This window comes from uncultured Ruegeria sp. (assembly GCF_947497005.1).
GTDB lineage: Bacteria > Pseudomonadota > Alphaproteobacteria > Rhodobacterales > Rhodobacteraceae > Ruegeria.
In genome coordinates, this window is the sequence record NZ_CANMFF010000028.1 from 1 (window position 1) to 44468 (window position 44468).

General features: G+C 55.7%; 41 protein-coding genes, 1 tRNA gene and 5 pseudogenes. 23 read left to right on the plus strand and 24 right to left on the minus strand.

Features of this window, described 5'->3' with window-relative positions:
* Window positions 1-73: 73 nt before the first annotated feature.
* The 3 genes and pseudogenes from Q0816_RS23635 to Q0816_RS23645 form a co-directional block, all read right to left on the minus strand.
* Window positions 74-622, minus strand: a pseudogene (locus tag Q0816_RS23635) (integrase core domain-containing protein); the annotation flags it as partial.
* Window positions 598-1014 (minus strand): annotated as a pseudogene (locus Q0816_RS23640) (transposase); the annotation flags it as partial. The pseudogenes Q0816_RS23635 and Q0816_RS23640, both read right to left, overlap by 25 nt.
* 146 nt (window positions 1015-1160) lie before the next feature.
* Window positions 1161-1502, minus strand: a complete 342-nt coding sequence (locus Q0816_RS23645) for a hypothetical protein (RefSeq protein WP_298855332.1) — start codon at window positions 1500-1502, stop codon at window positions 1161-1163.
* Between Q0816_RS23645 and Q0816_RS23650 the strand changes: the two are divergent.
* The 4 genes and pseudogenes from Q0816_RS23650 to Q0816_RS23665 form a co-directional block, all read left to right on the plus strand.
* Window positions 1469-2101 (plus strand): annotated as a pseudogene (locus Q0816_RS23650) (IS6 family transposase); the annotation flags it as partial. The gene Q0816_RS23645 and the pseudogene Q0816_RS23650 overlap by 34 nt on opposite strands.
* 55 nt (window positions 2102-2156) lie before the next feature.
* Window positions 2157-3313, plus strand: a pseudogene (locus Q0816_RS23655) (IS3 family transposase); the annotation flags it as partial.
* Window positions 3314-3684: 371 nt separating this feature from the next.
* Window positions 3685-5235, plus strand: coding sequence for an AMP-binding protein (locus tag Q0816_RS23660; RefSeq protein WP_298855334.1), 1551 nt, complete (start codon window positions 3685-3687; stop codon window positions 5233-5235).
* 63 nt (window positions 5236-5298) lie between these two features.
* Window positions 5299-6144 carry an MBL fold metallo-hydrolase gene (locus Q0816_RS23665; RefSeq protein ID WP_298855335.1) on the plus strand — a complete coding sequence of 282 codons (846 nt, stop codon included), beginning with the start codon at window positions 5299-5301 and terminating at the stop codon, window positions 6142-6144.
* A gap of 541 nt (window positions 6145-6685) precedes the next feature.
* Here the strand turns inward: Q0816_RS23665 and Q0816_RS23670 are convergent.
* The 3 genes from Q0816_RS23670 to Q0816_RS23680 all read right to left on the minus strand — a co-directional run bounded on the left by Q0816_RS23670 (window position 6686) and on the right by Q0816_RS23680 (window position 9417).
* A complete protein-coding gene (locus Q0816_RS23670) occupies window positions 6686-6955 on the minus strand; it encodes a hypothetical protein (RefSeq protein WP_298855338.1) in 270 nt (89 codons plus the stop codon).
* A 641-nt stretch (window positions 6956-7596) separates the two neighbouring features.
* The gene (locus tag Q0816_RS23675; protein ID WP_298855339.1) at window positions 7597-8694 is read right to left on the minus strand and encodes a Gfo/Idh/MocA family oxidoreductase; all 1098 of its coding nucleotides are present in this window, start codon (window positions 8692-8694) and stop codon (window positions 7597-7599) included.
* A gap of 12 nt (window positions 8695-8706) precedes the next feature.
* Window positions 8707-9417: a GntR family transcriptional regulator gene (locus Q0816_RS23680; RefSeq protein WP_298855341.1), complete on the minus strand. Its 711-nt coding sequence runs from the start codon at window positions 9415-9417 to the stop codon at window positions 8707-8709.
* A 105-nt stretch (window positions 9418-9522) separates the two neighbouring features.
* Here Q0816_RS23680 and Q0816_RS23685 point away from each other — a divergent pair, with 105 nt between their 5' ends.
* The 6 genes from Q0816_RS23685 to dctP are packed head-to-tail and all read left to right on the plus strand — an operon-like array spanning window position 9523 to window position 15102.
* The gene (locus Q0816_RS23685) at window positions 9523-10677 is read left to right on the plus strand and encodes an LLM class flavin-dependent oxidoreductase (protein ID WP_298855343.1); all 1155 of its coding nucleotides are present in this window, start codon (window positions 9523-9525) and stop codon (window positions 10675-10677) included.
* Window positions 10677-11567 (plus strand): aldo/keto reductase, encoded by an 891-nt coding sequence (locus tag Q0816_RS23690; protein WP_298855345.1) that lies wholly within the window; start codon window positions 10677-10679, stop codon window positions 11565-11567. Before Q0816_RS23685 ends, Q0816_RS23690 begins: the two co-directional genes overlap by 1 nt.
* Window positions 11567-12085, plus strand: coding sequence for a flavin reductase family protein (locus Q0816_RS23695; protein ID WP_298855347.1), 519 nt, complete (start codon window positions 11567-11569; stop codon window positions 12083-12085). The genes Q0816_RS23690 and Q0816_RS23695 overlap by 1 nt, the downstream gene beginning before the upstream one ends.
* A 53-nt stretch (window positions 12086-12138) precedes the next feature.
* Window positions 12139-12726: a TRAP transporter small permease gene (locus tag Q0816_RS23700; RefSeq protein ID WP_298855349.1), complete on the plus strand. Its 588-nt coding sequence runs from the start codon at window positions 12139-12141 to the stop codon at window positions 12724-12726.
* Entirely contained in the window at window positions 12727-14016 is a 1290-nt protein-coding gene (locus tag Q0816_RS23705; protein WP_298855352.1) for a TRAP transporter large permease, read from the plus strand. It abuts the gene before it with no gap.
* Between the two features lie 24 nt (window positions 14017-14040).
* Entirely contained in the window at window positions 14041-15102 is a 1062-nt protein-coding gene (gene dctP / locus Q0816_RS23710; RefSeq protein WP_298855354.1) for a TRAP transporter substrate-binding protein DctP, read from the plus strand.
* 30 nt (window positions 15103-15132) lie between these two features.
* On the opposite strand, the gene Q0816_RS23715 is transcribed toward dctP, so the two are convergent.
* Window positions 15133-15603 (minus strand): tetratricopeptide repeat protein, encoded by a 471-nt coding sequence (locus tag Q0816_RS23715; RefSeq protein ID WP_298855357.1) that lies wholly within the window; start codon window positions 15601-15603, stop codon window positions 15133-15135.
* 45 nt (window positions 15604-15648) lie between these two features.
* Between Q0816_RS23715 and Q0816_RS23720 the strand changes: the two genes are divergently transcribed.
* On the plus strand, window positions 15649-16890 hold the full coding sequence (locus Q0816_RS23720; protein WP_298855360.1) for a cytochrome c peroxidase: 1242 nt from the start codon (window positions 15649-15651) through the stop codon (window positions 16888-16890).
* Window positions 16891-17596: 706 nt separating this feature from the next.
* Here Q0816_RS23720 and Q0816_RS23725 read toward each other — a convergent pair.
* Window positions 17597-18472 carry a hypothetical protein gene (locus Q0816_RS23725; protein ID WP_298855363.1) on the minus strand — a complete coding sequence of 292 codons (876 nt, stop codon included), beginning with the start codon at window positions 18470-18472 and terminating at the stop codon, window positions 17597-17599.
* 97 nt (window positions 18473-18569) lie between these two features.
* A complete protein-coding gene (locus tag Q0816_RS23730; RefSeq protein WP_298855366.1) occupies window positions 18570-19604 on the minus strand; it encodes an alpha/beta hydrolase in 1035 nt (344 codons plus the stop codon).
* A 138-nt stretch (window positions 19605-19742) separates the two neighbouring features.
* On the opposite strand from Q0816_RS23730, the gene Q0816_RS23735 reads away from it, so the two are divergent.
* Window positions 19743-20678 carry a LysR family transcriptional regulator gene (locus Q0816_RS23735; RefSeq protein WP_298855369.1) on the plus strand — a complete coding sequence of 312 codons (936 nt, stop codon included), beginning with the start codon at window positions 19743-19745 and terminating at the stop codon, window positions 20676-20678.
* A gap of 321 nt (window positions 20679-20999) precedes the next feature.
* Window positions 21000-21730, plus strand: a pseudogene (locus Q0816_RS23740) (IS3 family transposase); the annotation flags it as partial.
* A 483-nt stretch (window positions 21731-22213) separates the two neighbouring features.
* Here Q0816_RS23740 and Q0816_RS23745 read toward each other — a convergent pair.
* The gene (locus Q0816_RS23745) at window positions 22214-23218 is read right to left on the minus strand and encodes an AraC family transcriptional regulator (protein ID WP_298855372.1); all 1005 of its coding nucleotides are present in this window, start codon (window positions 23216-23218) and stop codon (window positions 22214-22216) included.
* 142 nt (window positions 23219-23360) lie between these two features.
* On the opposite strand from Q0816_RS23745, the gene Q0816_RS23750 reads away from it, so the two are divergent.
* From Q0816_RS23750 to Q0816_RS23765, 4 genes are all read left to right on the plus strand, one after another.
* Window positions 23361-24758, plus strand: a complete 1398-nt coding sequence (locus Q0816_RS23750) for an amidohydrolase family protein (protein ID WP_298855374.1) — start codon at window positions 23361-23363, stop codon at window positions 24756-24758.
* Between the two features lie 86 nt (window positions 24759-24844).
* Window positions 24845-25549 carry a DUF3299 domain-containing protein gene (locus Q0816_RS23755; protein WP_298855377.1) on the plus strand — a complete coding sequence of 235 codons (705 nt, stop codon included), beginning with the start codon at window positions 24845-24847 and terminating at the stop codon, window positions 25547-25549.
* Window positions 25546-26724: a carbohydrate porin gene (locus tag Q0816_RS23760; RefSeq protein ID WP_298855380.1), complete on the plus strand. Its 1179-nt coding sequence runs from the start codon at window positions 25546-25548 to the stop codon at window positions 26722-26724. Before Q0816_RS23755 ends, Q0816_RS23760 begins: the two co-directional genes overlap by 4 nt.
* Before the next feature lie 50 nt (window positions 26725-26774).
* A complete protein-coding gene (locus Q0816_RS23765; RefSeq protein WP_298855383.1) occupies window positions 26775-28016 on the plus strand; it encodes a membrane dipeptidase in 1242 nt (413 codons plus the stop codon).
* A gap of 516 nt (window positions 28017-28532) precedes the next feature.
* Here the strand turns inward: Q0816_RS23765 and Q0816_RS23770 are convergent.
* From Q0816_RS23770 to Q0816_RS23780, 3 genes are all read right to left on the minus strand, one after another.
* Window positions 28533-28841 carry a hypothetical protein gene (locus Q0816_RS23770; RefSeq protein ID WP_298855386.1) on the minus strand — a complete coding sequence of 103 codons (309 nt, stop codon included), beginning with the start codon at window positions 28839-28841 and terminating at the stop codon, window positions 28533-28535.
* Between the two features lie 11 nt (window positions 28842-28852).
* Complete coding sequence (locus tag Q0816_RS23775) at window positions 28853-29218, minus strand: hypothetical protein (RefSeq protein ID WP_298855389.1); 366 nt, start codon at window positions 29216-29218, stop codon at window positions 28853-28855.
* A gap of 307 nt (window positions 29219-29525) precedes the next feature.
* Window positions 29526-29601 (minus strand) — tRNA-Val (locus Q0816_RS23780).
* Window positions 29602-29908: 307 nt separating this feature from the next.
* On the opposite strand from Q0816_RS23780, the gene modA reads away from it, so the two are divergent.
* Genes modA through modC form a run of 3 tightly spaced genes read left to right on the plus strand, consistent with a single transcriptional unit; the run spans window position 29909 to window position 32483 of the window.
* On the plus strand, window positions 29909-30688 hold the full coding sequence (gene modA / locus Q0816_RS23785; RefSeq protein WP_298855391.1) for a molybdate ABC transporter substrate-binding protein: 780 nt from the start codon (window positions 29909-29911) through the stop codon (window positions 30686-30688).
* A gap of 5 nt (window positions 30689-30693) precedes the next feature.
* Entirely contained in the window at window positions 30694-31386 is a 693-nt protein-coding gene (gene modB, locus Q0816_RS23790) for a molybdate ABC transporter permease subunit (protein WP_298855416.1), read from the plus strand.
* The gene (modC, locus tag Q0816_RS23795) at window positions 31383-32483 is read left to right on the plus strand and encodes a molybdenum ABC transporter ATP-binding protein (protein WP_298855393.1); all 1101 of its coding nucleotides are present in this window, start codon (window positions 31383-31385) and stop codon (window positions 32481-32483) included. The genes modB and modC overlap by 4 nt, the downstream gene beginning before the upstream one ends.
* A 2-nt stretch (window positions 32484-32485) precedes the next feature.
* Here modC and Q0816_RS23800 read toward each other — a convergent pair whose 3' ends face one another.
* Both Q0816_RS23800 and Q0816_RS23805 read right to left on the minus strand, forming a co-directional pair.
* Entirely contained in the window at window positions 32486-33412 is a 927-nt protein-coding gene (locus Q0816_RS23800; RefSeq protein WP_298855394.1) for a Hint domain-containing protein, read from the minus strand.
* On the minus strand, window positions 33413-33925 hold the full coding sequence (locus Q0816_RS23805; RefSeq protein WP_298855396.1) for a toxin-activating lysine-acyltransferase: 513 nt from the start codon (window positions 33923-33925) through the stop codon (window positions 33413-33415).
* A 187-nt stretch (window positions 33926-34112) separates the two neighbouring features.
* Here Q0816_RS23805 and Q0816_RS23810 point away from each other — a divergent pair, with 187 nt between their 5' ends.
* Window positions 34113-34520, plus strand: a complete 408-nt coding sequence (locus tag Q0816_RS23810; protein WP_298855398.1) for a hypothetical protein — start codon at window positions 34113-34115, stop codon at window positions 34518-34520.
* A gap of 3 nt (window positions 34521-34523) precedes the next feature.
* On the opposite strand, the gene hemF is transcribed toward Q0816_RS23810, so the two are convergent.
* The 4 genes from hemF to clpS are packed head-to-tail and all read right to left on the minus strand — an operon-like array spanning window position 34524 to window position 37602.
* On the minus strand, window positions 34524-35408 hold the full coding sequence (hemF, locus tag Q0816_RS23815) for an oxygen-dependent coproporphyrinogen oxidase (protein WP_298855400.1): 885 nt from the start codon (window positions 35406-35408) through the stop codon (window positions 34524-34526).
* 5 nt (window positions 35409-35413) lie between these two features.
* A complete protein-coding gene (locus tag Q0816_RS23820) occupies window positions 35414-36214 on the minus strand; it encodes an SDR family oxidoreductase (protein WP_298855401.1) in 801 nt (266 codons plus the stop codon).
* Between the two features lie 37 nt (window positions 36215-36251).
* Window positions 36252-37217, minus strand: coding sequence for a class I SAM-dependent methyltransferase (locus tag Q0816_RS23825; protein ID WP_298855403.1), 966 nt, complete (start codon window positions 37215-37217; stop codon window positions 36252-36254).
* A gap of 43 nt (window positions 37218-37260) precedes the next feature.
* Window positions 37261-37602 (minus strand): ATP-dependent Clp protease adapter ClpS, encoded by a 342-nt coding sequence (gene clpS, locus Q0816_RS23830; protein ID WP_298855404.1) that lies wholly within the window; start codon window positions 37600-37602, stop codon window positions 37261-37263.
* A 92-nt stretch (window positions 37603-37694) separates the two neighbouring features.
* Here clpS and Q0816_RS23835 point away from each other — a divergent pair, with 92 nt between their 5' ends.
* Window positions 37695-38396 carry an HAD family hydrolase gene (locus Q0816_RS23835; protein WP_298855405.1) on the plus strand — a complete coding sequence of 234 codons (702 nt, stop codon included), beginning with the start codon at window positions 37695-37697 and terminating at the stop codon, window positions 38394-38396.
* Between the two features lie 279 nt (window positions 38397-38675).
* Window positions 38676-40070, plus strand: a complete 1395-nt coding sequence (locus tag Q0816_RS23840) for a D-alanyl-D-alanine carboxypeptidase family protein (RefSeq protein ID WP_298855407.1) — start codon at window positions 38676-38678, stop codon at window positions 40068-40070.
* A gap of 57 nt (window positions 40071-40127) precedes the next feature.
* Here the strand turns inward: Q0816_RS23840 and Q0816_RS23845 are convergent, their stop codons facing one another.
* The 5 genes from Q0816_RS23845 to Q0816_RS23865 form a co-directional block, all read right to left on the minus strand.
* Window positions 40128-41375, minus strand: coding sequence for a hypothetical protein (locus Q0816_RS23845; RefSeq protein WP_298855410.1), 1248 nt, complete (start codon window positions 41373-41375; stop codon window positions 40128-40130).
* Between the two features lie 149 nt (window positions 41376-41524).
* Window positions 41525-42286 (minus strand): 5-oxoprolinase subunit PxpA, encoded by a 762-nt coding sequence (locus tag Q0816_RS23850; RefSeq protein WP_298855412.1) that lies wholly within the window; start codon window positions 42284-42286, stop codon window positions 41525-41527.
* A 12-nt stretch (window positions 42287-42298) separates the two neighbouring features.
* Window positions 42299-43297 (minus strand): biotin-dependent carboxyltransferase family protein, encoded by a 999-nt coding sequence (locus Q0816_RS23855; protein ID WP_298855413.1) that lies wholly within the window; start codon window positions 43295-43297, stop codon window positions 42299-42301.
* Window positions 43294-44043 (minus strand): carboxyltransferase domain-containing protein, encoded by a 750-nt coding sequence (locus tag Q0816_RS23860; protein ID WP_298855414.1) that lies wholly within the window; start codon window positions 44041-44043, stop codon window positions 43294-43296. The genes Q0816_RS23855 and Q0816_RS23860 overlap by 4 nt, the downstream gene beginning before the upstream one ends.
* Window positions 44044-44286: 243 nt before the next feature.
* Window positions 44287-44468 (minus strand): hypothetical protein (locus Q0816_RS23865; RefSeq protein WP_298855415.1); only part of this gene is annotated, 182 nt, incomplete at its 5' end.

A 44468-nucleotide genomic window follows, 5' to 3' on the forward strand; every position in this document is an offset into this window, starting at 1 on the left:
TCATAAGATCTTTCTTCGAGCGGTTTGGTATGACGAGGAGACAAAGTATGTATCAACTTTGGACCAAGACAGTTCAATCAAAGACAGATGACCTGCTCCCCTGAGAGTCCGCTTTGTATAAGTTAGCTCTGTTCAGGGTTTGGTATTCCTTTGACCGGATAGCATATTCGTATGGCGTCAGGCCAGCGAGGCTGGAGTGAGGCCGGGTGTGATTATAGTCGGCACGCCATGCCGCAATTGTGCGGCAGGCATGGCGCAGAGACGGAAACAGGTGTTCGTTGAGGCACTCCTCGCGCATCCGTCCGTTGAAGCTCTCGACCAGGCCGTTTTGCAAGGGCTTTCCCGGCGCAATGTAATGCCAATCGACGTTGCGATCTTCCTGCCATTTCAGCATCACATTGCTGGTCAGCTCCGTGCCGTTATCCGAGACCACCATGCAGGGATAGCCGCGCAGTTCAGCGATGAGATCCAGTTCACGGGCGACACGTGCGCCGCCGATAGAGGTATCAACCACAGCAGCTAAGCATTCCCGGCTGAAGTCATCGATGACGTTCAGCACCCGGAACCGCCGCCCGTCTTCCAGCGCGTCTGACATGAAGTCGAGTGACCATCGCTGGTTCGGCCAATCAGGCGGCCACGCCCCCCTTTTTCGCGGCCATGCTGGTCGCGGTACGATGTGCTTTCAGATATGTGGCGTCCACTGCCTGGCAGTTGATTGCAAAGCAATCAATGAGAGGGGATCATCACGGTCTTTTCCTCGCCGTGTTCGGCTGCCAAACCGACCATCATCCGAGAGAAGATACCTTTCTCACTCCGACGCTTCCACCGGCTATAAAGCGTCTTGTGCGGTCCGTATTCTTTGGGAGCGTCACGACACCGCAACCCATTGCGATTGATGAAGATAATCCCGCTCAGCACCCTCTTGTCATCGACCCGTGGCTTGCCATGCTACCGCGGGAAGAAAGGGGAAAGTTTGGCAATCTGCTCGTCGGTCAGCCGGAAAAGGTCGCTCATATCAACGCTCCGTTTTTCGAACCGTGAATTATGCAGTGCTTTGAAAATCAATGCATCCTGACCCTAATTGGAAGCTGCCCCGTGAGCCTAGAATCGGGTGGCAGCGATCAGTTGATCAGGACCGGAAAAATCCAGGCCAATACTGCTTATCCGTAAGCCGCGAGTTTTGGGATGTCGGCCTCTTCGAGAAGGGCGAGCAGGCGTGATATGGTGTCGTGGTCGGAAGGCGGGAAGTGTTCGGCTTCGGCCTCGTCCCCCCAGCTGCCATCGAGCAAGGTCGGGTTCTCGACCAGACGTTGCGCAGCGTAAGGGAAGCGCAGATCGAGGACACACCAATAGGGCAAGTCGTTGATCACATCGACATTACCGGTGCTAAGGGCGTAGCCGCGCCGGAAGGAAAATGCGTTGACCAACCGCTTGATGGCTCGCGGGTTGAGGTCGATCAGGCCGCTTCGCGGTCTTCTTCTACGTTCGATACGGTGTTTCATACCGTGACCTGGAGGAAATCATGGGTGAGCGCGGTGTTTCGGTTGACCACACTACACTGAACCGCTGGGTGAAAAGATACTCCAGCGCGATTGCTGATGCCGCGCGTCGCCGCAAAAGATCTTTCGACCGTTCTTGGAGAATGGACGAGACCTACATCAAGGTGAAAGGGGTATGGGTTTATCTCTACCGAGCCGACGACAAGCACGGTAAGACGCTTAATTTCATGCTTTCGGAGCGTCGAAACAAACCCGCCGCCACCAAATTCTTTGCTCGGACTCTGGAGGTCAACGGCCTTCCAAGAAAGATTGTCATCGACAAAAGCGGAGCTAACACGGCTGGCATCAACGCCATAAACAAGATGTTGAAAGGCTTTGGTTGCCCAGTCCCAATTGAAATGGTCAGGCGGAAATACTTGAATAACATAGTGGAGCAGGACCAACGTTTCATCAAAAGACGAACCCGCCCAATGCTGGGGTTCAAAGTCTTCGCATCAGCAGCTGCAACGTTGGACGGAATAGAAGTGGCGCACATGATCCGCAAAGGTCAAATCACGCCCGGACTCTGTCCGTTTCGCCAGTTCGCGGAACTTGCCTCTTAAACCTGCTGCTACAGCGCGTTCTCTTCATCCAGCCGAAACTTCGCAACAGAACCCGAAGGAATTCCTTGAGGCGGGTAAGAACCGTCTGGCGGGTGACACGGCCTGTCAGGCGACATCCCCCGAAGTCAAGGAACTGCGATCGGAATCGGCTGCCCTGAAGGAAGTGGTTGCCGAGCTGACGCTTGAGAACCGCCTGCTCAAAAAAGGCATGATCGGGGATAGGGGGTTCGAAGAGTGAGATACCCTGCCTCCGAGAAGCTTGAGATCATCCGCACGGTGGAAGTCTCGCACCTGCCGGTGAAGCAGACGCTGGCGATGATCGGCATCCCCAGTAGCACCTACTACGATTGGTATGCACGTTGGGTCGAGGGCGGGATCGATGCGCTTGCCGATCGTTCTCCACGGCCCGGGTCTGTCTGGAACCGCATCCCAGATGATGTCCGTGAAACCTTTGTCGAGTTCGCGCTGGACCACGAAGATCTGACGCCGCGCGAACTGGCGGTCAAATACACCGACGAGAAGCGGTATTTTATCTCTGAATCTTCAGCGTATCGCCTTCTCAAGGCCGAAGACCTGATCACGGCACCAGCCCATGTGGTGATCTGCGCGGCCGATGAGTTCCGCGACAAGACAACCAGACCGAACGAGCTGTGGCAGACCGACTTCACCTATCTCAAGGTCAACGGCTGGGGTTGGTTCTATCTGTCCACGATCCTCGACGACTACAGCCGCTACATCATCGCCTGGAAGCTCTGTACAACGATGAAGGCCCCAGATGTCACCGACACGCTGGACTTGGCGCTGGAGGCATCCGGCTGCGACAGCGCGACGGTTGTTCAAAAGCCCAGGCTACTCAGCGACAATGGCGCGTCCTATGTGGCGGCCGATCTGGCCGACTATCTTGAGGACAAAGGCATGGATCACGTGCGCGGTGTACTGCATCACCCGCAGACCTAGGGCAAGATCGAACGCTGGCATCAGACCATGAAGAACCGGGTTCTCCTGGAAAACTACTTCCTGCCCGGCGATCTGGAACGCCTGATCGGTGTGTTTGTCGATTTCTATAACAACCGTCGTTACCACGAGAGCCTGGACAAACACACACCAGCCGATGTCTATCACGGCCGAGGGGCAAAGATCCTGAAGATGAGAGAGGAGATCAAGAAACAGACAATCAGAAAACGCCGGTTGCAGCACCAATCCGCTGCCGCCAAAACTGAAACAGAAATCGAACCAGAGCCTCCGTTACGAAAACGCCTCAGCTCTCCGAAATACTCTGACGACGGACATCCGAGGTCGGCCTTTTGAACCCAAACCGAGCTTTGGTTCAGGACTAATGGACCACTCGTGGCGCTCTGATGTTCGTGTAATCTCCAATGTGGAATTTCGAACTATTTGAGTGCAAGATCTTTTAAGGGCTGCACTTGGAGGAACATGTTTTGATGGAATCGAGTTCTGACTCTGGGACTTCCCCAGAATACTCCAAAACGGTGGAGAACTTTGACCTGGACCTCGCAAAGTCTGTCTTTTTCGGCAATTTCAGTGACGGGATCAATGCATGCGTAGAATGTTGTGATGCCCATTTGCAGGGCAATCCCCTGGCTTTGAACTGGATTGCGTTGGACGGGCACCATGAGAAGCGCGACTTCATAGAGTTGTGTAACGAAGCCGCGCGTTTCGCCAATTTGCTGAAGGAACAAGGCATCCAACCCGGCGACATCGTGGCAGGTCTGTTGCCGCGCACTCCGGATCTTGTGACAGTTCTTCTTGGCACCCTCCGGGCTGGTGCGGTCTATCAGCCTTTGTTTACAGCATTTGGGCCCAAGGCCCTTCAGGACCGTTTGACCATGAGCGGTGCGAAGCTGGTTGTCACCGACGCCGCAAACCGCAAAAAGCTCGACGGAGTGGAAGATTGCCCTGCAGCCGCGACTATAGCAAACACCCCGCAAGAGCTTGTTGCCGGAGACATTGATTTCCGCCAGACAATGGCGACGCAATCACCTGAGTTTGTTCCGGTTTTGCGGAACGGCGATGATCTCATGTTCATGATGGCGACGTCTGGAACTACAGGTCCCGCAAAAGGTGTGCCCGTGCCCCTAAAGGCTCTGCCTGCCTTTCGATCATACATGGTTGAAGGGATCGGCCTGCGGCAGGACGATGTATTCTGGAACATTGCCGATCCGGGCTGGGCCTATGGTCTGTACTATGCATTGATCGGCCCGCTACTATTGGGACATGCAACCACTCTGGTCGAAGGGCCATTCACAGTGGACAGTACATATGACGTGATTTCGAGATTGGGCGTGACTAACTTTGCGGGCGCGCCCACTGCGTTTCGACTAATCATCGCCGCCGGAACCGAGCGCGCGTCACAGCTGCGCGATCAAATCCGGTGCATCAGCAGCGCAGGCGAGCCACTGAACCCCGAAGTCATCCGCTGGTTCGAGACCGAACTGAATGCGCCGATTAAGGATCATTATGGGCAGACCGAAACGGGTATGCTGGTGAATAATCATCACGGGCTCGAACATCCGGTACGCCCGGGATCGGCTGGCTATGTGATGCCAGGATACAAGGTTGAGGTTCTGGCTGAGGACGGCAGCATCGCCAACCTCAATGAGCCAGGTCAATTGGCCGTCAACATCGCGGATTCACCTCTCTTGTTCTTTAGCGGTTACCTGAACAAGGGCAGCAAATCGATCGAGAACGGATACTATCTTACCGGGGACACGGTGGAGCGGGACGAACACGGATGTATCACCTTCGTCGGGCGAAATGACGACGTCATCACCTCTTCGGGGTATCGCATCGGACCGTTTGACGTTGAAAGCGCTCTGATTGAACATCCCTTCGTGACGGAGGCGGCTGTTGTCGGCGTGCCGGACAAGGAGCGAACCGAAATAGTGAAAGCGGTAGTCGTATTGGCGGAAGGCACAGAAAGTAATGAGGCGTTGGCTGCGGAGCTGAAGGATTATGTCAAACAGCGCCTTTCTGCACACGCCTATCCTCGGCTTATCGAATTCGTCAAAGAACTGCCGAAGACACCCAGCGGCAAAATTCAAAGGTTTCTGCTTCGACAAGCAAGTGTCGGCGCCACGTTATCGAGCCTATCGGATGCAAGCTTCGTTGTTTAACGGCATGGCAAATCTGCTGGGCAGAGAACGGTGGTTTCAGCATAGTAAGAAAGGACACCGGCTATGCTGTGCAAAGTAGGTGATATTGAAGTCTGGCGTATTCTGGAAATCCATGCTCCATTTCTGGCTGTGGAAGAGTTGTTTCCCACTGCGGGACCAGATGTCCGGGCCATTGTCGAAGCGCATGTGCCGGGCGGTGTTTGTGCGCAATCCGGGCAGCTGATCTTGCCGATTCAGGGTTTTCTGCTGAAAACACCCACGCATAACGTCCTGGTCGACAGTTGCGTCGGTAACGACAAGACACTCCCGCGGCTGCCCGACTGGAACAAGCGTTCAAGCCAGCGGTTTATCGCATGCCTTATGGCGGCGGGGCTGGATGTGGGGGATATCGATTATGTTCTGTGCACCCATCTGCACGCCGATCACGTCGGATGGAACACGCGGCTAGAGGACGGGCGCTGGGTTCCGACCTTTCCGAATGCGCGCTATCTGATGCCAGCGGCGGACGAGGCCTTTCAACGCGAGGATAACAGCGATCTTTACATCGAAAGCGTTCTGCCCGTCATCGAAGCCGGGCAGGCGGAACTGGTGGAGACCGGACACAAGCTTGGCGATCATGTCACTCTGATCCCCACGCCAGGCCATACACCCGGCCATGTCTCGGTCGAAATCATCAGTGGCGGCCGGTGCGCTCTGATAACAGGTGATGCAATCCATACAACCGCCCAGTGCTGGCATCCCGAGTGGCATTTTACGTTTGATTCCGATGCTGAGATGGCCGTGGCATCCCGTCGGAAGCTGTTGGAAAGCGCCTCGGATACAGGATGTATTGTGCTAGGTAACCACTTCGCTTTGCCGTCTATTGGTCGGGTGAAGGCTGATAAGGACGCGTTTCGCTGGGAGGACTAGCCCGAATTGTATTGTAGTGTGCGCGGGTCTGTTGTCGGATGGAGGCTGACGTGAAAGTTCGACGTGCCCCGCAGCTTACAGGCAATGATCGGCGAATCTAAATCTCGAACCCATTGGGCTATGTCACATTCCCTTGAATTCTTGTTTCACAAGCTTTCTCTATTCACCATTTTGTGAAAGCCTGAAGCGGTTATGAGTGACAGAGTGTGCAATTTTCAGAAAACAGTGGTTCTTTCTGAACTCCAATCAGCTCTCTTGGGCGGAATTTGTGATCACTGCGAGGTGACAAGTTCGGAACTGGCCAAGAGTGGAGAGGTGCTGGAAATATGTGGTCAAGAGTACTGTTTCGATTATGAAACCGGTGTGTCCACGGAGACTGAAATTTTGTTGTGCCCAGCTGTCACGAGGCAAACCATCTGGACGCGCAGCGACAGCATAACCCTTGCCACATCTCTGCAAGACGCAGCCGGGAAAACATGGGTTAGTCGATGGGCTCTGGAGGCGAAGCTTTGGAACGGTTTTTGCAAGAACCATCGCTGGTTCAATTTCGGTAGTCTGACAGACCGAGCTCGTCCCACATCCAGCTGAAATCATACTCTGCAATAGGAGACCCGGTCTGGCGCGCGCTACGGTTTTCGATTGTCTTCAGCCAGTTAATGACTTTCTTCCTGCCCGCCGTACTGCAAACGGCCTGGCGAAGGGTCTTGCCATCCAGGGCCGGGATCGGTTGACCGAGCGTGTCGCGATAGTGTTGATCGATATGCTCGTGGGCAAATCCGATGAGTCCGCCAAGATCGTGTCCCGCTGTCATCCTCGCATTCTCCCTGTTCGCCGGAAAGGGGTGACTTAGCGTAGATTGCGACGGTCAACCAGACCACAAGATTGTGCCGAACCGCGCGACTTGGGAGCCAGCAAGAAGAGATCAGACATACTCACCGCACTATTGGCGAGCCGTGAATCATGTCGACTGGCGGAAATCAATGAGTCCTGACTTTAGGATCGAGAATGCACAATGGTTCCAATTGACAAGCACGATCTACATCTCTCATAGCTATTGTTCTAATTGGCCGATTGAATTCCCATTGTGTGAGTTTAGCCATTCTCTAATTTTGCGCTTGCGGCGAACGGCGGCTTTGACGGGCCGCTTTGCGGCGATGATGGTTCTTGGTCTACGGCGGGTTTGGGCCGTTTACTACTTTGGGACGCCAGGGCGGGAAGCGGACTTTAGCCGCATCCGCGAGAGTATCTCACTCGATCATGAAAGGCAGCCATTCACAGCCGTTAAGACAAGACAAAAAGTGTACGGGGAATCCAAGTGGGAATGCGGAAAAGTAGGCTTGCGCAGTCGATAAAAATGACTCTTTGCCAACTCCAGTGGCAATATCTGACATAAGTTCGAGCAATATGGAGCCTTATAGCGGCTACAAATCGCACCCGTGTTTTTGATCCCATTCAATCGACCATATATACCGTTTCGCTAGTGTCTATTGCCTGTTGCGCCGCTTGCCCCATCCTGACGGCCCAGAGGCCGTCATTCAGACTCACATCCGGTTTTGCTTTTTCGCCACGAAGCACGGCCAAGAATCCTTTATGCTGATAGTAGGTCGACCCATTGTGATCCCCAGCCGCCAGCAGGTTCGGATCCACTGGAACGTCCATTGATACGGGACCTTTGGGATTGCGCGGACTAACGATTACTCGCGGAGGAGGGGGGGTGCCCAAGTGGTCCTGCCAAAAACGCCCGGGTCCTGGAACCAGAGCCTCGATTTTAGCGTCCGGTCCGACGGCCGATATTTCCTCCTGATAGCGAGAGCCTTCGGCAAACATGCAAAGTTCCAACATCGCGCGCGCACCAGAAACAAAGTCGACAAGAACATAGCCGTGATCCAGAATATCCGGAGTTTGACCTTCGTAACTCTCGTCCAAATGGTTCACCGCCTGCCCACCACTTGCCGTTATACGCACCGGGTCGGATTTCAAAATTAGACGCATGAGGTCGAAGAAGTGGCAGCATTTTTCGACAAAAGTACCACCAGTATTGCGGTTGAAACGGTTCCAGTGGCCGACCTTTTCCAGGAATGGAAATCGATGCTCGCGGATCGATAACATTTTTATACCACCTGTCGCCTGAGTCTTCTCGATCAGAGCAGCAATAGGGGGCATGTACCGGTATTCCATCGCGACCCAAACCGGGCAGGGGTAGTCGCGCTGCAACTGCTCGAGTCGGGTCACGTCTTGCGGGTCGGTGAACAACGGCTTTTCTACCAAAAGCGGTAGTGGACGGGTTTCAGCGATTTCGCAAATCTGGTCTACATGAAAATGGTTTGGGCTAACAATGACGACGCAGTCCAGTTCTTCAACCGCCAGAAGCTCTTGCACGGAACCAACCATGGCTGCAGTTGGCGCAAGTGCCTTGGCGACTTTTGCCATTTCCTGATCGGGTTCATAGATCGCAGCCACGCTGGTACCTTCCAGCAATCCGATATTGTGCAGGTGCTCTTGCCCCATCATTCCGCATCCAATCAGCCCGTAATTGATGGTCCGGGTCATGTGCGATTCCTTTTACTTCAGACGTTGTACGTAGTTGGCCCGATCCGGGTCGAACCAAGTTTTTGAGAATTCAACGGGTTCGGCGCTTTCCGACCAGCTGAACCGCTCGATGTAACCGACTGCTTGGCCGGCTGGCTTGGTGAAGTCAGAAGGCGCCCAGTCCGGTAGAGGCCGGACCGAAACCCTGTCTTCGGCTCTTGCGATCCAAAAGCCCAACTGGCGCTGATAATAGCGATAGAGCGAGTCGGACAGCAGGCTCTGCTCGATTAGGCCCGCTGATTCGTCCAGCCAGATTTCTTCGACAGCGATGATTGTATCATTCAGATAGCGCATCCGCCGGACACGCGAACCGGCGTCAGATGCACCGAATTTCGGAAGATCGACCGGCTTCTTCAGATGGTCAACCGACAGGATATCCGCACGAGGCAGGCCACCCCCTTCGGGCAGTTCCAGCCTGAACATTGCATAGACGCTATTTTGCGTACCGGTCTCGCGGATGTAATTGCCCGAGCCTTGGATACGCTCCAACATCCCTTTTTTTTCTAGCTCTGAGAGCGATTTTCGCAGCGTTCCAACCGAGACATTCAGCTCTGCGGCCATCTCGCGCTCGGGCGGCAATCGTTCACCATCAATAAGGCGACCAGCCGCGATGTCACGGATCAGAAGTTCCGCGATCTGAATATATACCGGCAGGGCATTGGGGTTTCGGTTGGATGCAGGCACGGCAGACGCTTCATTCGGTCGCAGGAAAAATTGATACACTATTGATCTACATCAAAGCGATTGCTACGCAAGAGGAAAGTCAAAGATGTACGGAGCGTGAATCAAATGAGCATCGTCCCCATCACATCCCCCGATCTGGATGCGGCCGAAGTTTCGTGGTTCGCTGCGCTGTGTTCCGATGATTACCAGTTCCTTGGCGTTCCCGACGGTGACCTGCGGTCGAGTTGGGAGCATTGCTCGAACATTGTGAAAGAGGCCGAAGCGCAGGGTTTTCGCAACATCCTTTGCCCGTCCTCCTATCAGGTCGGTCAAGACACGCTGAGCTTTGTCGCCGGATGCGCTCCGATCACCGACCGGATCAACCTACTGGCCGCCGTACGCTGTGGCGAGATGCAACCGATCATGCTGGCCCGCACCATCGCAACGCTGGACCACATGCTGAAAGGGCGTTTGACGGTCAACATCATCTCATCCGACTTTCCCGGGGAGAAAGCCGACAGCGCGTTCCGCTATCAGCGCTCGCGCGAAGTGGTGGAGATTCTGAAACAGGCCTGGACGCAGGACGAGATCAATCATGCAGGCGAGGTCTATAACTTTTCGGGCCTGACCACCGACCCGGCCAAGCCATATCAGACCGGCGGCCCGCTGCTTTATTTCGGCGGCTATTCTCCCTCCGCCCTGGACCTGTGCGGCGAGCATTGTGACGTCTACCTGATGTGGCCTGAAACCAAGGATCAACTGGCCGAACGTATGAAGGCCGTTCACGCCGTCGCTGAAAACTACGACCGCACGCTGGATTACGGGTTGCGTGTCCATATGATCGTTCGCGACACCGAGGCTGAGGCACAGGAATACGCGGATTTCATCGTCTCGAAGCTGGACGACGAATACGGTCGCGCCATCCGCGAACGGGCGCTGGATTCGACCTCGCTGGGTGTGGCGCATCAGGCCAGGAACCGCGATCTGGCGGATGAGTACGGTTATGTCGAGCCCGGTCTCTGGACAGGTGTTGGCCGCGCACGTTCGGGCTGTGGGGCGGCGCTGGTCGGATCGACCGATCAGGTTATGTCGAAGATCGAAGAATATCAGAAGATGGGCATCCGCGCGTTCATCTTCTCGGGCTACCCGCACATGGATGAGGCTAAGCATTTTGGCGCCCGCGTGATGCCCAGCCTGAAAACCTGCTCGCTTCCCGAAGCCTATGGGCGCGTGCCAGCAACCACCCCAGCGACCCCGCTGGGCAACGGAGTTCGTCGCTAATGCAACGTGTGAAACTATCTGACACGCTGGAAATGAGCCGCCTTGTCTATGGCATGTGGCGCTTGGGTGATGACAGTAACACCTCGACAGCGCATGTCGAGGCCAAGATACAGGCTTGTCTGGATCAGGGCATCACCACCTTCGATCAAGCAGATATCTACGGTGGATACGCGGCCGAAGCCGTTCTGGGCAATGCCTTGCGGGCCAATCCGAGCCTGCGCCAGAAGATGGAGATCGTCACCAAGTGTGACATCGTCGCGCCGGTTGGCCGTTACGCGGATGCGAAAGTAAAATACTACGACACCTCGCGCGCTCACATTCTGAAATCGGTCGACACGTCGCTGTCCGAAATGGCGATTGACCACATCGATCTGCTGCTGATCCACCGCCCAGATCCCATGATGGACCACCATGAAACCGGTGCAGCGCTGGATGAGGTGGCGGCCAACGGCAAGGTAGGCGCGGTTGGTGTGTCCAACTTCCGCCCTTGGGATTGGTCTTTGCTGCAATCGGCGATGAAGACCAAGTTGGTCACAAATCAGATTGAAATCTCGCTTGGGGAGATCAGCCCGTTTACCAATGGCGATCTGGCGTTCCATCAACAGCATGGACATCCGCTGATGGCGTGGTCCCCACTTGGCGGGGGCCTTTTGATGGCCGGGAACCCTCCAGTCGGTGTTGTAGCGGATGAGATCGCCGCAGAATTCGGCGTGGATCGCGCCGCAGTGGCCGTTGCTTTCCTGCTCGCGCATCCGGCAAACATCCTTCCGGTTCTAGGCACCAACAATTTGGGCCGCATCAAGCGCGTCTCGGATGCTTTGAAGGTCAAGTTGGATCGTGAAAGCTGGTACCGCCTGTATGAGGCGGCGCTGGGACATGAGGTGCCATAATGAATGCAATCTCGCGCGATATGAGCCACCATACATTCGTCCCGCACAAGGACGACACACGAACCCTGCGCGATGCCTTTGGCCGCTTTGCCACAGGTGTCACCGTCGTGACCTGTGACAGCGAAGATGGCCCGATTTGCATTACGGCCAACAGCTTTTCGTCCCTGTCGCTGGACCCTCCTCTGGTGATGTGGGCGGGCGACCGCAATTCGCGCCGGTTCCGTTATTTTCACTCGGCACGTCATTTCAGCGTGCATGTTCTGTCTGCTGAACAGGCCGAGCTGTGTTTTGGCTGTTCAAAAGACGCCCATGCGTTGCGTGATATCGAACATGACCGTTGTGAAAACGGCACCCCGTTGTTGCCGGGCAGTCTTGCTCGGTTCGAATGTGAGCAGCACGCCTATCACGACGCAGGCGATCACGTGATCGTGGTGGGCAAAGTTCTGAAGGTCAGCATGGCGGATGGAGACGCGCTGACTTTCTTTGCCGGAAAACTCGGCCAATTCGCGCAGAGCTAAGCGCGATATGACGATCGCAGGGCAAACCCGCGGTTGAACAAGGGAGGATCCGCATGGGCGGACTGGCATCGGCGCTTGCGCCGATTGCATTCGTGAACGAAACCGTGCTGCGTCTAGGCCGCGCGGTTGGTGTCGTTGCGATTGCACTCATGGTGATCGCAATCCTGATTCAGGTGTTCTTTCGGTATGTGCTGGGCAATGCTCTGCCATGGCCGGATGAGGCTGCGCGGTTCTGCATGCTCTGGATGACCGGCCTGATGGCACCCACCGCCTTTCGCCGCGGAGGCTTTGTGGCCATCGACATGCTGGAGCGCTTTTTGCCACGCTCAATCGGTCAGACGCTCAACCTGTTCCTGTTGCTGATCTCGCTGGCTGTCTTGCTAGTTGCGGTCAAAATCGGCTGGTCCGAGGTCACTGGTTTTGGCGGCAAATTCGCCACCGCAGCGCTATACGTGCCCACCTCATTCGGATTCGACGAATGGTATCGAATACCACGCAGTTGGATGATGGCATCGTTGCTGGTGGGGATCATTCTGCTGATCTCGGTGAATATTGAGCTGATCCTGCGATCCTTCATCATTCTGCTGGGCGGGGGTCACCTATTGCCTGAAATTCCTGACGCGGCAGTGGGGGCTGAATAGATGCTGATCTGGTTCCTGCCCACCTTCCTGATTTTTCTGTTGATCGGTCTGCCAGTCTTTTTTGCCCTTTTGGCCGCGCCCGGTATCTTGCTTTGGCTCAACGGTCAGGCCAACGACATCACGCTGCTCTATCGCAATGTCTATAACGGCATGGACAGTTTCCCGCTGATGGCGATTCCCTTCTTCATGCTGGCCGGAGAGTTGATGAATCGCGGTGGCATCACTATCCGCTTGGTCGAGTTCAGCCAAGCCCTGATGGGCCACCTGCGCGGTGGCCTGGCGCATGTGAACGTGCTGAGTTCGATCCTCTTCGCGGGCCTCTCGGGGTCCGCCGTGGCGGACACCTCGGCGCTTGGGTCGATGCTGATCCCGGCGATGGAGAAACAGGGCTATACCCGCAAATTCGCTGCCGCGATCACAGCAGCCAGTTCAGTCATTGGTCCAATCATCCCGCCCTCAGGCATCATGATCATTTACGCCTATGTGATGGGAGAAAGCGTGGCCGCTCTGTTTTTGGCGGGTATCGTCCCCGGCGTGATGGTCGGCGTTGGTCTGATGCTGATGATCAAACTCATGGCAGACCGTTATGACTTCCCCGTTGCCAGCCGAAAATACACTTGGCCCGAACGGCGTCAGGCCAGCCTGAAAGCCTTTTTCCCATTGATGACCCCGGTGATCATTCTAGGCGGCATTCTGGGCGGCATCTTCACACCAACCGAGGCCGCCGCCGTCGCCGTGGGTTACGCCTTCATCATCGGCTTCTTCGTCTTGCGCACACTGACTTGGAAAGAAGTGCCAGAAATTCTCAGCAACGCAGGCATGACCTCCGCCGTCGTCCTGCTGCTGGTCGGCGCGGCGATGGCGTTCAAGACGGTTGTCAGCCTCAGCCATGCGCCGGAACAACTGGCCTCGCTGATCCTCAGCCTGTCGGAAAACCCGCTTATCTTGCTGTTCCTGATCAACCTGCTGCTATTCATCGTCGGCATGTTTCTAGATGCAGGCCCCGCGATCATCATCCTTGGCCCGATCCTGGGACCCATCTTCACCAGCCTTGGTGTAGACCCGATCCACTTCGCCATCATCATGAGCGTCAACCTGACCGTCGGCCTCGCCACTCCGCCGATGGGCTTGGTCCTGTTTGTCGCCGCCGCCGTATCCCGCGAACGGGTCGAAACAATCGCCAAGGCGATCCTGCCGTTCCTGGCCGTCGAAATCATAGTGATCTTCCTGATCACCTATATCCCCGCACTATCTATGACTATCCCTAGGATAACGGGATTTGCCAACTAACTGAGTTCCACAGGGAGGAAACGCATGCTCAGAAACTTCATCAAAACCGCAGCGGTGGCCACATCGCTTGTGGCCGTGTCCGCTATGGCCGCCACAGCTGCCGACTACACACTGCGCGCTACTGCCAACTCGAACGAAAATGACGAAGATTATGACGGCCTGATCGTCTTCAAGAACTATGTCGAGGCAGCCTCGAACGGTGCGATTGAGGTCGAGCTGTTCATCGGTACCCAACTGTGTTCGAACGGCGCGGAATGCCTGCAAGGCGTGGCCGATGGCACCATCGACATCTACATCTCCACCTCAGGCGGGGCCTCGGGCATCTTTCCTTACGTGCAGGTTCTGGACCTGCCCTACCTGATGGCCGATGACCGCATTGCCGAGCATGTTCTGTCCGGCGACTTCACCCGCACCATGCGCGACATGGCACTGGAAGACTCTGGCGGCGCGATCCGTCTTATGACCATTGGCAACACCGGCGGCTGGCGCAACTTCGCCAACACCCAACGCCGCATTGCCGAGCCTGCCGACATGGAAGGTCTGAAAATCCGCACCGTGGTCGCCGACCTGCCGCAGGAACTTGTCAAAGCTCTGGGAGCTTCGCCGACACCGATCCCATGGCCGGAACTGTTCACTAGCTTCCAGACCGGCGTGGTCGAGGGATCCAAGAACGGCATCACCGACATTATGGGCATGAAATTCCCTGACGCGGGTCTGCAATATGTCACGCTGGACGGCCATGCCTATATGGGAGCGCTGTGGTGGATGAACAACGCCAAGTTCCAGGAGATGCCCGAGGAAATGCGCCGCGTCGTTGTCGACGGTTTCTATGCGCTGCAACAGGCCACCTTTGCCTCGCCCAAGCGCAAGTCGATTCAGGCCTATGAGGATTTTGTCACCGGTGGTGGGGACCTCTATGTCCTAACGCCTGATCAGAAGGCTGCGTTCAAAGAGGCCGCAACCCCGGTTTATGACTGGTTCCAGTCCAACGTCGCCCGCGGGGACGAAATCTTTGGTGCGTTGACCGAAGCGGTTGCTGCGGCTGAGGCCGATGTGAACGCCTCACGCGCAGCGGACCTTAACTAAATGCAAGGGCCGGGCTTTGCGGCCCGGCCGTCACCGAAACGGGTACATCCACCCTTTGTAGTCGTTGACAAGCACATGCGCCCTTTCGATCTGCTCCGCCGACATTTTCTTAACCACTTCCTCAAGGCTGATCGCCGCGTCGGGGTCGCCGCCAATGGCGCTGAGCGTGTACCACATGTAGGCTCGCACAAGATCCGGCGCGGGCATGCCCAGACCCAATTCATAATACCAGCCAACGCCCGACTGAGCCCCCGGATGCCCCTTCATCGAGGCGCGCAGATACCATTCAAAGGCCCGTTCGTAATCCTGCTCGACCCCGAGACCCAGCCCGTACATCACGCCAATCAACTCCTCGGCCTCGGCGTTGCCCGAGCGAGCGGCTGGAAGAAGTTCCTCGCGCGCGGCTTCAAACTGACCGGCTTCCATCATATCGCGTGCTTGCTCCAGTTCAGCCAGAGCCGGAGACGCAAATACGCAAAGGGCGAAAACAAGCTGGCGCATGGGATAGTTGCTCTCTTGTGGGTTGGGGCCGCGGCGGCACAGGATTTGCCGCGCCCGCTAACCAATGATGACTTTGTTCCTTTTGATATGGAACAGGCCGCCGTCGGTCATCAACTGTTTTACGACCCGATCCTGTCAGGCAACCGCAACATCACCTGCGCCCATTGTCACCACCCGGATTTCGGCACTTCGGACGGGTTGTCACTGGGTATAGGAGAAGGCGGGCAGGGGTTGGGGCCGGACCGCACACCCGGCACTGGGGCAGACAGAATACGCAAACGCATCCCTCGCAACTCTCCGGGCCTATGGAACCTTGGGGCCAAGGAAATTCATACCGTCTTTCACGACGGCAGGCTGAGCATTTCCAACGTCTATGGCAATGCCTTCAATTCCCCAGCGCAGGAGTGGCTGCCTGAGGGTCTGAATTCCCTGCTGGCGGCCCAGGCTCTGTTTCCCCTGACTTCACAATTCGAGATGGCGGGCAATGTGGCCGAGAATGAGGTTACAGGCGCGGTGCATGATCGTATTGACAAAGGCTGGCCGATTCTGGCGAAACGCGTCCGCACCGATCCACGCTATGGTCCGGCCATCGTCGCCGCCTTTGATGAGGTCGAGACGACCGAAGACATCACTATCACGCAAGTCGCCAACGCTCTGGCCGCATTCATGGCGATAGAGTGGCGTAGCACCGACAGCCAGTTTGACCACTACCTCGCAGGTGACGCAAATGCCCTTTCACCGGCCCAATTGGATGGGATGAAGCTTTTCTACGGCAAAGCCCGCTGCTCCACCTGCCACACCGGACCGCTCATGTCAGATCAGAAGTTCCATGCCTTGGGTTTACCGCCCTTTGGGCCGGGCCGTACCCGTCAGTGGGACCCCGTTGTCCGGGATGTTGGCCGCATGGGTGAAAGCAACCGCCTTGAGGATGCTTATAGGTTCCGCACCCCCATGTTGCGCAACGTTGCCCTGACCGCGCCTTACGGTCACAATGGCGCTTTCCCCGATCTTGAAAGCGTCATTCGCCATCATCTAAATCCGCAGGCAAGCCTAGACAACTGGAGTCCTGAAATGGCTGCATTGCCCGAGGTGCCATGGTTGCAAAAAACTGATTTCTTAGTTTGGGAGGACGACTATGAAATGGAGCGGCAACGCAAAAAAAATGACATTGTTCCGGTCCAACTCACGGAGTTAGAAATTCAAAACCTGATTGCTTTTCTGCATTCGTTGAAAGGGATCAGCGTGGGTTCATTGAAGTTCGGGGTACCGAAAGGATTTATTCCTTAGTCATCCCTCCCATCGACAAGGTACTGCCGGAGGAAACGTATCCTGTCGTCTTACTTGCTTGTCCCTTCTGAGGGGATTTGGGAGTGAAATGATCAGCAGAGAAAAAGACTCTGTAGAGCGGCGCGAAAAAAAATATAGGCAACTGAAACGGTATCAAACCAATTTAATTTGACAAGACCGGCATCGGTATCTAAGCCGCCGTTCTTGAGCGTGGCATATTTCCGGTAACATATGACTTCAATCTCGCCCGCGTCATTTTCGCCACCCCCGGATACGATAGAGCCACCAACAAAGGCGCTATACGCGCTTGCTGATGTATCGGGTATCGCTCAGGAAGACGTTCTGGCAGGATGATCTTGTCGCACGTTGCCTATATCTCAATCTTGTAAACCATTTGTAGCGTGGCAAGTCTCGGCAGTCAGTTGTTGGGGGACCAACGCATCGGGGTGGGCGGTCGTGTCCGAATGGGCCTCAGAAACGTAGAATTTCACCTTGCTGAGCACAGGTTTCAAATGTCGGTGTTGCCCGCATTGTGTGAGTTCATATACATTCAGGCTTCGCAGCTGCGGCTAAAGTCCGGTTTGACGGGCCGCATCGCAGCGTCAACGGGTGTTGCCGGAGGTCGGCTTTGGGCCGCCAGTTGGCTCCCGGTGTATATGCTAAAGACAGAAGCCATGCGCCATGAAAACCAGAGTAAATGCGTCTTTTAGTCGAGATTTTGTGCCGCCTGAGAAGGCAACTCTGCATAGGATGCGTCATAGAAATAAGTCAGCCATATTGACGATCCATCGAAGAATATATCGGAAATCCCACGCGAATGAGACCCGGCGTCCACTGGAAGAATGGTTCCATTAGTTTCAACGCGCATAAGCTTTGCTCTCGGGTGCTCCTTGTGACCCGGATAACCTCCGACGACAACTGTGTCGTTGATTAATTCAACGGATTCCAAGTTGCCGAAGCCGTCTGAAAGTGTTGCAACGGTATGCCCGTTGTCTGAATGCGGCACCCAATACAAGGCGCTGTCCCATGCGTCGTCGCTGCCCCAAGAGACGGCGTAAATTCCTGTCTTTGCAATTGCAATGCGGGCAAGCCCAATGATGCGCAGATCGCCGAAGTAAGGTTGAATTTGTCCGGTTTTGGTTGCGACCGATAAGAACGCGCCGCGCCCGAAATCACTCACGAGAAGAGTGTTCTCGTCGAGAACTTCAATGTCGTAAAGAAAAACACCATCTCCATCGAGAGCCTGCCGCCAGTTTATTGTGCCATCCAAAGCGGTAGAGATGACCTCATTGCCATCCACAATGACAATCTGGTTGCCAGAACGCACCATTCCTGTCGGGTTGCGCAGGCCTTGCCCATCCGAGAGTTTGATTTCTTCCGACGCACCGTCGGAAGCAACCTTATAAAGCCCACCATTCGTTGCGTCTGAGCCGAACTCTTCATCTGGCCCACCTGGTCCAATCGACACGGCATAGATATCGTTCCCGATTGGCAAAACGGCTTCGGTAAAAGGCGGCAGCTTGTGTTCCGCGACAGCAGGGCAAGCCACGGCGCTAGCAACCAGTAGCGAAAGAACTTTCATCGCAAATTATTCTCCTGTGTAATTGCGTTTCGATGTCGCCGCCCGTTTTTCGGCAATGATTGCTCTGGAGCGGCCGTTACGAACCAAGTAGTCTGCATCAGATGCTTCGGTCGAAGGTCAAAAAGTGCGGGGCCAGCGCACTGACGGCGGCGTCAATGATCAGCGGGTCTTCGTAAAACTGAAGCTGGTTGGCGCCGTCGATCCAATGCAACGTCTTCTGCTCTGACGCGATTTCTTCAAAAATACGGCGGGGAATGTCCTGACCGCTTGCAGCTCTGTCGCCATGGATCATCAATACGGGCAGGCTCAGTTGAGGGGCTGTTTCGTCGATCCGCCAACCCCAAATGCCGGCTTCGCTCATCGCGGTGATGCGGTTTTCCCACCCACCTTTGAAAGTCAGCCACGGGGCCCTGTTGTCCCAAGGTAAGTACCAATCTGCTATGGCTGTTGCGGTCAGAAGGGCACCCTCAGAGCCGACGATCGGAATGTAGATTACTTTCCCCGTTTTTTCGAAATCGGCGGCTGCTTTGGTCGCGCGATCCATACGCGCTTCAACTGCGGCATCACTTCCAAGGTACATTCTGGCGGTTTCCGCGGTCAGATAATGACCCGCGACAACCCCGAGAGACGCCACTCGATCGTCTGTCGCCGCTGTTTCAATCGCCCAGTTGACGCCCTGGCAAATCCCGAGAAGGTGAAGCCGGTTTGCGTCGATGCCTTCCTGAGCGGCGAGAAAACCGAGGGCGGCTTGGCAGTCCTCAACCTTGGCTTCACCAGACTCGTAGCGTCGGGGTGTGCCCGAGCTTTCTCCGTGATAGCGCGGGTCGAATATCAGAACGGCCAATCCGCGCGATGCCAGGCGGGTTGCATATTGCACCGGTGACTGTTCCTTGACGAATGCAACAGGCCCGATGATCACGATTGCCGGGTGAGGTCCTTCCGAAGCAGGTCTCAACAACTTTCCAACAAGGGTTTCCCCAGAGCTGTCAAAGGACACTGTTTCAACATCATAAGAGCCAAGTGCCGATTGATCTACGTCACCGGATGCCTCCGCAGTGCTAGGCCGGGCGGCGAAAGCTCCGGTCATGGATGTTGCAACCGCGATTGAGGTGAACACGCGTCGTGTAATCATTGTCGCTGTCCTTTCGTGTTCAGTTTAGTGGTCCGCATTGCCAATACATCAGTGGAAGATCGCCTGATCGGGTACATCCGGTCGGACTTCACTTGTCAGTTAGCGGGAGATCGACATAATTAGGATGACGCAAATAGCATGATGGACATGCGTGAAATGAATGACGGTCTAACTTCACTGGATATGCGGACCCTTCGGTTCTTGCAGCTCCTGCTTCGCACAAGCAGCGTGACAGGCACGGCAATGCATCTGGGGATCAGCCAGCCCGCCGCCAGTCGAATTCTCGCCCGGGTGCGCGACCTGATAGGAGATCCGGTGCTGATCCGAACGCAGTCCGGATACCAGTTAACGGATCATGCTCTGAGCCTGAATGAACCTGTCGATGCAGCGCTATCGGCCATAGCTGACGTCTTCAGGCCATCCGCCTTTGATCCGGCTCAGTCCAGCCATTGCTATCGCATCGCCTCGACAGATTACGGTGTCGCGGCTGTCCTGGGACCGATGATGGACGTCTTTGCCATTACTGCACCAAACTTAAGATTCGAGGTCTCGCCGCTGGTGCCGCAAAGTTTTGGCGACCTTGAAAATGGAGCAATTGATCTGCTGCTATACGCGGATTTGGATGCCAGGAACGACTTGCTCATTCAGAAGCTATTTGATGAAACCTACGAAGTTCTTTTCCGACAAGGCCATCCGCTCGAGGAACACGCAGCGCCACAGCGAGCCTTTACTCCGCAAGACGTGGCGCCTTACCGGTTAATCGAGTTCAGTTTTCCGGGCACGACAAGTTTGAAACCGGATACGATCATGCGGGAAGACGGAAACGCTTCGAATGCCGTATTCCAGCAGCCCTTCTTCACCACGCTTCCTTTCCTGGTAGGGCAGACGGATGCGGTTGCAGCTGTTCCCAAGCGGCTGGCAAAGCAAGTCCAGAAATTGACCTCTCTTTGTTCAGCTCCGTTTCAGTCGAGTTACGGTTTTTCCTATTATCTGGTCCGTCACGAGCGCAGCCGCTATAACCCGGCGGTCAATTGGCTGAAGGTACGAGCATTGGAGATCACCAAGTTTGACTGATCAGATGTTCGAGCCGTGATGCTGGTTTGAACGCAAGACTTTCGAAGTACAAAGAGGCCATCCCAATCACCAGTTGCTCCTGGGTCATGACGAAACCACAATCCATAAACGGCTGGTTTGTTGGGCGGAACTGAAACATCGACCGTTAACGTTACATCTTTGCTTAGAGCCGTGATCCAGGTTTTCTTCCACTTCCCCGCGTTGCTATCGCAGCGAATGTCTCCTTTGGCGATTGCCATGTTGAAGAGTGCAAGATTGACCTGCTCCCCTGAAAAGCCCTCGATTAGAGGTTAGCCTGTTCTCCAACGAAGGAGACAGACGATGAAGAGAAGCCGTTTCAGCGAAGAACAGATTATTGGCATTCTGAAGGAGCAGCAGGCTGGGCTTGGGGCGAAGGAACTGTGCCGCAAGCATGGGATCAGCGATGCGACATTCTACAAATGGCGATCTAAGTACGGCGGCATGGAGGTGTCTGATGCGCGTCGGCTTAAGACGCTGGAATCGGAGAACGCCAAGTTGAAGAAGATGCTGGCTGAGCAGATGATGGACGTTGCCACGCTGAAAGAGATGCTTGGAAAAAACTTCTGAGGCCCAATTCGAGGAGGAATGCCGAGGATTGGGCAACGAAGACTAAGGGCTACAATCAGCGCCGCGCTTGTGCGTTGGCGGGGATCGATCCGCGCGTGTATCGGCGCAAGTTGAAGCGACCGGCAGACACTGAACTGCGCGCCAGGATGAAAGAACTGGCGTCAGAGCGGCGTCGGTTCGGGTATCGGCGGCTGCACATCCTGCTCAAGCGTGAAGGCTGGGAAGTGAACTGGAAGAAGTTCTACCGGCTCTACCGCGAAGAAGGGTTAACCGTTCGTAAACGGGGCGGACGCAAGCGTGCAGTCGGCACCAGGACACCGGTGGCAATCCCGCAGGGGCCGAACCAGCGATGGTCACTCGACTTCATGTCAGACGCGCTGGAAGACGGGCGGCGGTTCCGGGTGCTGAACGTCATCGATGACTTCAGCCGGGAATGCTTAGCTGCTGTGGTGGATACCTGCCTTGGGAACACCTTTTGTAATCAAAGTTGTAACCTTCAAACGGACATGGCGCCTTGTTTGCAAGAGTTTTCTTTTGTTTCAAGAGGTTGGAATGGTGGGTGATGAGAGACTCGAACTCCCGACATCTTCGGTGTAAACGAAGCGCTCTATCCTAATCCGCACGTGCAACAAGGTGCTGTTCTCCACTGCCGCAACCAGCACTATCTTGGAGAGATGTCTAGTGTTGTCAGTGGCTTGAAGGTTGCACAATCTTCTGGACGTATCAAGATCATATGACATCTTTCTTAGATCAGGTCTGTCGCTGATCGAACTGAAACAAAGAGTTGGTGCAGCGGTGGCGCAGCGCTGCATGCACCGCCGCAGGGGCTATGGGGGCAATTGTCCCTCTGTGATCCCTAGATAGGGGCTCCAAAAAGTGTGTTGCAAATCCTTGTCGGCCCGCACTTGGTGTGTAATGGAAAAGCAGTCCAAGTATTCGCAACGTAACTATACACCGAGGCGGAACTTGGTCGGTGTCATTCCGGTTTGCCCTCGTAAAAAGCGAGTGAAATGGGACTTGTCGGAATAGCCGAGCATCAGACCAATCTCCGCAATTGTCATCCGGTCTTCTTTTAGGTGCTCCTTGGCGATATCGACACGCAGCCGTTTGATTTCGCGGGGTAGCGTTGTGCCTTGTTGCTGAAGCGCTTTCAGAAACCTCTCCTGCTGTATTCCCAGCAATCCCGCCACCACATTTGGTCCCAAATCGGTTTCATCTAGTTTGTCGCGTAAGACAGATCGCAAAGCTGCCACCACGGATACCTCTTCATCTTGTCGAGGCGAGGCTATGGGTTTGGCAGAGCCCTCAGAGACATGATGCAAAAACAACCATTCCACAGGAAAACTGATTTGCATTCCGGGATCGGTTCCCACGCCAACTTCGATCCCTTTGTAGTCGATAGGCAGACCATTGATGTATCTGCTTTCCCATCGCACGCACGAAGAGTCCCAGGAATCGCCGACAACGGTCTGCAATAGGCGTACATAGATTGCGGCACCAAAACCGGTCACCTGAACGGGGGGGACAGTTGGTTCCTGTTGCCTCTCGATACGATAAGTCGCTTTGTCTGCTTCAATGACGAGGCTGTGCCGCACAGAATTGGACTCCTGCGGTACGAGCTCAACAAAGCGAGTGAAAAACTCGAATAGCGTTTTTGTAGATTGCAAGGCTTGAGCGAACGGCGGCCATCCTTGTAGGTCAAACGCTTCCCCTACATTCAGTCCTAGGTATCGATCCCCTGATACTTCTGAGAAGGCATTCACTAAACCGTAGACCAGCTCTGAGTGAACGAACACAGATGGGTCAGACAACAGTTCAGCTTTCAAGCCGACCTGATCCAATGCTGGTTGCGGATTGATTTTACGTCGGGTGAGATATTGCAGAAACGGAGCTGCTAAGGAGAGGCGAATAAAGCCCTCGCTATGCTCTTGAGAGGTGGAGTTGAAAGGCAAGCTCGTCACCCTTGTGATGATTGGTCGATTTATTCAGTGGCCATTTTTACGATCACATTCGAACACGCCAATTCAAAAGTGGCAACCGATGCAGAGTTTTCCGGACTACAGTTGGCAAAACATGAATATGAAGGGAGTACTTATGTCCGGTCTACGAATGTCGCTTTGCTCGACGGTAATTGTCGCTGCAGGTCTTTCTTTTTCAGCGTCCGCGCAGGCTCAGGATCAAGAAGAACCCCAAACGTTGTTTACCAACGTGCACATCTTCGATGGCGTGAATGAACAGCGCATCGAGAATGCCAGCGTATTGGTCGAGGGCAACCTGATTAAGTCCGTATCAACCGATGCGATCGATGCCCCCAATGCTACAGTCATTGACGGAGAGGGGCGGACACTGACCCCCGGGTTTATTGAACTGCACGCGCATCTCATGCTGATGGGCCCGACCTTGCCTGCGATGGAAGCCAACACGACATGGGAGGACTTTGCCATACACGGTGCGCGGATGGCCGAGATGTATTTGATGCAGGGTTTCACCACTGTCCGGGATGCTGGTGGCGCTAATGGCGGACTACGTAGGGCGATAGACTCGGGGCAAATCGAGGGCCCTCGTTACTATCCATCTGGGGCGTTTATCGGAACACGCGGCGGTCACGCTGACTTCGCGAATTTCACAGCTCCACCGGGTTCAGAGACCAACATGAGCCGTCTGAACATGGCGCAAGAAGTTAGCGGTGTAGACGACGTTTACAGGTTCGCACGCAACAATTTCCGTATGGGCGCGACACAGTTGAAATTCATGCAATCCGGGGGTGTCGTTTCGGCTTTTGATCCATGGCAATTGCTAGCTGGATCGCCCGAGGAAATTAGAGCCGCCGTGCAAGTGGCTAATGAGTATGGCAGCTATGTCATGGCGCATTCCTATCGTAAGGAAGCTATCCTGAGCGCGCTCGACGCAGGTGTTATGTCAATCGAACATGGCTTTTCGTTTGACTGTGAAATTGCCGAAGTCATGAACGAGAAGGGTGCGTACATTACAACAAACCTAACGGCGTTTGACCCCGGCCTTCTCGACATTCCAGCTGTGGCGAATGTTCCGGCGAGCCTTGCCAAAGCAAAGTCCGCGTCGGCCACATTTGCAGGCTATATCGACAATATGAAAGAATGCCCGGTCAAGCGAGGGTTCCAGACCGACTGTGTTGGCTCGGTCGAGGCTTGCAATATCCAGATTGCCTACGAGAAACACCTGAACAATGAATTTTTCGGGCCCTATACGTCCATGGTCACGCTGACATCGACAGGTGGCGAGGTCGTCGCTTTGTCAGGTGACTTTATGAACCCGTATACCGCTGGAAAACTGGGCGTTATCGAGGAAGGAGCCTATGCGGATATCCTGCTAATCGATGGAAACCCACTCGAAGACTTCTCGGTTGTTGGCACGGGCGATCAGTGGTTCGGTGCCGATCCGAGGCCTGAAAGCCCAGATACGATCCGCCTGATCATGAAGGACGGCGTCATCTTCAAAAACACACTGGATTGACCTGTCTAAACAGCCGGAGAGTATTTATGCACCATTGGTTTCGCTCAGTAGTATTCGCAGGGTTGGTTTGGTGTGGACAGACTGCCATGGCGACGCCTGAAGCCGCGTTGGACTGGGCAGACCTGCCGGACCCATCCTCGCAGGTCTTTGAAGACCCCTATCGTGATCTCAGCCCGGAACAATTCGATGATATCCTTTACGTTGTGCGGCTGCGCGGCAGGTTGCAGCAGGACAGTGGCAGCGAAGAAGAGAGGCAGAAATGGCAAGCGCTTTTGATCGAAACTGAGGATGCATTGGCAGTTGAAGGAATTGATGTCGACTGGCTGCTCGATCAGCGGGAGGTTGTAACGGAACGTCGAAGAAAGGCTGGGACGAACGGAAATCAACAATTCGATGGTCAAACTATCACACTCGCGGGCTTTGCCATTCCTGCTCCGAGTGATCCGGACGGTCGGCCTGTGGCATATTTGGTGCCAGAACGAGGGATGTGCAGTCACATGCCTCCACCTCCGCCCAACCAGATGATACGTGTACAGTTGAATGGGGACTGGACGCCCAGCTATTTCCACGAACCCGTTCGGCTGACCGGCAAGCTGACTATCGATCCTTCTGTTCAAAATATGATGGTTGTGGACGGCCTTATGCCTATGAATGCGACTTTCCAGCTAGAGACGGAACGTGTCGAAACTCTGGAAACCGAGGTAGACAGGCTAGAATGGAAGCAGCGTGCCGCTGATCGTATCCGAGCGGCGGGCAATCGCAAGACCGGCGGGGCAAAGGCGTCTGAATGATAAGACTTCTCGTTGCCGCATTGAGTATTGCCTTTGCCGGCGCTGCGTCGGCTCAAGGTCTGTCTGGGCCCTCTTCGGTCGAAGCTGATCTAGAGCCCGGAGATGGTCTAACTGATCCGCAATATCGTTCCGATTTTCCACGCAATGTCGCACCGAGATGGTTTCAATGGAAAGACCGACTGGCTGAGGGTGGGTTTCGGTTCAACATTGATTACTTGGCATTGGGTCAAACTACGAATGCTGATCTGGGAACCGGCGAGGCGGCCAGCGGAATTGCGCGTTTCTACGGCAGTTGGCAGGCAACTGAACGAGGGTCTCTGACGTTCAAGATCGAAGACCGGCACAGTTATACCGATGTTGCCCCGCAATTCCTTGGGCTAGATGGTGGAGCGCTTTCAATCACAGGGACAGCCTTCAACGATAATGGGTTGCTATTGACCAATCTGTTCTGGACCCAAAGGGCGGAGAACGGTTCGTGGACGCTGCAAGTCGGCCAGATTGATGTAACGGACTTTGTGGACATCTATGGGTTGGTAAGCCCCTACAGTGGTTTCCAAAACCTGTCTTTCAATACCAATCCGACAATTAACACGCCCAACCAAGGTCTTGGCATTGCCGGTGGGGTAAAGCTGAGCGAGAATCTCTACGCCGTTGCAAGCGTCTCAGACGCAAACGCCGACCCGTCCGATCCAAACTTTGATGTGTTTAGCGACGGTAATCTCTTCAAATCACTCGAATTTGGTTACACCTCCGGCTTTGATCGCATCTACTTCGACAACATCCATCTGACCCTCTGGCATGCGGATGCGGCTGACGATGGTAGCCGTCCAGAAGATTACGGCGCCGCGTTCTCTGTCGCATGGTTTGTTGACAATAAATGGATGCCGTTCTTTCGGGCTGGGGCCTCAAAGGGGACCGCAGCGCTTTATGACCGGTCCGTCTCCGCGGGTCTGGGGTACTATGGTCGCAATACCGATCTGGCCGGGCTGGGCCTGAACTGGGCCGAGGCAAGAGGCATAGACGGTGACCAATTCACGCTCGAAGCATTCTACCGGTTTTCAATCTCGCCCGGACTGCAGATCACGCCATCACTGCAGTTCATTTCTGACCCGCTGCTGAACCCCACTCAGGATAGCATTACGCTGTTCGGTCTAAGAACCCGGATCGTGTTCTGAGGTGGATCGGAAGTGGCAGCTAAGATCAAAACAGTTAGGGAGGTTCTGTCATGAAGACCCTGTTGGCCGCATGCGCCATAGCGATCACTTTTGGTGGCGCACTACACGCCAGCGAGGAAAGCAAGACTTGGGATGGGTCAGAAGAGGCGAAGCAATTCGTGCAAGACACAATCGTCCTCGGCATGTTGGCCAGCCCCTACGGCACTGGTTGGACCGACTACGACCAGCTTCATATCTACTTCGCGCGGGCTCGGGACAACGGCATTACGGGACACGAGATGACGCTGGCTGCTGCGGATATGTCGTTTGAAACCCTGCTAGAGCAGCACTATCACTTTCGCTCAGCCATGGCGCAGCAACCGGAAAACTACCTGATCGTCAATGAAACCCGAGATATCGAAGCCGCCCATATCCAAGGCAAGACGGCCGTCATCTGGAACAGCCAAACCGCCACAATCCTGAATGGCGATCTTAAGAAAATGGCATTGTTAAAGGATATGGGGATCAAAAGTATGATCCTGGCTTACAATGACATTTTCCGAACCGGATCGGGGCAGTTGGCGGCCTTTAACGGGCGCGACATTGGTCTGACGCCTTGGGGGAAGTCGGTCATCGATGAAATGGTGCGGTTCGGCATCCTGCTCGACCTAAGCCACACGGGCTCCAAAACGGCCAATGACGCCATGGACTACATGGACGAAAATTACTCCAGTGTGCCATATGTTTACACACACTCAGTCCCCGCTGGTCTTTACGCAAACGAACCCAATGCAACACCAAAAGGGTGTTATCGGGCCATTCCTGACAAAGAGGCGTTGCGCGCAGCCAAGTCCGGAGGATACATTTCTCCGACGTTCACTGAATGGATGATGGACGGCGTTTGGCCCGAGGATATCTCGCCCAAGCAGGCCGCTGATATGATCGACTATTATGTCCAACTTGTAGGGGTCGACCATGTCGGGATCGCAACGGACGACATGTTCTCGACCGAGCTTGTTGTGCAGTTCGCAACTGAAAACGCGAGCATGTACGATGATGGCGGCTACATGATCGACGCGTTCAACAGAGGGGCTACTGGTAACGGTGAACTTGCAAAAATCCTTGCGGCGATTACCGATGAACTTTGGGCGAGGGGTTACTCCAACGATGACCTTGCAAAGATTTATGGCGGCAACAAGATGCGAGTTTATGCGCAAGTTTGGGAAGGCAAACCACCCGAACTATTCCTGAAAGAGTACCCGGAGCGTCTGCGCCTAAGGCAAGAACTTCGTGATGGGTTCTATTCGCGTTAGATTTTTGGAAGCTTGCCGAAAGAAGACAGATTACATCCCGCAGGGGCGAGGCTAACGCCCCGCCCTTTGCTAGGTTGTCCCGCTTCCAAAGAGGTTGCAGGTTGCTGTAGTGGCAAAGTTCGATGAGGTGCTTCAAAGAACGGGCAGCCGAAAGAAGGGTAATGTGGTCCACCTCCCACTGACCATATCGCTCCCATGTCATGCCTTCTGTGAACCGGGCCTCTATTTGCCGCGATAGTGTGTCCTTGGAACAGCCAACCGACTTGGACGGTCTTGCGCGACCCATCAGCACTTGTCCCGACCGGTTTAGTACCGACCTAAACATACGGTAAGCGGGATAGGCTGCGCGACACTTCCGATCCCGCTTTACCGTTTTCTCCGCATTGCACTGCACGCATTGGCGATTGCTGACGTAACGCTCAGCTATGTGCCCAAACTTACAAGGACGACCCGTCCAGAAACGAGAAAGGCCGCACAGGGCGGCCTCTTCACGAGTTAGGAACGTCTGTTCCGCTGCTATGTCAAACGGCATTTGGCTACTGCCGCCACCTGACGACCTTCCAACCGGGCAAGCAACTCAACCTGTCTCGGGCCTTTCGCATAGACCGGTCCACTGTTGACCTGACCCGACAGCAGCCAGTTCTGCAGTAGGTTCCGCATTCTCTGAGATGGCATGTAGAGCGTTACCCGACGCCTTGGTTGGTAATCTCGCCCGGCGTTGTTAACCCCACCCACACGAATTGCGGATCGGAACAGCCACTGTACTAATTCGGTCAACGCATAAGCATCCGAGAACCTTCGAGCCTCGTGGCTGTCGCGCTTCATACCCAAGAAGGTCAACAGTTGTGGGTTGGGGTTTCTCCTTGCTGCAACCGTCTCTCGCGGCGGTTGTTGATCTTGGGTCGCCGGACAGGCTTGACCGGGTTCCCATGTGGCAGGTTCTGCCGCCAATCCTCACAGGCGACATCAAGGGCGTGCTGCAACCAACCCAGTTCCCTCACCACAGTCGCCGCCTTCATGGATTTAATGCGCTGGTCTCGATAGTAGACAAAGTCAGCGGATCGCAGCTTGCTGACCTTCCTGCTGGCTAACTGGGAGCATTTACGCAGGAACCCGTTGATTGCAAAACTTTCATTGTCCGCGCACCGCTTCTCGCTCGTGATGTTATCTCGGTATTTTCTCAGCACTTCACCAAGTGTCATCTCGGATGCGTTCACACTGAGGTCTGGGGTTAGCAATCCTCTGTCGGCGCTCAACTCCGTCTCTCGCGCCCACTTCGCCGCATCAGCACGCCTTAGAAAGGACTTGGATCGGGATTGCCCGTCCTTCCGAACCGTCGCCTGACACTTCCCGCTAGGCCGTTTTACGATTGTTGCCATGGCCCATATCTCCTGTGTTGGAGACATCTTTTCCGTTTAAGTGCAGTGGAGGCGCAGCGGACACAGTTTCATGCGTAGCACAACAAAAGGTGCTAGTCGCGTAAGACCTTGATACATTGTGGGGAAAGGATGGTGGGTGATGAGAGACTCGAACTCCCGACATCTTCGGTGTAAACGAAGCGCTCTACCAACTGAGCTAATCACCCGTGACGCTGCATTTAGCCAAGCCAGAGGACGGACGCAAGAGGGTCTGGAAGATTTTCTTGCTTTCCTTGATCAGCTGCCGATCAGCGTGACATCGCTTTGACTGTTGATCGGACCTTTGGGTGCCTCGGGACACTTCTCAGATCAAGGCAGGCATTGTCCCAACGGCACCTGACCGATAGAGATTGGTTTCGAAAAACGTTCAGCACTGAAAAGGGATCATGCGTGTAAATGATCAAAGGCGCTTGCGTGTCACCTGTGGCCTCCGATATTCCCGAAGAGACTGAAACTTTCCGGTCGGGAGTGTACATGACCCTATCCTTCACCCGCCGATTCTGGATGGTGGCACTGGTCGTCGTCGCAACGGCGCTTGCTCCAATCCGGGCAGGGGCCGAAGGAGTTCTGGTCTTTGCTGCGGCCAGCCTCAAGACTGCATTGGATGAGATTGCAACAGGGTATGAACATCAATCCGGCCAGAAAGTTACCGTTTCTTATGCGGCAACATCAATTCTGGCACGACAGATTCAGCAGGGCGCGCCTGCAGATGTATTTATCTCGGCCAACCCAGACTGGATGAATGTGTTGGAGACGGACGGTTTGATCCGGGCGGATACAAGGGTGGACTTGCTGGGCAATGATCTGGTTTTGATCGGGGCTGTCGACCGCACAGAGGTGGGCGAAATCCAGCCTGACTATGACCTCAAGGCAGAGTTGAAGGATGGCTATCTGGCCATGGCACTGGTCGATGCTGTACCTGCAGGGATCTATGGCAAAGCTGCTTTGCAGGGCCTGAACCAGTGGGAGGCTGTGCGAAGGCAAGTGGCGCAGGCCGATAACGTGCGCGCTGCACTGGCACTGGTGGCAGCGGGTGCCGCGCCACTTGGAATCGTGTACCAATCAGATGCCAAGGTGGAAAAAAGGGTCCGTGTCGTGGCTACATTCCCTACCGAATTGCACCCCGCGATCGTTTATCCTGCGGCAGTAACGACCCATGCAAAAGAAGGAGCACAAACGTTCCTTGAACATCTACAGACGGATGCCGTCACGGCTGTGTTTCTGGAGCAGGGGTTTACCCTGCCGGACAGATGACTCTGTTGGATTGGTTGGGCCCTGCTGAAATTGAAGCCTTGAAGCTCTCTCTGCGCGTGTCCTTCTGGGCGACGCTGGCGACCTTGCCGTTTGGGATTATTGTGGCCTACGCTCTGGCGCGTTGGCGGTTTCCCGGGCGGCAGGTATTGAACGGTCTGGTGCATTTACCGCTGATCCTACCACCGGTTGTCACGGGTTATCTGTTGTTGCTGACCTTCGGCATTCAGGGGCCGCTAGGGAGGTTTCTGGCAGAGTTCGGGATCGTCGTGGCTTTTCGCTGGACAGGTGCGGCGCTTGCAGCCGGGATCATGGCCTTCCCTTTGATGGTCCGGGCAATTCGTTTGTCTGTCGAAGCGGTGGACCCGAAACTGGAACAGGCAGGAGCCACGCTGGGCGCGTCGCGCGCGATGGTGTTTCTCACGGTGACCTTGCCGATGATTTTGCCCGGGGTCATAGCGGGGGCCATTTTGGCTTTCGCCAAGGCCATGGGTGAATTCGGTGCGACGATTACCTTCGTGTCCAATATTCCGGGTCAGACGCAAACACTACCTTCGGCAGTTTACGCATTCTTGCAGGTGCCGGGTGGCGAGGCCGCAGCGACTCGACTGGTTTTGATCTCGATCGTCATCGCGATGAGCGCGTTGTTGCTGTCGGAATATGTCGGACGACGCGCTGCCGCGCGGGTGGCCGGATCATGAGCCTGTCTGTTCGGTTACACCACCATCTGCCGGGGATCGATCTGGACGTCAGTTTTGATGCGCCACCGGGCGTGACGGTGCTATTTGGGCGTTCCGGATCGGGCAAGACCACCATCGTCAACGCAGTGGCAGGGTTACTGCGGCCACAGGCGGGGCGAGTGGCCGTGGATGACTGGGTTCTGTTCGACTCGGAGCAAGCGTATTGGTTGCCGCCGCATCGGCGTCGATTGGGGTACATTTTTCAGGAAGGGCGGTTGTTCCCTCATTTGACTGTGCGCCAGAACCTTGCTTTTGGGCGATGGTTCGCTCCGAAGAATACACGACGCGAAGATCCCGACAAGGTCATCGACATGCTGGGCATCGGTCACATTCTGGACCGCAGACCTGCCGGGTTGTCAGGCGGTGAGAAACAGCGCGTGGCCATCGGGCGGGCCTTGTTGGCAAGCCCCAGATTGATCCTTGCGGACGAACCTCTGGCGGCGTTGGATGATGCCCGAAAAGCGGAAATCCTGCCTTATTTCGAGCGTCTCAGAGATGAGGTGTCTGTTCCCATTCTGTATGTGACCCATTCGGCTGCCGAAGTGGCACGATTGGCCACGTCCGTCGTGGTGTTGCAGGACGGCAAGGCCGTTCGTCACGGGCCCGCATCCGAAGTTCTTGCCGATCCGTCGGTAGCCCCGGCCGGTGTCCGTGCCGTTGGGGCTGTATTGGAGGTTCGAGTTCTGAAACACCACTCCGACGGGTTGACGGAATTGAACGCCAATGGAGCGAGGCTGTTTCTGCCCCGCATCGAACATGAGGTCGGAGCCCATCTGCGTATCCGCATTCCGGCGCAGGAAGTAATCCTGTCCAACCAAAAGCCCGAGGGGCTGTCGGCGCTGAACGTGCTCAGCGGCACGGTCGAGTCGATCCGATCGGGCGAGGGGCCGGGCGCGATCGTGTCGGTAAAGACCCCGGCGGGAAATGTTCTGGCGCGGGTCACGCGTCGATCCGTTGCCGCACTGAACCTGCAACCGGGCAGCCTTTGTCACGCGGTGATCAAAACGGTCGCATTGGCTCCGCAGGATGTCGGCGGGCGCATAGCGACCAGTACTTAATCTCAGGCAAGTGCGCGGGCTTCATGTTCGCGTAGAATAAGACGTGCGGCGCGCCCGAACCCGGTATAACCGGAAACTGGCCCATCCGGGAATATTGCTGCCAGTTCCCGCAGTGCGTCTGAGGACAGTGTGTACAGCGCCTCTTCCCCCAGAAACAGGCTTTCGGCCTGGGCACCATCGGCGCTCAGGATTTCATGTCGATCCAGCAGGATGTGCAGATACTGAACCCATTCAATCGATGTATCGATTTCGATTCCTGGCCATCCGCACAGGTGTTTGGCAGCAATCAGCGCTTCTCGTTCGCCAAAAAACAATTCGACTTTCGGGCCCTTCACCAGAATCCGGTGCTGCTGTGACACCAGAAGGTCCTGTGAGGGCGAATTCGGACCCAGACTGTCCGCCGAGATACGAACAGGCCGCATCGCGGGTTCATCGCATAACCGTTCGGGCGGAATCATACTGCTTTCGATCCAGCGAATAGGTTGCAGCCCGTGATCGGCGGTATTCACCCTGTGCCCGATACCAAGTGTTTCTATGGCGCGCGGGCCGTCTTCAGTCTCGATCAAAGTTCCGGCAGCGAAACAGACGCCTTCTATTCTGATGACCACTTCCACCGGGTTCGGTGTGCCAGTGAACGGAAGAGTAAACGCGCCGATTTGCGTTGTGCCCGAGACGCTGATGAAAAATGAATCGAAGACAACTTCACCTTTATCCAGACCATCGAAATAAGTCGGATCGACGGTATAGGTCCACTCTCCTGTGCTCGCGTCTATTGACGCGGTACCGTTGGCGGGCGGCGTCGCAATTGCCCAGGTTTGTGTGATCGCGTTGAATGTTCCATTGTTCAGCGTGGGTTGTCCCATCTCCACATTGGGTGGGAACCCGGTCACATCACCGGTCAGTTCGCCTGTGATTGGAACAGAAACCAATTAACCCTCGCCTTGCTGCAACACGCGTTCAAACTCCTTCTTTCGATACAGGCGCATATGGACCTCACCTGATTCATCCCGCGCCCATTCGACAATGCGGTTGCGTGTCATGTCGCTGTCCATCCGGTTGGTACGTACGCGCGGATGAGGGATTTCTTGTTTGAGGATATCAACAATTTGGCTGGTCTGTCCAAACGGGGCCACCAGATCGATGATCCAGAACGACGATCCACTGGTGAAATCCCTGTCCATGAGGGGTTTTTCCTGCACGGCATAGTGGTATTCGGCCTCGGGGCTGAGCCCGGCAAAAGTGACAAAGCCACGTGGATAGCCATTTTGTCGGAAGACCTGATACTGGCCCAGACGAAACGGGGTTTCGAACGCATACAGAACCTGCGCCAGGCTGCGATTTTGATGCGTTTTCGTCAGCCCTGCCAGATAGAACATAGCACCCAGATCGGCGTATTTCTCGGGCGGGAAATCGAACCAGTCTTTGGGAAAGTTCTTGCTCAATGGTTTAGGCCAGTAATCTGCAGTGAACCAATACGTTACAGGTAGTGTACTGCTTTCCCGTAATTTAGGTAGAAGAAATTCTCGAGCGCAGTAAGCGTATGCTCACACCCGGTTTGTCCCACTTTACTCGCAGGTCGTCCCGGCTATGCTATTAGTATCGGAACCCTTATTTCGGGATACCAGGATCATGCGTTTTGTTAAGATTTTCGCCCCTGCTGTGCTTGTGTTGATGCCTGCTCTGGCTGGGGCCGTTGGTTTCGGCCTGTCTGTCCGACCGCAATTCCGTACCGAGATCACACCGCTGCCGGATGGGGTCTACGAGGTCAAGGCTGTCGGGTCGTCGGCACCTGTGAACTATTGGTGCGGAATTGGCGATTATGCGCTGCGTACTCTGGGTGTTCCAAACAACCAGCGGATCTATATCTGGCGGGCCTATGAGCCCGGTGTGCGAACAGTTCAGTTTGCCCTGACTTCGCCACCGGGTGCGGATACCAAGCCGGGGTATTCCGTCACCGTCAGGAAGGTGGGGGCAAACATGTCGGCGGTGTCGGCGCAGAACTACTGCTACGACAACTTCATCATGGACACGTTCTGAGCGTCAGACCCATTTCGCCATCGGCGGTAAGCTCATCAGAACAGCATCCGGGTCATGGCCGGTTTCCAGCCCGAATTTGGTGCCACGGTCGTAAACAAGGTTGTATTCCGCATAAAGACCACGATGCACCAGCTGAGCGGTCTTGTCGGCATCCGAGAAGCCCTGCACGCGTCGCTTTTCGACCAAGGGCAGGAATGCAGGCAGGAAAGCCCGACCGATATCCTGCGTCAGGGCGAAATCGGCCCGCCAGGCCCCGGAGCAATAATCATCCATGAATATCCCGCCCACACCGCGTGCACGTTTGCGGTGTGGAATATAGAAATACTCATCTGCCCAGTCTTTCAGGCGCGGATAATGCCCGGGCCCATGCGGGTCCAGATGCGCCTTCTGCGTCGCGTGAAAATGCGCTGTATCTTTGTCATACTCGATGCACGGGTTCAGGTCCGATCCGCCTCCGAACCACCAGGCGTGCGGAGTCCAGAACATGCGTGTGTTCATGTGCACCGCCGGGACATGCGGGTTCTGCATATGCGCCACCAGGCTGATCCCCGAAGCCCAGAACCGCGGATCCTCAATCATACCAGGGATGCCTTTGCGAGCAGCCATTGCCTGTTGTGCGCGTTCGCCTAGTGTGCCGTACACGGTTGAGACATTGACCCCGACCTTTTCAAACACACGCCCACCGCGCATCACGGACATCAGACCGCCACCTGCGTCCGAACCGTCCTCGGACTGGCGTGTGGTTTCCTTGACCTCGAACCGGCCGGGTTTTGCGTCAGAGAACGGGCCGGTGTCGTGGCTGTCTTCTAGGGCTTCGAACGCGGCAACAATGTCGCCGCGCAATTGGCGAAACCAGGCGGAGGCGGTGGTTTTTTCTGTGTCGAACATGGGTCTCAATGTGCAGGTGCTGCGACAGGGTCAAGCAATGTACGACCGCCATCGATTGTCAGGATTTGACCCGTGATAAAACCGGCTGCATCGGATGCCAGATACTGCGCGGTTTCAGTCAGCTCGGTCGCCGAGGCGATACGCGCCAGCGGCGTGTGCTTTTCGATATCGTCGCGGAAATCGCGGTTTTCTTTCAGCGTCGATTGCAGCGAAGCACTCATGACCGAGCCGAGCGCGATCGAATTGACCCGGATGCGGTTCGGTGCCAGCGCCACGGCCAACGACCGGGTCATTTGATCCAACGCTGCAGTCGACACGGAATAAGCCAACAGATCGGGATGCGTGCGGCGAGCTGCAATGGAAGACAGGTTGATGATCGAGCCTGCCGGATTTTCATCATCATCCCCGGCCTGTTTGATCATGCGTTTCGCGGCCAGCTGACTCAGCCGTAGGGCAGGCATCAGGTTCTGGTTCAGCAAGGTGCGCATGGAATCGTCATCGGGGTCCAGCGGATCAGACGGGATCACCTGACGCGCGCCGTTGATCAGGATATCCACCTGATCAAACGCATCCAGTGTGGCTGACAGCAGGTTGGCAATGGTCAGCTTTTCGCGCAGATCCCCGGCAAAATAGCGGATGTTGCCGTCGTCTGCCTGTTCGCCCAGTTCATCGACCAGGCGTTTTTCATCCATGTCGGCGAACATGACGTTTGCGCCCGCATCCGCGAAATGCCGCCCTATGGCCAGACCGATACCATTGGCTCCGCCAGTTACGATTGCTGTCTTACCTGCGATGGAAAAGGACATCCGAATCCTCCTGAATTGTGGGGCAGGTTAGCGGGCCTTAACGCCGAGGGCGAGAGGCCTGGAACACCTTGAACCGGTTGTCGCCGGCGGCTTCACGAACCTGAGCGAAGTGATCGTTCAGTGTTGCTTCATAAGGAAGATGGCGGTTGGCGACCATCCACAAGGTTCCGTTGCGCGTCAGATTGCGGGCTGCTGCGGCGATGAAACCCTGACCCAACGCGGGATCCGCGCTGCGCGACGTGTGAAACGGGGGGTTCATAACGACCGTATCGATAGGCTCTGGTGCGGTCCATGTCACGGCATCGGACCAGTAAAACCGGGCCTTTGGGTCTGATGCGTTGATATGCGCACAATTGAGAGCCGCATGGTCTGCTTCGACCAGATGCACGGATTTCACTCCGTCACGCTTCAGGATGCCTGCGGATAAATACCCCCAGCCCGCGCCCAGATCGGCCACGCGAGGTCCAAGTTTGGCGGGAAAGGTTTTCAATAGCATAGCTGAGGCGGGATCGGTACCGTCCGCCGAAAACACACCTGGCGCCGTCTGGTATCCATCGACCATCTGCGCCTTTGGTGCGGCCCAATCGGCAAAGGCTTGAGCATCTGCATAAAACCAGAAAATCTTGCCATGCGCTTTGGACAGAGGCCCTTCGACCGAGACCCTCTTGCGCACATCTTTCAGAATACTGTCTACACCGTCGGTTTTTGCCCCATCGACAACGACATAGCCACCCGCCCGTGAGCTGGCCTGCTGGATCATCGCCTTCGCCAAAGCCTTGGCGCGCGGCAGAAAGACAAGGGCATTCTGACACGGGCTTTCAGCTACGGGCACTGTTTCGAAGCCAAGCGCCCCGAAATGGTCGTGAAAAGGTTTGAAGGGCTGCACCACTTGAACCCCTTTTGGCAGCACCGAAAGATTATGGTCCGGCGTGGGGCAGATCACAGACAGGGATTGCGACAGCAACAGGCCGTTTTGCAATGCAAGTTCCAGGCGAGGGGACATGGGCAATTCCGACAGAAAGTGGGTGAGCGTCAGGCGAAAAGCCTTATTCTTCGCGTTCCATGGTGCATTGCAGCGGGTGCTGGTGCCTGCGGGCAAAATCCATCACCTGGCCAACTTTGGTCTCGGCAATCTCGTGACTGAAGACGCCAACGACTGCTACACCCTTTTTATGCACGGTCAGCATGATCTCGAACGCCTCGGCGTGGGTCATGCCGAAGAATCGCTCCAGCACATGAACCACGAACTCCATCGGAGTGTAATCGTCATTCAGCAACAGCACCTTGTACAAAGGCGGACGCTTGGTTTTTGGGCGCGTCTGCAACAGAACGGACGCCTCATTGTCGTCGTCAGGTTCGTCAGACATCATCCAGGTGTTTTCCAGCATCGTAGGCAACTGTCCGATTCAGGCTTGGGGTTTATCCTCGCGCTTATATAACGTGGGCACGGCTGGTGAAAAGAGCAAGCGGGCGTAAACAGATGGCGGAAAAACTGACGACAATCGGATTCGATGCCGACGATACCCTTTGGCATAACGAGCGGTTTTTTCAGCTGACGCAGGCCCATTTTGCCGAATTGCTGTCTGATCACGCCGACCGGGACCATCTGATGGAGCGTCTTCTTGCGGCGGAAAAACGCAACATTCGCCATTACGGCTATGGCATCAAGGGATTTGTCCTGTCGATGATTGAAACCGCTATAGAAGTCACGGATGACCGTGTTCCGGCCTCGGTTATTCGACAATTGATCGAAGCCGGGCAAGAGATGCTGGCCTATCCCATCGAGTTGTTGCCCCATGCCCGCGAAGCCGTGGAAGGTATGACCGGCTTTTACAGAGTTGTCTTGATCACCAAGGGGGATCTGATTGATCAGGAGCGCAAACTTGCTCAATCCGGTCTGGGCGATCTGTTCGAGGCGGTGGAAATCGTATCGGAAAAGACACCCGGAACATACCAGTCCGTATTTGAGCAATACGGTGATGGCCCGGCGGCCGCGATGATGGTTGGAAATTCCATGCGGTCCGACGTTGTGGCTCCGATTCAGGCAGGATGCTGGGGTGTCTATGTCCCGCACGGCCTTGTCTGGGAGGTGGAGCATGCCGATGCCCCGGTCGACTGCCCCCGATTCCGTGAATTGAGGGATTTGGGTGATCTGGCCGATCTGGTGCACAGCCTGAAGTAATGTTGCCTTTTGGCCGCAGTTCCACAAAAACCCGCTCAGGCAAGGACGAATTTCTGCCGCAATCACACATTTTGTGGGTTCGGTGCCGGTTCTGTCTAGATATAGCGGCAGTTCCGGCGCATAACGAAACCGCGAAAAGCTCAGCTTTCAGTTTATTTCATTGGGTCTCTGTGATAGCCTTGAGGATAATAAAATATAATTTGCCGACCGGGAAAAGCCGGCGGCGCGAGGCAGACAGAGGCAAAAACCGTGCAGATTCGGCGGACAGTTCCGGCCCGAATGGGCTTATTCCTTATAGCGTTGCTATGTGTGCTGGCGTTTGCGCCACTCAAATCCATGGCGGCACCTTACGCGGCAATGGTGATTGATGCCCGAACCGGAGAGGTTCTGCATTCGCGCAATGCCGATACCCGACTGCACCCGGCTTCGCTGACCAAGATGATGACGCTTTATGTTGCGTTCGAGGCGGTGCGAAACGGTGAGATCGCGCTGGATACTCAGGTTCGGATCACCAAAAAGGCAGCAGCAGAACCGCCGTCGAAGCTGGGCCTGCGCTCAGGCCAGACGATTGCGTTCCGCTATCTGATCCGCGCGGCTGCAGTGAAATCGGCCAATGATGCGGCCACCGCCATCGGGATTGCCATCAGCGGATCCGAGGCGGCCTTTGCGCGCCGCATGACCCGGACTGCCAAATCGATGGGGATGAGCCGCACGACATTCAAGAACGCTCATGGTCTGACCGAGTCGGGGCATCTTTCGACTGCGCGCGACATGACCACGCTGGGACGGCATCTGCTCTATGATTACCCGCAGTACTACAACCTGTTCTCGCGTCAATCGACGCATGCGGGAATCAAGACTGTGCCCAACACCAACCGCCGCCTGCTGGCTGCCTACAAAGGGGCTGACGGTATCAAGACCGGGTACACCCGTGCCGCGGGCTTTAACCTGGTGGCGTCGGCAAAACGCAAGGACGAACGGATCATCGCAACCGTCTTTGGCGGAAAATCCGGCGCCTCGCGGAATGCCAAGGTTGCGGAACTTCTGGATATGGGTTTCCGTCGTGCGCCGTCGCGTGCACCCATTCGTAAACCGGCACGCCCGGCCTATGCAGGCAATACCGGATTGGGCACGAGCACGCAGGTGGCGCGCCTGAGCGGCGCGCCGAAATCCAGTCTGCGCCCGGTTGTCAGACCGACGGCCGCGACACAAGTCGCAAGTGCGGTTGCAGCCGCGGCCGATCAGAACAGCGACCGCATCACCAGCGGTATTGCGGCCGCCATAGCTGAAGCGGATATCGCACCTACCGCGCCTCCGGTCGAAACCTCAGATACCCGCCCGGCATTGCGTCCGGACAATCTGGTGCTGGCTTCGACCGAAACCCCCAATCAGCCCGAGCCTGAGCAGGAGGTCGTTACCCGCCTGTCCTCGTCTGGTGGGCATTTGTGGGGGGTCAATGTGGGCCGCTATACCACACGGTACGAGGCCGAGAAGATCCTGCTGAAAACTGCATTGTCAGAAATGACCACGCTGGAAGGTACGCTGCGCAAGGTGAACCAAAGCTCGCGTGGTTTCGACGCAACATTTCAGGGCATGACCCGCGAACAGGCCGACCTGGCTTGTCGCCGTCTGCAGGCCCGCAACGTCACCTGTTTCATGATCGGGCCATCATAAGGCTCGGCATATTCTCTCCTGAATGGGTCTGGGCTGCGGTGTTCCGCGGCCCTTTTTTTAATCGAAAACGTGGCCGTGCTGGTATTGTTCATCCTGTCCGGCGGCGGCTGTCAGGGCGGCGACGTTGTCCTTGGTGAAGAACCCATCATACTTGTGACACCGCTCGATATATTCGGTGATCAGTAGGGTGTGTTTTGAGTGTTTCGAGAAGATCTGTTTCAGGTTCGGGTCGTCCTTGCACTCGCCTACCACATGGGCCAGGAATGGCACGCCCTTGTCCTTCAGGGTGTTCACAACGAAATCGACGTTCTTTTCCCCTGCACCGTGATCGCCATCCTGAATCTCGACAGCCATGTGATGCAGGCGACGGCCAAAATTACGTACGAAATCCTCGGTCGGCATCGGCAGTTTGGCGAAGGAGTTGACGAAAGATGGCGTGTTATTTGCGGTGAACACCTTGGCTGGGGATTTCTTGTCGTCATCCACGCTGGCGTTGCGGTTCACGTTGGTCGACGAGTTCATGTCGAAGATGTTGTAAGCGCCCCAGAAATAGTAGGGCACCATAGTCAGGAATTCGAGGATTGCATCCTCGCGCTCACCCGCCAGCACCCGTGTCGCAAGATGGTCGATTCCCAGCATGAGCGGGGCGATCTTGCTTTCGGATCCGAAGGCAGCGGCCTGTTCCAGACGGGCCTGCTCTGAGTCGCTCAGCAACACGCGATCGCCAAGGCCAAGGCTGTCGGTGTCGTTGAAGTCATGAGTTGAATACCCAACCCGGTTGCACGTGAAATCGGACGGTGTGGTGAACCGGAATCCGTCCGATGTGTAGAACGGGTTTTCGGTGTCGCCGGAATACTCGAAGCGAATATTCTGCTCCTCAAGCGTTCCCGTCAGTGCGTTCAGATCACAGGCCGCGAAAACCTCGCCAACATAGCGCGTCTGCGGCATGTTGCGCGCCAGGGGATACATGCGATTGATGCGGGGTATGAAGTCTTCAAAACCGGGGCTGAGCGGGGCCATCAAAATCAGCGCCGGGTAGTCGGAATGCGAATGCAGGACCGAGAATTTGTGGGTCCGTCCCAGATAGCTGGCAGTGTGTCGATAGGGCGTCATCACGTAAAGCTCGACCATTGTGTCGAACAGCGCATCAGGTTCGACCTGAATGACGATGGCACGCATCGGTCCGACCTGATCCGCAATGCCAGAGCTTGTACGGCGATCAAAGATTTTCGGCAGGTACTCGTTGAAGAAGTCCGAATTCTTCTTGTCGCCCCGGGGCTGATAAGACATCAGATCAAATGACATTCGACGATCTCCTTGCGCTTGCCCGCTGTGGGTCAACGCATTGTTTGAAATTGTAGTATTCAGAACATGCACTTGCCTGCCATGCTAGGCGCTGAAGCCTGCACGGGCAACAGTCGTGAACTTGGAACGTTGAAGTTAACGCAGGATGGTCAGCGGGTGAATTTCGTGACCTCGACACCGCCCCTGATCAGGCTTTCGCGAACCGAGCGGGCGATTTGAACTGCCGTTGGGCCGTCCCCGTGCAGGCAGATCGTGTCGATGGATGTCTCCAGCCGATTGCCGCTTTCCGTGATGATTGCGCCTTCGCGGACCATGTTCAGGATGCGTGGCCCGGCAACATCGGCGTCGTGGATTACAGCACCGGGCAGGCTGCGGTCGACCAATGTGCCATCGTCATTATAGGCGCGGTCGGCAAAGATCTCGCCCACCCATTTACACCCCAGCTCGCGCACGGCGTCTTCCTGTTTTGTCGCCGCAAGAACCATCACGATGATGTCGGGATCGACGTCCAGCGCGCCCTGATAACAGGCCCGCGCCATATCGATATCGGCCGAACACATATTGGCCAGCGCACCGTGCAGTTTGAGGTGCCGCACTTTGGTGCCAACCGCCCTGGCCATGCCCATTGCCGCACCCAACTGATACCGCACCAGGTTTCGCAGATTGTCATGGGGCAGTTTCATGTTCCGACGACCAAAACCCTGCAGGTCGGGAAAACCGGGATGCGCGCCGATACCCACATTGTTTTCGGCTGCCAGTTGCATCGTCGTCGCCATCACATCCGGGTCGCCCGCATGAAAGCCACAGGCAATATTGGCAGATGTGATGATCCTCAGCAGGCTTTCGTCATCGCCCAATTTCCAGGGGCCAAAGCTTTCCCCCATATCTGCATTCAGATCGACGCTTGGCATCGGCACATCTCCTTAGTCGGTGGCAGAGATCACTCCGCCGATCAATTGGTAGGACAACAGATCCGGGATATCATGCGGATCACGCACCAGCGCCTCGACTTTTGCAGGCAGTCGCGCAAGATCCGACAAGAACGCTTTGTGCAATTCATTGGCCTGATCCATGCTGACAAACTCGAAGCGGATGGCTCCGCCTGCGGGCGTCTGCGCCGCGCGGGACATATCGCAGGGCAAAACTGTCGCGATGCGAGGATACCCGCCCGTGGTCTGACATTCCGGCAGCAGGATGAACGGGTCTCCGGTGCCTGTCATCTGGATATCACCGGGGGTGATCACCTCGGACAATATGTTCAACTGTCCCGAGGCCGCAAACCCGTCGCCGTCGCTGTCCACATGCATTCCCATCCGATTGGCGCGCGCGCCACGATAGAATGAGGTGTGGCTAAATCTGTCAAGCGTTGCGTCATCAAACAAGGGTGTTTGAAAGCTGGGGACAACCCGCAACACTCCACCCGAGAAGCGTTCCGCAGGGGTCAGTTTCAATCCAGCGTCGCCTGCATCAGGGCTGCAGCTCAGCCTGTCACCTTGTTGCACCGACCGACCGATCCGCGCCGTCAGGTGTGCCGAACGAGATCCTAGAAAAACCTCGGAATCTATGCCGCCGCCCAAATGAAGATAGCCGTAGTTGCCTTGCAGAGCCGCCCCGATGGCCAGCCTTTGTCCGGCGTCCAAGTGATGTGAGGCGTTCCAAACCACGGGGCTGCCATCAATACTGGCCTGCATCCGGGCACCGGTCAAAGCAATGCGCATGTTCTGTGTGGCCTCAAACTCGCCACCCATCCCGGCCATTTCCAGCGCGGCAAGCTCCGGGCTCTGCCGCAGCAACGCAGCTCCTTCGTGCAGGGCCAGAGTGTCGGCCGCTCCGGATCGGGACAGGCCCTGATCCAGATAGCCGCTGCGCCCCTGATCCTGAATGGTACAAGCCGGGCCGATACTGCGAACGATCAGGGTCATTGCGTGATCTCCTCGCAGGTGGCGCCGCCTGCGCCGTCGTTGTTATTGGCCCGGATGTGCTCCAGCTCTTCGCGGGTGGCTGGCTCGAACAACAATTCGTCTCCGGGTCTCAGCGGGAACGTCTCTGTCACGTCCGGTCGGAAGCACCGAAAGTTGGTTTGCCCGACATGCCGCCATCCGGTTGGGGTTGGTCCGGAAAACAGTACAAATTGAGAGATCGCCAGAACCAGTGCACCCTCGGGAACCATGGGGGTCAGGTTTTGCAGCCGGGGAATATTGAACTCGGGGGCCAATGGTCCAAGGTATGGTTGCCCAGGGGCGAACCCGATTGTCAAAACCCGCACACGGGATTGTCCAAGCCGCCGTATTGCGTCTTCCGGCGTCAGACCAGCAGCAGCAGCCGCGTCATCCAACTGAGGCGCAAGGTCGGTTCCATAGACAGTAGGAACACGCCACAGCCTGCGGCCCGTTGGTAATGGAGTGGTATACCAGTCCTTTTGGCCAACCAGGTCCTCAAGCTTGCGCAACATCTGCTGATGGGAAACGCGTTGCGTATCAAACCGAACAAAAGCCGAGCCCAGCGAGGCCGACGACTCGGTGACCTCAACCCATTGAAGCCGATCCACTTCGGATCGAAACGCCAAAGCTGCCCGGTTTGCGGTCTCAGACATCGTGTCCGCAAATGTCACAAGCGCTCCGTCAAATCCGACGGTTCTGACCAGAGGAAACTGAAAGTGGCGCGCCATGCCTGTCCCGCTTTTGATCCAGAGATAAGATTGCCGCGACCAGACCGTATCTCCGAGGGATGTGCAAGATGGGTGTTCAGAACCTTAGTGCTCTGAAGGAGCCATCAGAACTATGAGAGTCTCTCGGACTTGGAATGCGCCCAAATCTGAAATTGAAGACTTTCTGCGACGAATCCAGGTGGAATTCCGAGTCGTTTCATTGGCCCGAGTCGCTTGGCCTTGTGTCCGGCATTGGTCGACTCCCTATATGTAGTAGCGTTGTCTTTTGCCTTGGGCGTTCTTCGAATGATGCCCGCTTGGAATTACTCTGGTTGGCGCGATAACGGTCGCCTCGACGTAAAAGTAAGATATTGAAAATAAATGATTAAAGAACTTTTTGAGAATTTCTTTTGTTTTTGTGTATTTTCCACTTGCGGCTTGGTCGG

Bases quoted from the DNA above. Each gene is read 5' to 3' on its own strand.
- Q0816_RS23645 (WP_298855332.1), bottom strand. From the start codon at position 1,502: ATGAAACACCGTATCGAACGTAGAAGAAGACCGCGAAGCGGCCTGATC.
- Q0816_RS23775 (WP_298855389.1), bottom strand. From the start codon at position 29,218: ATGACACTTGGTGAAGTGCTGAGAAAATACCGAGATAACATCACGAGC.
- Q0816_RS23840 (WP_298855407.1), top strand. From the start codon at position 38,676: ATGGGCTTATTCCTTATAGCGTTGCTATGTGTGCTGGCGTTTGCGCCA.
- modC (WP_298855393.1), top strand. From the start codon at position 31,383: ATGAGCCTGTCTGTTCGGTTACACCACCATCTGCCGGGGATCGATCTG.
- Q0816_RS23845 (WP_298855410.1), bottom strand. From the start codon at position 41,375: ATGTCATTTGATCTGATGTCTTATCAGCCCCGGGGCGACAAGAAGAAT.
- Q0816_RS23765 (WP_298855383.1), top strand. From the start codon at position 26,775: ATGAAGACCCTGTTGGCCGCATGCGCCATAGCGATCACTTTTGGTGGC.
- clpS (WP_298855404.1), bottom strand. From the start codon at position 37,602: ATGCTGGAAAACACCTGGATGATGTCTGACGAACCTGACGACGACAAT.
- Q0816_RS23755 (WP_298855377.1), top strand. From the start codon at position 24,845: ATGGCGACGCCTGAAGCCGCGTTGGACTGGGCAGACCTGCCGGACCCA.
- Q0816_RS23675 (WP_298855339.1), bottom strand. From the start codon at position 8,694: ATGACCCGGACCATCAATTACGGGCTGATTGGATGCGGAATGATGGGG.
- Q0816_RS23690 (WP_298855345.1), top strand. From the start codon at position 10,677: ATGCAACGTGTGAAACTATCTGACACGCTGGAAATGAGCCGCCTTGTC.
- Q0816_RS23835 (WP_298855405.1), top strand. From the start codon at position 37,695: ATGGCGGAAAAACTGACGACAATCGGATTCGATGCCGACGATACCCTT.
- Q0816_RS23760 (WP_298855380.1), top strand. From the start codon at position 25,546: ATGATAAGACTTCTCGTTGCCGCATTGAGTATTGCCTTTGCCGGCGCT.
- Q0816_RS23685 (WP_298855343.1), top strand. From the start codon at position 9,523: ATGAGCATCGTCCCCATCACATCCCCCGATCTGGATGCGGCCGAAGTT.
- Q0816_RS23860 (WP_298855414.1), bottom strand. From the start codon at position 44,043: ATGGCGCGCCACTTTCAGTTTCCTCTGGTCAGAACCGTCGGATTTGAC.
- Q0816_RS23750 (WP_298855374.1), top strand. From the start codon at position 23,361: ATGTCCGGTCTACGAATGTCGCTTTGCTCGACGGTAATTGTCGCTGCA.
- Q0816_RS23670 (WP_298855338.1), bottom strand. From the start codon at position 6,955: ATGACAGCGGGACACGATCTTGGCGGACTCATCGGATTTGCCCACGAG.
- Q0816_RS23730 (WP_298855366.1), bottom strand. From the start codon at position 19,604: ATGATTACACGACGCGTGTTCACCTCAATCGCGGTTGCAACATCCATG.
- Q0816_RS23855 (WP_298855413.1), bottom strand. From the start codon at position 43,297: ATGACCCTGATCGTTCGCAGTATCGGCCCGGCTTGTACCATTCAGGAT.
- Q0816_RS23735 (WP_298855369.1), top strand. From the start codon at position 19,743: ATGATGGACATGCGTGAAATGAATGACGGTCTAACTTCACTGGATATG.
- Q0816_RS23715 (WP_298855357.1), bottom strand. From the start codon at position 15,603: ATGCGCCAGCTTGTTTTCGCCCTTTGCGTATTTGCGTCTCCGGCTCTG.
- Q0816_RS23705 (WP_298855352.1), top strand. From the start codon at position 12,727: ATGCTGATCTGGTTCCTGCCCACCTTCCTGATTTTTCTGTTGATCGGT.
- Q0816_RS23695 (WP_298855347.1), top strand. From the start codon at position 11,567: ATGAATGCAATCTCGCGCGATATGAGCCACCATACATTCGTCCCGCAC.
- Q0816_RS23665 (WP_298855335.1), top strand. From the start codon at position 5,299: ATGCTGTGCAAAGTAGGTGATATTGAAGTCTGGCGTATTCTGGAAATC.
- Q0816_RS23825 (WP_298855403.1), bottom strand. From the start codon at position 37,217: ATGTCCCCTCGCCTGGAACTTGCATTGCAAAACGGCCTGTTGCTGTCG.
- Q0816_RS23725 (WP_298855363.1), bottom strand. From the start codon at position 18,472: ATGAAAGTTCTTTCGCTACTGGTTGCTAGCGCCGTGGCTTGCCCTGCT.
- Q0816_RS23850 (WP_298855412.1), bottom strand. From the start codon at position 42,286: ATGCCAAGCGTCGATCTGAATGCAGATATGGGGGAAAGCTTTGGCCCC.
- Q0816_RS23700 (WP_298855349.1), top strand. From the start codon at position 12,139: ATGGGCGGACTGGCATCGGCGCTTGCGCCGATTGCATTCGTGAACGAA.
- hemF (WP_298855400.1), bottom strand. From the start codon at position 35,408: ATGTTCGACACAGAAAAAACCACCGCCTCCGCCTGGTTTCGCCAATTG.
- Q0816_RS23810 (WP_298855398.1), top strand. From the start codon at position 34,113: ATGCGTTTTGTTAAGATTTTCGCCCCTGCTGTGCTTGTGTTGATGCCT.
- dctP (WP_298855354.1), top strand. From the start codon at position 14,041: ATGCTCAGAAACTTCATCAAAACCGCAGCGGTGGCCACATCGCTTGTG.
- Q0816_RS23820 (WP_298855401.1), bottom strand. From the start codon at position 36,214: ATGTCCTTTTCCATCGCAGGTAAGACAGCAATCGTAACTGGCGGAGCC.
- modA (WP_298855391.1), top strand. From the start codon at position 29,909: ATGACCCTATCCTTCACCCGCCGATTCTGGATGGTGGCACTGGTCGTC.
- Q0816_RS23770 (WP_298855386.1), bottom strand. From the start codon at position 28,841: ATGAAGCGCGACAGCCACGAGGCTCGAAGGTTCTCGGATGCTTATGCG.